The sequence below is a fragment of the Pseudomonas sp. AC239 genome (assembly GCF_979258545.1).
Genome location: NZ_OZ409864.1, coordinates 3,182,794 through 3,240,464 on the forward strand (window position 1 = coordinate 3,182,794; position 57,671 = coordinate 3,240,464).

The window sequence follows — 57,671 nt, forward strand, 5'->3', positions numbered from 1 at the left end:
AAGGACGGCGGCGACATTCTGGTGCTAGGCAAAGCGCTGGAAGGCGAGTTCTCGCGGATCCAGAAAAACCTCCCGGCCGGCATGCAGCTGCGCAAGGTGTCCGACCAGCCGGCAGCGGTCAAAACCGGCGTCGGCGAGTTCGTTCAGGTGTTGGTTGAGGCGCTGGCGATCGTCTTGCTGGTGAGTTTCTTCTCCCTCGGCGTGCGCACCGGCATGGTCGTCGCGCTAACCATTCCGCTGGTGCTGGCGATGACCTTCGCCTGCATGTATTACCTCGGGATCGGCCTGCACAAGATTTCCCTCGGTGCGCTGGTGCTTGCGCTGGGTTTGCTGGTGGACGACGCGATCATCGCCGTGGAAATGATGGCGATCAAAATGGAGCAGGGCTTCGACCGCATTCGCGCGGCGAGTTATGCCTGGACCAGCACCGCATTCCCGATGCTCACCGGCACGTTGATCACCGCCGCCGGTTTCCTGCCGATTGCCACTGCGCAGTCCGGCACCGGCGAATATACCCGCTCGATTTTCCAGGTGGTGACCATTGCCTTGCTCGCGTCGTGGGTCGCGGCGGTGATGTTCGTGCCGTATCTGGGGGAAAAACTCCTGCCGGATCTGGCGAAAATTCACGCGGCAAAACACGGTACTGGCGATGGTCAGCCTGATCCGTATGCCACGCCGTTCTATCAGCGCGTGCGGCGTTTGGTGGAGTGGTGTGTGGCCCATCGCAAGACGGTGATCGTGCTCACCGTCGGCCTGTTTATCGCCTCGGTTATGTTGTTCCGCTTCGTCCCGCAGCAGTTCTTTCCGGCTTCGAACCGGCTGGAGTTGATGATCGACCTGAAATTGGCCGAAGGTGTTTCGCTGGCCAATACCACCAGCGAAGTCAAACGCCTCGAAGCGCTGCTCAAGGAGCACGCCGGCATCGACAATTACGTGGCCTATGTCGGCACCGGTTCGCCACGCTTTTATCTGCCGCTGGATCAGCAACTGCCGGCGGCGAGTTTTGCCCAGTTTGTGGTGTTGGCAAAAACCATCGAAGAGCGTGAAGCGCTGCGCAGCTGGTTGATCGAAACTCTCAACGAACAGTTCCCGGCCCTGCGTTCGCGGGTCACTCGTTTGGAAAACGGCCCGCCGGTTGGCTATCCGGTGCAGTTCCGCGTCACTGGCGAGCACATTGAAGAAGTCCGTGCGTTGGCGCGCAAAGTCGCAGCGAAGGTTCGCGAGAATCCGCATGTGGTCAACGTGCATCTGGACTGGGAGGAGCCGAGCAAAGTTGTTTATCTGAACATCGATCAGGATCGCGCTCGCGCGCTTGGCGTAAGCACGGCCAATCTGGCGAAATTCCTGCAGAGTTCACTGGTCGGCTCGACGGTCAGCCAATACCGCGAAGACAACGAATTGATCGAGATTCTGCTGCGCGGCACCGTGCATGAACGTACTGAGTTGTCGCTATTGCCGAGTCTCGCGGTGCCGACGGATAACGGTCGCAGCGTGGCGTTGTCGCAGATTGCTACGCTGGAATATGGCTTCGAAGAAGGCATCATCTGGCACCGCAACCGCCTGCCGAACGTGACGGTCCGGGCGGACATTTATGGCAAGGAGCAGCCAGCGACGCTGGTCAAGCAGATCATGCCGACGCTGGACCCGATTCGCGCTGAATTGCCCGATGGTTATCTGCTGGATGTCGGCGGCACGGTGGAGGATTCCGAGCGCGGGCAGAAGTCGGTGAACGCCGGGGTGCCGATGTTCATCGTCGTGGTGCTGACCTTGCTGATGGTGCAGCTGCGCAGTTTCTCGCGTACGGCGATGGTGTTTCTCACCGCGCCGTTGGGCTTGATCGGGGTGACCCTGTTTCTGATGGTGTTCAGGCAGCCGTTCGGGTTCGTGGCGATGCTCGGGACGATCGCGCTGTCCGGGATGATCATGCGCAATTCGGTGATTCTGGTCGATCAGATCGAGCAGGATATTGCATCGGGGCTCAGGCCCTGGCAGGCGATTATCGAGGCTACGGTGCGGCGGTTCCGGCCGATTGTGTTGACGGCGCTGGCGGCGGTGCTGGCGATGATTCCGCTGTCGCGCAGTGTGTTTTTCGGGCCGATGGCGGTGGCGATCATGGGTGGGTTGATTGTGGCGACGGCGCTGACGCTGCTGTTTTTGCCGGCGTTGTATGCGGCCTGGTTCAGGGTTCGTCGGGAGGCTTGATCCTTGGCGGCCTTCGGGCCGACCAGGCTGTTGGGGTTTTGCGCGAATATCCGTTGCTGCGGTAGCGGCTGCTGGCGGTTTCGCCTGACGGCGACTTACTTTTTTACAAGCGCCAAAAAAAGTAAGCAAAAAACGCTAGCTCCTACGTTCGGCCCTCGCAGGCTCGGGTCCCTTCGCTCCGGGACTGATCCGGGCGCAGCGGCTACGGTTTGCTTCGCTGCACCTCCTTCCGCTGTGTCTGGCTGCGCCAGACGGTCGCTGCGCTCCCACGCCCGGATCAATCCCTCCACTCAGCCTTCCGACGTCGCCGGTGGATCAAGATCAAGAGCACTCGAGCTTGCGCTCATTGTTGAGTGGTGCGGCTTCGCCGCGGGCAGCTGCGCTGCTTGCTTTTCTGTGGGAGCGAGCCTGCTCGCGAAGGCGGTCTGACAGGCAATTCATTTCAAATCGCCAATTCGCGCTGTCTTCCTACAGTTTTTTCAGAATCCTCCGATCTTGAGGCGCTGGCCGTCGAATGCTGTACTCCGGGTTCTGTTTTCCGAGTCCTTGAGTCTGTCCGATGAAGAAACCACCGCCATTAGCCGGCAGAACGGATCCTGTTTTCGACCTGTTGGCCCGCTCGCCCCACAAGCAACGACTAGCGGATTATCTGGCGCTTCTCAAGCCGCTGGATGACCAGGGGCGCTATCTGCCATTCGAGGCGTTGCGCTATCGCTGGGCGGGAGGGTTGGACGCGAATCTTTGTTGGGCGTTGGTGAAAAAGGCGCGGGCGGCCCAGTACATTCATTTGTTGCCGTTGGGCGAGCCGGTGCAGTGGGGCAAATACGTGCCGACGCCGTTGGCGCAGAAAACCTTGTCTGTGGTGGATCGTTACGCCAGTACGGCCGCGCTGGATTACATGACCAGTCAGATCGGCGAGCGGGCGCATTTCTGTTGTCTGCTCAATGACTTGATCGAAGACGAGGCCATCGCCAGTAGCCAGTTGGAGGGTGCGGCGACCACGACTCGTGTTGCCAAGGACATGCTCAAGCATCAGCGCCAGCCGCGGACGCCGGATGAGCGCATGGTCATGGGTAATTATCGAATGATGAATTTCGCTTGGGAAAAGCGTTATGAACCTCTGAGCATTGAGCTGATTGCAGAGATCCATCGAGTGGGTGTGGAGGGGATCGATGACGAGCAGTATTCCCCCGGATTGTTCCGGACCAATGATGAGGTGGTTGTTCAGGATGGTTCAGGCAACACCGTGCACCGACCACCTCCTGCTGCAGGATTGGTTGCGCGGTTGGCGAGGCTGTCCGCCTGGCTCAACCGGCCCGCTGCCTCGATTCTGGACAAAAATTATCTGCATCCACTGATCAAGGCCGTGACGCTGCATTTCGCCATGGGTTATGAACATCCATTTCGCGACGGTAACGGGCGGGTCGCGAGAGCCTTGTTTTACTGGTTCATGTTCAAACATGAGTTCGCGGCGTTTCGCTACATTGCGATCAGTCTGCTGCTGCGCAATGCACCGGTGAAATACGGACGCTCCTACCTACACACCGAGGCGGATGAGCTGGATCTGACTTATTTCATCGAGTTTCAATGCGCGGTAATTTTGCGAGCCGTGGTCGGTTTTACAACTGTGTACCGCAAGAGTCTGGCTGATACTCAGGACTTTGAGCGCTGGCTGACGAGCTCTGGCGTAATTGCCCAACTGACGGAACGGCAGCGCGCGTTGTATCAAGTGGCTAAAAGCGGGGAGGCGAAGGAGTTTACGGCGAGCAATGTCGCGGAAAATTTTTCCTGCTCGGGTAGCGAGGCGGCGTCGATTCTAGAAGGGCTGGAGCAGTTGCAGATATTCGTCAAAAGAACGTTGGGCAGGGAGACGGTGTTCTTTTTGCGGGGGCTTTTAGGAGGAGAAGAACATCGGGGCGAATTAATTCGCCCCGGTGTGATGACGTCCTAAAGCGTACCAAACACCTTCTTCGCCAGACTCGTCGCAGCAGCGGCCGGGTTCTGACGTATCGTCTCTTCCTGTTTGCCGATCATCTCGAACAAACCATTGAGTGCCTGTTCAGTAACGTAGCTCTCAACGTTCGCGCTCTTCGCATCGACTACGCCGAAGGCCGCAGCTTGACCTGCAAAAGCGTTGTATTTCTGCGCGACGCCGACCTTGTCGGTGGCTTGTTTGACGATGGGCAGGAATTTCGCGCGGATCTGTTCGCGGCTGGATTTGTTCAGGTACTGGGTAGCGGAATCGTTGCCGCCGCTGAGGATGCCTTTGGCGTCGGCGACGCTCATTTTCTTCACTGCATCGACGAGGATTGGCTGGGCCTGGGTCACGGCGGATTCGGCGGCTTTGTTCATCGCGGTTTCCAGTTCTTCGACCTGGGCGCCCATGCCGAAGGCTTTCATCTTGCTCGCGGCTTTGCCGAGTTTGCCCGGCAGTTCGATTTTCACTTCGGGGTTATTGCTGAAGCCGCCCGGGGTGCCGAGTTGCTTCACGGCGATCTGTGCGCCTTGGGTCAGGGCGTCCTTTAGGCCGCCGGTGGCGTCTTGCTGGGACAGGTCGTTGAGCGACAGTGCCAAGGCGTTGGCGGAGATCAGCAGGCCGGCGCAGGCGGCGGCGAAGCGAAGGGTAGGGCGGCGCATGGCGGCTTCCTTGTGGCGAAAGTGGATTAACGAACGGCGTCGACGCGGATTTTCAGCGGCTGCGTGTCGTTGCCGTCGAGTTGCACGGCGTGGTTTTCGGTGGTGATGAACATCAGCTCGCCGTTGACTTCAATGCGTGCGCTGATCGAGTAGCGGTGGCCGGATTTGACCTGCGCCGGATCGTAGCTCAAATGAAACGGCAGCGGCACCTGTCCTTTGATTGGGCCTTTCTGTTGGTCGAGGACGACGGCTGGCGCATCGGCCAGCGACACATCCTGCAGGCTCACGCTCAAAGTCGCGCTCGGGGGCAGGGCGATGCGTTGCAGGTAGAAGACTTCGCCGTCGAGGCTGGCCTTGCCGGCAGGGGTGGTTGATTGGCAGGCGCTGAGGAGGGTGGCGGCGGCGAGGGTCAGCAGTTTTTTCATGGGTGAATCTCCTTTCAATGTGGGAGCGAGCCTGCTCGCGAAAGCGCTGGGTCAGTCAAACTAAATCTCGACTGACATTCCGTCTTCGCGAGCAGGCTCGCTCCCACAGGGGTAAGACATCAAGCCTCAGGCTGTGGCATGACCTGATCCGCCGCATCTTCACTGCGGTGCAGCGCGACCTGGCGGATCGACAGGCGAATCTCCGCCGGCAGGACGCGTTTGGCCGCGCCTTCGGCCAGCTCGCCGAGCAGTTCGTGGTAGCTGAGCTTGCCGGCTTCGTCGCGGCGCAGGACGTCGAGGTCGAGCAGGGTCTGGATGAAGTGGCGGAACAGGCTCTTGTCAAAGAACTCTGGAGCGTTCAAACCGTGGAGGATCGACAGGCGCTGGGCCATGACCGTGCACAGGTCTTCCAGCTCTTCGGCGCTGATGCTGTTCTGGCCGCTGTTGAGCAGCAGGGACACGGTCATATAGAACCGCTGCAAGGTCTGCGCGATGCTTTTCGACAGCAACGTCAGCAGCACGAAATGCCGCGAACTCGGCGCCGGACGCAGATACAGATCTTTCTCGAACCGCAACAAACCCTGCTCGACGAACGCTTCCAGCCACTGATCGATCACTGCGTCGAGCTCATCCAGGCTCCAGCGGATGAACAGCTCCGATTGCAGGTACGGATACAGCGCGCGGGTATAGCGCAGGATCTGCTCGCGGCTCATGCGCGAGGTGCTCTGGAAGAAACTCGCGAGCAACGAGGGCAGGGCGAAAATGTGCAGGACGTTGTTGCGGTAGTAAGTCATCAGGACGGCGTTCTGCTCGTCCAGATACAGAATCTTGCCCAGCGCATCGTTCTGCTCGGCGAGCAGATCCATGTCCTTTACATGCTCGATCAGCGCACGGCCATCGCCTTCCGGCAAGGTCGTGTGCGGCGAATACGGGACTTTGCGCAGCAATGCCAGATACAGATCCAGCACCCGCGCCATGGCCCGATCGTCCAGGGCCAGACGCGTGGTCGACAGCAGGGCCAGCGCCACCAGATTCACTGGATTGATTGCCGCCGCTTCGTTCAGATGCCGGGCGACTTTTTCGCCGAGGCGGTTGGTGGTTTCGTTGAGCCACGCCGGTTTGAACTGCGGGCCGAGCTCCTGCTGGCGCCAGTCCGGTTGCTCGGCGTCGAGGAATTCCGCGAGTTTGATCGGCTCGCCGAAGTTCACCGCGACCTGACCGAAACGCTGCTTGAGCGCGCCGATCACTTTGAAAATGTCGAAAATCGACTCTTTTTTCTTGCTCGCCCCACGCAGTTCGCCGAGGTAGGTGCGGCCTTCGAGCACGCGCTCGTAACCGATGTACACCGGCACGAACACGACCGGCATCCGCGACGAACGCAGGAAACTGCGCAGGGTGATCGCGAGCATCCCGGTCTTCGGTTGCAGCATGCGCCCGGTGCGCGAGCGCCCGCCCTCGACGAAATATTCGACCGGGAAACCTTTGGTGAACAGGGTGTGCAGGTATTCGTTGAACACCGAGGTGTACAGCGGATTGCCCTTGAAGGTGCGGCGCATGAAGAACGCCCCGCCACGCCGCAGCAGGCTGCCGATTACCGGCATGTTGAGGTTGATCCCGGCGGCGATGTGCGGCGGGGTCAGGCCATTGCGGAACAGCAGATAGGAAAGCAGCAGGTAGTCGATGTGGCTGCGATGGCACGGTACGTAGATCACTTCGTGACCCTGCGCGACATTCTGCACGCCCTCGATGTGGTTGACCTTGATGCCGTCGTAGATCTTGTTCCAGAACCAGCTCAGCACCACTTCGAGAAAACGGATCGCGGTGTAGGTGTAGTCCGAGGCGATCTCGTTGCCATAGCGCAGGGCCTGGGCCTTGGCTTTTTCCGGGGAGATTTTTTCGCGCTCGGCCTCGTCAAGGATCGCCTGTTTGACCAGTGGCTGGTTGAGCAGGCCTTTGACCAGATTGCGCCGGTGAGAAATGTCCGGACCGATCACCGCAGCTTTCAGGTTGCGGAAGTGCACGCGCAGGATGCGCTGGGCCATGCGCACGGTGCGCTCGTGGCCCTTGTTGTGATCGATCAGTTCGCGCAGGTGGATGGGGGCGGAAAACTGCACGCGGGTTTTACGCCCGAGGACGATGATGCTCAGCAGTCGGCGCAGACGACCGGTGACCGCCCAGCTGTCAGCGAACAACAGTTTCCACGGGCTGTTTTCGCTGTCTGGCGACTGGCCCCAGAACACGCTGACCGGAATGATTTGCGCGTCTTCGGCAGCGTTCTGCGTCAGCGCGCTGACCAGACGGGTGAGGGTCGGCGGCGCGCCGCGTTTGTCTTGGCGACCGAGCCAGTCCGGGTCCGGCGTCAGGTAGAAAAACGCCGCCGGCTCTATAAGCGAACCCACCGACACCGCCAGCACCGGGCGCGGCAGGCCGGCCTTGGTGCATTCGGTGTCGACCACCGCCAGATCGGTCAGCGATGGGTTTTGCAGGACGTAGAACACCGGACGACTGCGGTCGAGGTTAAGAGTGAACGACGACTGATTGATGGTCTCGGAGCGAACCCAGAGATACAACAGGCGGCGCAGGGTGCCAAACACAAGACGGCGGAACGGGGAACGGGTCATACGGCTTCTGCGTGAGTGAATAAAACCGAGCAGGCGCTCGGGCGGTCGATAGTGTGACGGATTCGCTGAAAATCGGCAAAAAAGCGCCGAAGTAATCTCCTGTTGAGAGTTTCTTCACCTGTCATATACTCGGCGCTCTGTTGCCGGTGCCCTGTTATGGACGTCGGACGCAGGCTGACGTTCCTCGAAGGCTTTCCTGCGAAAAGCCTGTTCAATAATAAAAAAGGATTATGAACCGATGGCAACACGCGAAACCGGCAACGTGAAGTGGTTCAACGACGCCAAAGGCTACGGCTTTATCCAGCGCGAAGACGGGGTGGACGTGTTCGTGCACTACCGCGCGATACGCGGCGAAGGGCACCGCTCGCTGACCGAAGGTCAACAGGTCGAGTACGCGGTGATTACCGGCGAGAAGGGATTGCAGGCTGAGGATGTTGTAGGCCTGTAACAGCAGCTTCAAGTTTCAAGCTGCAAGCCACAAGCTATAAGCAGTTGCGCTTGAGGCTTGCAGCTTGCAGCTCGTAACTTGCAGCTGCTTTTAAGCCGTTTTCCAGGTGATTTCTTCTTCTCCGTCTTCGCTGATGCGAATCCAGCGATCAGCCGTTTCTTCACCTTCTTCTTCGACCCACGTCCCCGGTGCACAACGCACTTCGACGTTCAGCGCGGCGAAGGCTGCACGGGCGCAGGCGATGTCGTCGTCCCATGGGGTCTGGTCGCTTTCCAGGTACAGGCTGTTCCACTTGCCCACGGCTTTCGGCAGCCAGGTCACCGGCACGTTGCCGGCCTTGCATTTGTACGTCTGACCTTTCTGCACCCAGTCGCTGCACGGGCCCAGCGCTTGGCTGAGCCAGGCGGCGATGGCCTTGTGGTCGACGTCGGCGTCTTTCAGGTAAATCTCGATGTCCGGTTGGCGCATGGATGTCCTCACTGCGGGTCTGAAAAATCCATTCGCGGATTTAGCCGGCCCCGGGCCTGTGCCCGAGACCAAAAGTTATTGAAGAACGAAATAATCGTAGCGCATCGACACGGTGGTCTCGAACGGCTCGGCCTGTTCGATCACTGCCGCACGACGCTCGGCACTGGCACGCCAGCCGTGAGGCGTCATCGCCAACAGGTTGGCGCGGTCCTCGGGCTTGTCCAGAGTCAGCTTGAATTCCAGGGTTTCGCTGTGCGCCAAGGCCATGCCTGCCGGCACCAGAGCCAGGTGCTTGTCGTCGGTGTACTCGCGCACTTCGTCGTACAGGCGTTCGCGCAATTCCATCAGATGGCCACGGGTCGGGCCGACTTTCATCAGCCCGCCGCCGACGCTAAGCAGACGCTTGGCTTCCTCCCAGTCCAGCGGACTGAAGACGCTGGCGAGAAACTGGCAACTGCCTGACGCCAATGGCACGCGGGCCATGCTGGCGATCAACCAGGTGATCGCCGGATTGCGTTTGCAGGCGCGCTTGACCGCTTCGCGGGAGATATCCAGCGCATAGCCGTCAGCGGTCGGCAAAGCCTCGGCGATTTGCGCGGTGTAGTAGCCCTCGCCACAACCGATGTCGACCCAGCGCTCTGGCGCATAGCTCGCCGCCAGTTCAGCCAGACGCTTGGCCACTGGCGCGTAATGCCCGGCGTTGAGGAAATCACGCCGCGCCTCGACCATCGCTTGATTGTCGCCCGGGTCGCGGCTGTTCTTGTGCTGCACCGGCAACAGGTTCAAATAACCCTGACGCGCACGGTCAAACCGATGCCCGGCGGGGCAGACCACGCCGTTGTCCACCGCATTGAGCGGCTCACTGCAGATCGGGCAAGCAAGCATCAGGCGAGCAACTTGATCATTGTCTGGTAGTAGATCTCGGTCAGTACGTCGAGATCCGCCGCCAGCACGCGCTCATTGACCTGGTGGATGGTCGCGTTGACCGGGCCCAGTTCAACCACCTGCGTGCCCATGGTCGCGATGAAACGGCCATCGGAGGTGCCGCCGCTGGTCGACGCCTTGGTCTCGCGACCGGTGATGTCCTTGATGCTCGACGATACCGCGTCGAGCAGCGCGCCCGGTTCGGTGAGGAACGGCAGGCCGGACAGTGCCCAGTCGATGTGCCAGTCCAGATCGTGCTTGTCGAGAATATCGGCCACACGCTTCTGCAGGCCTTCGACGGTCGATTCGGTGGAGAAGCGGAAGTTGAACACCGCCACCAGATCACCGGGGATCACGTTGGTCGCACCGGTGCCGGAATTGAGGTTAGAGATCTGGAAACTGGTCGGCGGGAAGAAGTCGTTGCCGTGGTCCCAGTGCTCGGCGGCAAGTTCGGCCAGCGCCGGAGCGGCGAGGTGGATCGGGTTCTTCGCCAGATGCGGGTAGGCCACGTGGCCCTGCACACCTTTGACCGTGAGCTTGGCACCGAGGGAGCCGCGACGGCCGTTTTTCACCACATCGCCGACCAGCGTGGTACTCGACGGTTCGCCAACGATGCACCAGTCCAGACGCTCGTTGCGCGCGACCAGACGCTCGACCACAGCCTTGGTGCCGTGATGCGCCGGGCCTTCTTCGTCGCTGGTGATCAGGAAAGCGACCTTGCCTTTATGGTTCGGGTAATCGGCAACAAAGCGTTCAGCGGCGACGGTCATCGATGCCAGGCTGCCTTTCATGTCCGCCGCGCCACGGCCGCAGAGCATGCCGTGTTCGTCGATCATGGCGTTGAACGGATCGATCTGCCATGCGGTCACCGGACCGGTCGGCACCACGTCGGTGTGGCCGGCGAAGCACAGCACCGGGCCGTCGTTGTTGCCATGAGTGGCCCAGAAGTTATCCACATCTTCGATGCGCATCGGCTCCAGGGTAAAACCGGCATCGCCCAGGCGCTGCATCATCTGCTTCTGGCAGTCAGCGTCGACCGGGGTCACGGAAGGACGGCGGATCAGGTCGATGGCCAGTTGAAGGGTCGGCGATAGGTCGGCGTGGGCCGTCATGGAAAACTCCGGATCATGAATTTGAGCGAGGGCCAATGTGGGAGCAAGCTTGCTCGCGAAAGCGGTGTATCAGGCAACATAAGGGTTGAATGTTACAAAGCCTTCGCGAGCAAGCTCGCTCCCACAGGGATAGGAGAGCGCCCGCAAAATGGCGGTTATCTTAAAGCAAAACGGCGACCATTGGCCGCCGTTTAGTGCTGCGTTGCGGATTTAGACGACCGGTGCCGGCTCAGCCTTGGCCGCAGGTTTGGGCAGCGACGACAGGAAGGCCATGATCAGCGCCGCCAGGTATGGCAACGACTGCACCAGCAACATGGTCACCCAGAAGCGCATGTCATTGCTCGGAATGCCCTGCACCAGGAAGATCCCCAGCGCCGCGCCCCACAGCAACAGCATGATGAACAGCTCTTCGCGAGCCTCGCTGATCGCCACCCAGAAACCGTGGTTGTCGGCGTTTTTCGGCGTGCGGAAAAACGGAATGCTGCTGGTGAAGAAACCGTACAGCACCGCTTTGGCGATGGTGTGCGACAACGCCAGGCCGGCCAGTGCTGCGCAGAACGCATCCTTCAGATTCACACCGACGGCGCGACGGTAGAGGAAGATGATCTTGCCAACCTTGAACACGAACAGCGCCAGCGGCGGGATCGCGAAAATCAGCAACGGCGGATCGACCCGTTGCGGCACGATGATCATCGCCGCCGACCACAGTAACGCGCCGACGGTGAAGAAGATGTTCATGCCATCAGCGACCCACGGCAGCCAACCGGCGAGGAAGTGATAACGCTGGCCGCGGGTCAGCTCGGTATCCTTGCCGCGCAGCAGGCTGCGGGTGTGGCGCTTGATGATCTGGATCGCGCCATAGGCCCAGCGGAAACGCTGTTTCTTGAAGTCGATGAAGGTATCCGGCATCAGGCCCTTGCCGTAGCTGTCGTGGTAATACGCCGCCGACAGGCCTTTCTCGAACACGCGCAGACCCAGTTCGGCGTCTTCACAGATGCACCAGTCAGCCCAGCCCAACTCTTCCAGCACCGAGCGGCGGGTCATGGTCATGGTGCCGTGCTGAATGATCGCGTCACGGTCGTTGCGGGTGACCATGCCGATGTGGAAGAAGCCTTTGTATTCGGCGTAGCACAGCTTTTTGAAGGTGCTTTCGTTCTGATCGCGATAATCCTGCGGCGACTGCACCACGGCGATTTTCGGATCGGCGAAGTGCGGCACCATGTGCTTGAGCCAGTTCGGATGCACGCAGTAATCGGAGTCGATCACGGCAATGACTTCGGCATCCTTGGCGGTGTGCGGAATCAGGTAATTCAGCGCGCCGCCCTTGAAACCGGCCAGCGGCGAAACGTGGAAGAACTTGAAGCGCGGGCCGAGGGTTGCGCAGTAATCGCGCACCGGTTCCCACACCGCCGGGTCCTTGGTGTTGTTGTCGATGATCAGGACTTCGAAGTCGGGATAATCGAGTGCGGCAAGGGCGTCGAGGGTCTGTTTGACCATCTCTGGCGGCTCGTTGTAGCAGGGCACGTGGATCGACACTTTCGGTCGATAATCGGAATCGCCCAGCACTGGCAGGAATTCCCGACGGCGCTTGTGAATCCACACCGCTTCGGCCAGTTCATGGGCCTCGGTGAGCAGCACGATGAAGACCCCGAGCGCACCGAGCGCCAAGAGGAATCCGACCGTGAGGCTGAACCACGTGCTGTATTGCTGGCTGTAGTCGTAGCCGATGTACACCAGCACCGAACCGCAGAGGAACGCGATAAAGGTCAGAAACGTGCGACCGCGCTGGCGCAGCGCCGAGCCGTCGATCATCAGCAGGGTCAGCGACAGCAACGCCAGCACCACCGAGCCGATGGCCAGTACGCGCCATTGCGGAATCGCCACCACCGGGCCTTCGAAATTGAATTTCTGCTGGCGCGCGGCGTTGAACACGCCCCAGTAGGCGCCGACCGAACCTTCATCGCTGGCCTTCCACGGTTGGTCGAACGCTTCGATCACGAAGTAGTTGAAGCCTTGGCGATTGAGCTTGTTAACCAGCGTGCGCAGATAAATTGCCTGATCCGCCGGCGAGGCATCGGCGCCACCGCGCATGCGACCGTTGCTCGGCCAGCCGACCTCGGAGAGCAGCAGCGGTTTTTTCGGAAACAGTTTCTTCAGATCGCGGGCGCGGTCGAAGACGAACTGGCCAGCCTTGTCGACCGGAATGAATTCCCAGTAGGGCAGGACGTGGGCGGCGATCAGGTCAACGTGCTTGGCCAGTTGCGGATATTTCTCCCAGATGTGCCATTGCTCGGAGGTGGTCACCGGTACTTTGACCGCAGCGCGCACCCGATCCAGCAGAACGATCAAGGCCTCAGGGGTGATCTCTTCGCGAAACAGCGCTTCGTTGCCGACCACCACGCGCACGACGCTGCGCGAGGTGTTGGCCAGTTCGATGGCTCTGGTGATTTCCCGTTCGTTGCGTTCCTGATCCGGGCTGATCCAGATACCGAGGGTGACACGCAGGCCGAATTCCTCCGCCAGTTTCGGGATGTCTCCCAGCGAACCGTCGACCGAATAGATCCGGATGTTGTCGGTCAGCTTGCTCATGATTTCCAGGTCACGGCGCATTTCATCGTCAGACGGATACTGATCCTTCTGAGGGAATTGCCCCTGCTGGAATGGCGAATACGAGAAGCCGGAGATTTGCTGCGGCCAGTTCGGCGCCGTGACCGGGCGATTGACCAGCGCCCAGAAACCGGTGAACAAGGCAGCGATGGCCAGCACCACCACCAGGTTGAGTCCAAATTTACGCGATGACATAGCTGTTTCGGGTTCCAAAGGCTGTGGAACGAAGGATCGGTCGGATAGATGCCCGAGGGGCGCGCATCCTACACCGGCAGTTAACCAGTCGTACAACTGACGGGAAAATGCCTGACATTGGGCAGCCGTCTCTGACTTAAGTTCTTACACTTGTCGCTTGCAGCTTAAAACTTGTCCCTGCGTGGCCCTATAATGCGCGCCGGTTTTTGGGGTAATGGTCATGAGTACAGAAGATCCGCGGTTTGCAGGCATCGCCCGTTTGTATGGCATCGAGGGCCTGGAACGCCTGCGCGCCGCCCATGTGGCAATCGTCGGCGTCGGCGGCGTCGGTTCCTGGGCGGCGGAAGCCATGGCCCGTTGCGGGGTTGGCGAGATCTCGCTGTTCGACCTCGACGACGTCTGCGTCAGCAATGCCAACCGCCAGTTGCACGCCTTGGACAGCACTGTCGGCAAACCCAAGGTCGAGGTGATGGCCGAGCGTCTGCGCGGGATCAACCCTGATTGCACGGTGCACGCGGTGGCCGATTTCGTTACCCGCGACACCATGACCGAATACATCACGCCGAACATCGACTGCGTGATCGACTGCATCGATGCGGTGAACGCCAAAGCGGCGCTGATCGCCTGGTGCAAACGCCGCAAGATCCAGATCATTACCACCGGCGGCGCCGGCGGGCAGATTGATCCGACGCTGATTCAGGTTTGTGATCTGAACCGCACCTTTAACGACCCGCTGGCTTCGAAAGTGCGCTCAACCTTGCGCCGGGACTACGGCTTTTCCCGCACCGTGACCCGCCACTACAGCGTGCCGTGTGTGTTTTCCACGGAACAGCTGCGCTACCCCAAACCGGACGGCAGCATTTGCCTGCAGAAGAGTTTTGTCGGCGACGGCGTGAAGCTCGACTGCGCCGGCGGGTTTGGCGCGGTAATGATGGTCACGGCGACGTTTGGCATGGTCGCGGCGACCAAGGCTGTGGACAAGATTGTGGCGGGGGTGCGGCGCCCCGCTGACCGAGTAAAACCTCAGGCTTGATGTTGGGGCTGCTGGCCTCTTCGCGAGCAGGCTCGCTCCTACAGGGGAATTCATTTCAAATTGTAGGAGTGAGCCTGCTCGCGAAGGCGATTAGCGCGCCAACTCATTTATCCGCTGGAGCACCGCATTCAAGCCATTACTGCGCGAAGGCGACAGCTGCCGCGACAAGCCCAACTGATTGAACCACTCCGGCAAATCCACCTGCTGCAACTCCGCCGCCGACAACCCGTTGACCCGCAACAGCAACAACGCCACCAATCCGCGAATCATCCGCGCATCGCTGCTCGCCTTGAACTGCCAATGACCGTCGCGCAAATCACCGACCAGCCACACCTGGCTCTCACAACCATGCACCCGATTGGCCTCGCACTTTTCAGTGTCATCCAACGCCGGCAAGCGATCGCCAAACTGCATCAGCAGCCGCGCCCGCTGTTCCCAGCCAGCCGCGTTCTGAAAGATCTGCAGCGCCTCAGCCGCTTCCACCGGCAGGCTCATCGCAACATCTCCAGCGCCTGATCCAGCGCCTCGAAAAAGCGCTCCAGATCTTCCGAATCGTTATACAGCGCCAGCGACACGCGAATCGCGCCGGCCAGTTCGAAGCTCTTCATCAGCGGCATGGCGCAGTGATGCCCCGCACGCACGGCAATGCCTTGTTCGGTCAGCAAGTGCGCAAGATCGGCGTTGTGCACGCCTTCGACGACAAAACTGGCCAGCGCCAATTGCGGCTTGCCGAGCAGGCGAATGCCATTGCGTGCGGCGAGGCCGTGCAGCAGATAGTCGTGCAGTGCCGCTTCGTGGGCAGATACGGCGTCCTGATCCAGACCGGCCAAGTAGTCGAGGGTTGCTCCGAGGCCGATGACGCTGGCGATCGGCGGTGTGCCCGCCTCGAACCCCAAAGGCGCCGGCCGGAAGCGCGAATCCTGATAGTTGGCGTCGAGCACCATCTCGCCGCCGAACTGCCAATGCTGCAATCGCTCCAGCGCAGCGTTGCGCCCGAACAGCACGCCCAGACCATCCGGGCCGTAGAGCTTGTGGCTGGAAAACACATAGAAGTCGCAACCCAGCGCCTGCACATCATGCCGGCCGTGCACCACACCTTGCGCGCCATCGACTACCGTGAGCGCGTTCTGCGCCTTGGCCATGCCGAGCAAAGCGGTCAATGGCTGCCAGGCGCCAAGCACGTTGGACAACTGGCTGACCGCCAACAAACGTGTGCGCGGGCCGATCAGATGCACGGCAGCGGCGAGGTCGATCAGGCCGTCGGCATCCAGCGGCAGGATCACCAGTTTCAGCTGACGGCGTTGCGCCAGTTGCTGCCACGGCAGCAGGTTGGCGTGATGCTCCAGAGCGCTGATGACAATCTCATCGCCCGGCTGAAACAGAGGCTCCAGACCATAAGCCAGCATATTCAGCGCGCTGGTGGCACCATGCGTGAAGATGATTTGCCCGCTGTCACCGGCATTCAGCCATTGGCCAACCTTGCGCCGACTGTCTTCGAACGCTTGTGTCGCGTGGGCACCGGGCAGGTGTTGCGCACGATGTACATTGGCCGCGCCGTTGGCGTAGTAATGCGTCAGTGCGTCAAGTAGGGCTTGTGGTTTTTGCGTGGTGGCGGCGCTGTCCAGATAGGTCTGGTCTTGCCGTTGCAGAGCGGCGATGGCCGGGAAATCGGCGCGCCAGGGGGAGGGAATCATCATGAGTTCAGCCCTGTGAAATTGGGCGGGGTGTACGCCAAACCTTGTGGGAGCGAGCTTGCTCGCGAAGGCGTTCTTGAATACGCCAAAAGCTTCGCGAGCAGGCTCGCTCCCACAGGCCTACAGCGCTTAGTTGTGAGCGTGCAGCGCTTCGTTCAGTTCGATCGCCGATTTGTGGGTTTTGCACTCCACAGCACCGGTTTCCGAATTGCGACGGAACAGCAGGTCAGTCTGACCGGCCAATTCACGCGCCTTCACCACCTTGACCAGATTGTTGTTTTCGTCGAGCAGCGCAACCTTGGTGCCAGCGGTCACGTACAGGCCCGATTCCACAGTGTTGCGGTCGCCCAGCGGAATGCCGATACCGGCGTTGGCGCCGATCAGGCAGCCTTCGCCGACCTTGATCACGATGTTGCCGCCGCCCGACAGGGTGCCCATGGTCGAGCAACCGCCGCCCAGGTCCGAACCCTTGCCGACGAAGACGCCAGCGGAAACGCGGCCTTCGATCATGCCCGGGCCTTCGGTGCCGGCGTTGAAGTTGATGAAACCTTCATGCATGACGGTGGTGCCTTCGCCGACATAAGCGCCCAGACGCAGACGTGCCGCATCAGCGATACGCACGCCGGCCGGTACTACGTAGTCGGTCATTTTCGGGAACTTGTCCACCGAGAACACTTCCAGCAGCTCGCCGCGCAGGCGTGCTTCGAGTTGCATTTCCGCCAGTTCGCTCAGGTCGATCGCGCCCTGGCTGGTCCACGCCACGTTCGGCAGCAGCGGGAAGATACCGGCCAGGCTGACGCCGTGCGGCTTGACCAGACGGTGCGACAGCAGATGCAGCTTGAGGTAGGCCTCAGGCGTGGAGGTCAGTTGCGCGTCTTCGGCCAGCAAAGTGGCGACCAGCGGCTTGTGGCTTTCGGCCAGGCGGGTCAGGAGCTTGCCTTGCACGGCGTCGATGCCTTTCACGGCTTCTGCCAGTTGCGCAGCCTGGGCGGTGGTGAAGGTGATGGCCTGGTTGCCTTCGCTGTAACCGAGGATCGGTGCAACAGCCGCGACCAGTTCGGCCGAAGGATTGAGCAGTGGCTGTGCGTAGAAAACTTCCAGCCATGCGCCTTGACGGTTCTGGGTGCCGACACCAAAGGCGATGCTGAACAGGGAATTGGACATGTGAATACCTCTACAAAGAGTGACGGGCTGCTTACTTCAGAGCGGCCGCGTAGATGTCTGGCTTGAAGCCAATCAGGGTTCGGTCACCGAGATCGAGCACCGGGCGCTTGATCATCGAGGGTTGTGCGAGCATCAGTTCGATGGCTTTCGACTGGTCGAGATCGGCTTTGCGTTCGTCGTCGAGTTTGCGAAAGGTCGTGCCGGCGCGGTTCAACACGGTTTGCCAGCCGTGCTCGTCGCACCATTGGCTCAGGTGCTCACGGTCAATGCCGGCGGTCTTGTAATCGTGAAAGTCATAGCTGACAGCGTGTTCATCAAGCCAGGTGCGCGCCTTTTTCATGGTGTCGCAGGCTTTGATGCCGAAAAGGTGCAACGTTTTACTTGAAACGGCCAAGGAATCGCCCCCTTTACAGGTGCTGGGAAAAAATGGTGACGGATTATGCCATGACCGGACGGTTTCGTCGGCCACGGTTGTCGTAACGCTGTAAAACCTGTGGGAGCGAGCTTGCTCGCGAACGGGGCCTGTCAGTCAACTTCTGTGCTGAATGACACACTGCATTCGCGAGCAAGCTCGCTCCCACATTTAGTCCGGAGTCCAAGCGTGCGACGTATGTGCAACGGTCAGCCACAGCCTAAGGCGCTAATATGGCAGTTCAACGCTGTCGATCGCCTGAGATTCTGGTTTTATGCAAACTGCCTACACCGTCCTCATCCTGCTGATGCTGGTCAGCCTCTCGCGCCTGGTCGGGCGGGTCATCCCGCTGCCGTTGCCGCTGGTGCAAATCGCCGCCGGTGCCTTGCTCGCCTGGCCGACTTTGGGCCTGCACGTCGCCCTCGATCCCGAGTTGTTCCTGTTTCTGTTCCTGCCGCCGCTGCTGTTTTCCGATGGCTGGCGCATGCCCAAACGCGCACTCTGGCAACTGCGCGGGCCGATCCTGACCCTGGCCGTCGGCCTTGTTCTGTTCACCGTGATCGGCGCCGGTTATTTCATTCATTGGCTGTTGCCGGCGATTCCGTTACCGGTGGCCTTTGCTTTGGCAGCGGTTTTGTCGCCGACCGACGCCGTCGCAGTTTCGGCGATTTCGCAGAACCGCTTGCCGACGCCGCTGATGCACATGCTGCAAGGCGAGGCGCTGATGAATGACGCCTCGGGCCTGGTGACCTTCAAGTTCGCCCTCGCTGCGGCGGTCACAGGCGTGTTCTCACTGACCAATGCCAGCCTGACGTTCGTCGCGGTGGCGCTGGGTGGTCTGGCGGTCGGCGTGGCGTTGAGCTGGCTGGTCGGGCGCCTGCGCGCGTGGATGATCGCCCGGGGCTGGGACGATCCGGCCACTCACGTGGTGTTCATGTTGCTGCTGCCGTTCGCCGCTTATGTACTGGCCGAACGTTTGGGCGCCTCGGGCATTCTTTCCGCTGTGGCAGCGGGGATGATGCAGAGCTGGCTCGATCTTTTGCCACGCCAGACCAGCACGCGACTGCTTAATCGCAGCGTTTGGGCGCTGCTCGAATTTGCGTTCAATGGCTTGATCTTCCTGCTGCTTGGCCTGCAATTGCCAGACATCATCAAGGCGGTGGTCAGCCATGAGCCGACGCTGTGGCCAACGCTGTTCTATCGCTGCCTCGATGTACTGGCGATTTTCGTCGCGCTGGTGCTGCTGCGCTTCATCTGGGTGCAGAGCATCTGGCGCTTGTCGGTGTTGCTGCGCCGAGTGCGCGGCAAGGGCGAGCTGACGCAAGTGCCGACGGCGCGTTCATGCTGGTTGCTGACGGTGGGCGGTGTGCGCGGCGCGGTGACGCTGGCGGGCGTGATGTCGGTGCCGATGCTGATCGGCGCCGAGGCTTTTCCTGAACGCGACTTGCTGATTTTCATTGCTGCCGGGGTGATTCTGCTGTCGCTGGTCTCGGCCTGTATCGCGCTGCCCTTGCTGCTGCGCGGCATCGACAAAAGTCCCGACGACAAGCGTCGTCAGGAAGTGCGCGACGCCTGGCGCAAGACTGCCGAAGCGGCGATTCACTCGCTGGAAAGCGAAGAAGTGGTCCCACAGGATGCCGCTCAAGCGGCGCTGGCGGCGGAACTCAAGGCGCGGATCATGTCCGAATATCGCCATCAACTTGATGTGTTCAACGATTCCGCCGAAGCCCAGGCGCTGGCATTCCAGATGGATCTGCTTGAACGGCGTTTGCGCTTGAAAGCACTGCGCGCGCAGCGTCTTGAGCTTTATAGTCTGAGCCGTCAGCACCAGATCGGTGATGACGTGTTGCGAGAAGTGCTCGGGGAACTGGATTTGAGCGAGGCCAATCTGGGGCAGGTCAAATAATCGCTTGAGCGCTTGCAGCAGTGGCTGCCGCAAGCGCTCCGCAATCACTTCTGGCGGGTGATGAAATCACGAATCCGTTCGGCGGCTTCAACGCACTCAGCCAGCGGCGCGACCAACGCCATGCGTACCCGGCCGGCCCCCGGGTTGACGCCATCGACATCGCGAGACAGGTACGAGCCCGGCACAACGGTCACATGCTCCTGCTCGAACAGATCACGGCAGAACGCCGCGTCATCGCCTTTTACATTCGGCCACAGATAGAAGCTGCCATCCGGGCGCTGCACGTCCAGCACCGGGCTGAGAATGTTCAACACTGCATCAAATTTCTCGCGATACAGCGCACGGTTGGCGCGCACGTGCACTTCGTCATTCCACGCGGCGACGCTGGCCAGTTGGGTTTGCACAGGCATCGCGCAGCCGTGGTAAGTGCGATAGAGCAAGAAACCCTTGAGGATGTCGGCATCGCCGGCAACGAAGCCTGAACGCAGACCCGGCAGGTTGGAGCGCTTGGACAGACTGTGGAAGACCACGCAGCGCTTGAAGTCATTGCGGCCCAGTTCGACGCAGGCGCTGAGCAGGCCCGGCGGTGGGGTTTGCTCGTCGAAGTACAGTTCGCTGTAACACTCGTCGGCGGCAATCACGAAGTCGTACTGATCAGCCAGGGCGATCAGCTTCTTCAGGGTCTCGACCGGAATCAGTGCGCCGGTCGGATTGCCCGGCGAGCACAGGAACAGAATCTGGCAGCGCTGCCAGATCTGCGGCGCTACTGCGTCGAAGTCCGGGTTGAAGCCGTTTTCATCCAGGCACGGCAGGTAATGCGGCTTGGCCCCGGCGAGGAACGCCGCACCTTCGTAGATCTGATAGAACGGGTTGGGGCTGACCACCAGCGCATCGTCGCCACGATTGACCACGGTCTGGGTGAAGGCGAACAGCGCTTCACGGGTGCCGTTGACCGGCAGCACATTGCGCGCCGGATCGATCCAGCCGTTCGGCACACCGAAGCGCCGCTCGCACCAGCCGGCGATGGCTTCGCGCAGAGCCGGAATGCCGAGAGTGGTCGGGTACACGGCCATCTGATCCAGATTATTCGCCAGCGCTTCGGCGACAAAACTCGGCGAACGGTGTTTCGGCTCGCCGATCGACAGGGCGATCGGGCGTTTGTCCGGGTTCGGCGTAACGCTGCCGAGCAGGGCGCGGAGCTTTTCGAACGGGTACGGCTGGAGCTGGTTCAGAGCGTTGTTCATGGGGGCCTCTTTTAAATGCTCAAGAGCTTTCTGTGGCGAGGGGATTTATCCCCGTTGGGCTGCGCAGCGGCCGCAAAACCATTCACTGCGGTTCAACTGAATGTCCGCATACACAGGTTTCACGACTGCTTCGCAGCCGAACGGGGATAAATCCCCTCGCCACAGGGGATTGTATGTACCGGAGGAAAGCATGGGCTGCATTCACAGGGATAAACGGGTGATTCAGATACTGATCCGCGAAAGTTTGATATCCGGTTCCTGATTGACGCTCAGCTGTTCGACGATCGCATCCTGCAAGCGGCTGCACAGCAGCGGATCGGACAGCGGCTGATTGTGCGCGTCGGTGATGAAAAACACGTCTTCCACGCGCTCGCCCAGAGTCGCAATCTTGGCGTTCTGCAGCGACAGGTCGAACTCGAGGAAAATTCCCCCGACCCGCGCCAGCAGGCCCGGCCGGTCGGGCGCGGTCAGCTCCAGCACGGTTACCGGACGCTGAGCATCGTTGTGAATGGTGACCTGCGGCGCAAAGGCAAAATGCTTGAGCTGGCGCGGCACGCGGCGCTGGATGATCGTCGGGTAATCGTCCGGGTTGCGCAGAGCTTCGGTCAGACCTTCGCGGATCTGCTTGATCCGCGCCGGGTTGTCGCCGATCGATTCGCCTTCGTTGTCGAGCACGATGTAGGTGTCGAGAGTGAACTGGCTGCTCGAGGTGATGACCCGGGCGTCGTGAATGTTCAGGTTGAGCTGGTCCATCGCCGCCACGGTCACGGCGAAGAAGTCGTGCTGGTCCGGCGCATAAATGAAGATCTGCGTGCCGCCCTCGAACTCGCGCTGGGTGGTTTCCTTGATCAGCACCAGCGGCCCGCCATCCACCGGTTGCTGCAGGATCGCATCGCTGTGCCAGGCTACATCGCCGGCGGTATGACGCAGAAAATAGTCATCGCCCAGTTGCGCCCACAGCTGCTCGACATCGTCCGGGTCGGTACCGCCGCGCACGAGGATGTCCAGCGCTGCGCTTTGCGTCTGGCGGATCTGTTCTTCGCGATCCACCGGGTTTTCCAGGCCACGGCGCAGGGCACGTTTGGTTTCGGTGTAGAGCTGGCGCAGCAGGCTGGCGCGCCATGAATTCCACAGCGTCGGATTGGTCGCGTTGATATCCGCGACGGTCAGCACGTACAGATAGTCGAGACGGGTTTCATCGCCGACTGCCAGGGCAAAGTCGTGGATCACCTGCGGATCGGACAGATCCTTGCGCTGGGCGGTGGTCGACATCACCAGGTGGTTCTGCACCAGCCAGACGATCAGACGGCTGTCCCACACTGGCAACTGATGGCGCTGGCAGAACGCTTCGGCATCGACTGCGCCGATCTCCGAGTGATCGCCGTGCCGGCCCTTGCCGATGTCGTGGTACAGGCCGGCCATGTAGATCAGTTCAGGCTTGGGCAGTTTGGCCATGAGCTTGGCGGCCAGCGGAAATTTCTCCGAGACCTGGGTGTACTGCAGTTTGCGCAGGTGTTTGATCAGGTTCAGCGTGTGCGCATCGACGGTATAAATGTGGAACAGGTCGTGCTGCATCTGCCCGACGATAAAGCCGAACTCCGGCAGATAGCGCCCGAGAATGCCGTAACGGTTCATCCGCCGCAGATTGCGATGGATGCCGATCTTGCACTTGAACAGCTCGATGAACAGGCTGGTGTTGCGGATATCGTTGCGGAAGTTGTCATCGATCAGATGACGATGTTCGCGCAGCAGACGAATGGTGTCGGCGCGCACGCCTTTGATTTCCGGCTGCTGGGCCATCAGCACGAAAATCTCCAGCATGGCGAACGGCGTGCGGCGGAACACGTTGTCATTGCGCGCTTCGATGTAACCGTCATGCAACTGGAAGCGCGAATTGATCGGTTGCGGCGGTGCTTCGTCTTCCGGGGCGAGGATGACTTCCTCGAAGTGCTGGATGATCAGATCGCTCAGTTGGGCGATGCTCATCACCGTGCGGAAATACTGCTGCATGAAGTTTTCGACCGCCTGTTTGGCGTCGTCTCCTTCAAAGCCGAGCAGGCCGGCAATGGTGCGTTGATGATCGAACAGCAAGCGGTCTTCGGAGCGGCCGGCGAGCATGTGCAGGGCGTAGCGCACTTTCCACAGGAATTCCTGGGAGGAGGCGAGCAGGGCGTTTTCGCTTTCGACCAGAAAGCCTTCGCCAGCGAGGGCGCGCAGGTTCAGGGTGCCGTACTGACGGCGGGCGACCCAGAGGATCGTCTGAATATCGCGCAGGCCACCGGGCGAGCCTTTAACGTTCGGTTCGAGGTTGTACTCGGTGTCGTTGTATTTGTGGTGACGTGCTTTCTGTTCCGCACGCTTGGCCAGGAAGAACTCCTTGGCCGGCCACATGTGCGCGGTGCTGGTGACGTCGAGCATGCGCTGGCGCAGACGCTCGGGGCCGCAGATGGTGCGGCTTTCCATCAGGTTGGTGACCACAGTCAGGTCGGCGCGGGCCTCTTCTGCGCATTCGTCGACCGAGCGCACGCTCTGGCCGACTTCCAGACCGATGTCCCACAACAGCGTCAGAAAGCGCTCGATGGAATCGCGGAAAACTTCATGGTCAGCGCTGTCGAGCAGGATCAGCAGATCAATGTCGGAGTAAGGGTGCAGCTCGCCGCGACCGTAGCCGCCCACTGCCACCAGAGCGATGTCGGCGTCTTCGCTCCAGTTGAACTGCTCCCAGGCTTTTTGCAGGATGTTGTCGACAAACCAGGCGCGGTCCTCGATCAGGCGGCGGATGTCGCGGCCATTGCGAAAACGCGTGTCGAGGACCTCGCGGGCCTGGCGGATCGCCTTCTTGAACGCCGCGATGGGGCTCGCTTTGAGGGCCAGTTCTGCCTGGAACTGGCCGCGGTCGAAGAGTTCGGGATCCACCTGCGGCATCGATTGGCTTTCCTTCTGTAGGCTGGGAACGTTCTGGGTGTCAGGCCGAGATGCGCGGGATGGTGTCATCGCTGCGCAAGGTGAAGATCTCGTAGCCGGTGTCGGTCACCAGCAGCGTGTGTTCCCACTGGGCCGAAAGCTTGCGGTCCTTGGTGATTGCGGTCCAGCCGTCGCCGAGTACCTTGGTGTCAGCCTTGCCCTGGTTGATCATCGGCTCGATGGTGAAGGTCATGCCAGCCTTCAGTTCCATGCCGGTGCCGGCGCGGCCGTAGTGCAGGATCTGCGGTTCTTCGTGGAAGACCTTGCCGATGCCGTGGCCGCAGAACTCGCGCACCACCGAGAAGCCGTTCTTTTCCGCGTGCTTCTGGATCACTTCACCGATATCGCCGAGGCGGCAGCCGGGTTTGACGATCTCGATCGCCTTGTACATGCATTCCTGGGTGATCTGCGACAGGCGCTCGGCCCATACCGGCACTTCACCGACGTGGAACATGCGGCTGGTGTCGCCGTGGTAGCCGTCCTTGATCACCGTGACGTCGATGTTCAGCGTGTCGCCGTTTTTCAGCGGCTTGTCATTCGGGATGCCGTGGCAGACCACATGGTTGATCGAGGTGCAGATCGACTTCGGATAGCCTTTGTAGTTGAGCGGGGCAGGGATGGCCTGCTGCACATTGACGATGTAGTCATGGCAGATCTGGTTGAGGTGATCAGTGGTCACGCCCGGTTTGACATGTTCGGCAATCATTTCCAGCACATCGGCGGCCAGTTTACCGGCGACACGCATGCCAGCGATGTCCTCGGGGGTTTTGAGGTTGACGGTCATACAGGCTCTCTCTGCGCTCGGCGGCGCTTACGGATACGAATTGGGTGGCAAGCGTACATTTTGCGACCCTGAAAATCGCGATTCTACCAGACGGGAGGCGCAAATCCGCGCCTGCATGTCCGGCTTCTATCTATACAATGGTGCGCATCGAGCCGATTCCAAGGGGGCTGCGCCCATGTCCCTGGTGCGAATACAGATTCCGGGTTCCGTTTCTGCGCACCCTGTGGTATAAAATGCGCCGCTTTCCGGGGATGCCCCGAAAAGCTTAAATCCACACACGTGTCGACACGATGACCTGGGTGCCTTGGGCTTTATGCCTCTGGTTGGTCATTGGGATACGTGGAGGCCAAACCCGACTTATCAAGGAACTATCATGTCCCAAGTCAACATGCGCGATATGCTGAAGGCCGGTGTGCACTTCGGTCACCAAACCCGTTACTGGAATCCGAAAATGGGCAAGTACATTTTCGGCGCGCGTAACAAGATTCACATCATCAACCTTGAAAAAACCCTGCCAATGTTCAACGAAGCTCTGACTTTCGTAGAACGTCTGGCCCAGGGCAAAAACAAGATTCTGTTCGTCGGCACCAAGCGTTCCGCTGGCAAGATCGTTGCTGAAGAAGCAGCACGTTGCGGTTCGCCGTACGTCGATCACCGCTGGTTGGGCGGCATGCTGACCAACTTCAAGACCATTCGTGCTTCCATCAAGCGTCTGCGTGACCTTGAAGTTCAAGCCGAAGACGGTACTTTCGCCAAGCTGACCAAGAAAGAAGCGCTGATGCGCTCCCGTGATCTTGAGAAGCTGGATCGTTCGCTGGGCGGCATCAAGGACATGGGTGGTCTGCCGGACGCACTGTTCGTGATCGACGTTGACCACGAGCGCATCGCGATCACCGAAGCCAACAAGCTGGGCATCCCGGTCATCGGCGTTGTCGATACCAACAGCAGCCCGGAAGGCGTTGACTACATCATCCCAGGCAACGATGACGCCATTCGCGCTATCCAGCTGTACATGGGTTCGATGGCTGACGCAGTTATCCGCGGTCGCAACAATGTTGCTGGCGGTACTGTTGAATTCGCAGCTGAAGAAACTCAGGCTGCAGCTGAGTAATCGACGCCCCTGGCGTTGACTCAGTAAGCAAAAAGGGGGCTTGGCCCCCTTTTTGCCACCTCGAAAACCATTTGTCGGCGCCCGCGTCTGTATTTGTCATGTGCGGCAGCCAACATGGGTGGTTCGGGAAGAATTGAACGCCCGTTCGATCGGGTGGAATGGTTGAAAACCTATCCAAGAGGAATTTGAAAATGGCAGCAATTACTGCAGCGTTGGTCAAAGAACTGCGCGAGCGTACCGGCGAAGGCATGATGGATTGCAAGAAAGCCCTGGAAAAGGCTGACGGCGACATCGAAAAAGCCATTGATGACATGCGTGCTTCGGGCGCCATCAAGGCTGCGAAAAAAGCTGGCAACGTTGCCGCTGAAGGCGCAATCGCCATCAAATCGAATGACAAGGCAGCCGTGCTGCTGGAAGTCAACTCGCAGACCGACTTCCTGGCTCTGCAAGACGACTTCAAGAACTTCGTTGCTGCCAGCGTAGAAAAAGCTTTCGACGAAAAACTGACCGACGCAGCTCCGCTGATCGCCGCTCAGGAATCGGCTCGTGAAGCTCTGGTTGCCAAAGTCGGCGAGAACGTCAACATCCGTCGTCTGGTACGCGTAGAGGGTGACGTTGTCGGCACTTACCTGCACGGTAACAAGATCGGTGTTGCTGTTGTCCTGAAAGGCGGTGACGTCGAGCTGGCCAAAGACATCGCTATGCACGTTGCTGCAAGCAACCCTGAGTTCCTGCTGCCTTCGCAAGTCTCCGACGAAGCGATCGAGCGCGAGAAGGCTGTGTTCCTGCAGCTGAACGAAGAAAAGATCAAAGGCAAGCCAGAAAACATTGTTGAGAACATGGTCAAAGGCCGTATCAGCAAGTTCCTGGCAGAAGCGAGCCTGGTCGAGCAGGCGTTCGTCAAGAACCCTGAAGTCAAGGTTGGCGAGCTGGCCAAGAAAGCCGGCGCAGAAATCGTTTCCTTCACTTACTTCAAAGTAGGCGAAGGCATCGAGAAGCCGGTCGACAACTTCGCTGAAGAAGTTGCTGCCCAGCTGGCTGCCGCCAAGCAATAAGACGGTTTTTCAACTGTCGCCCGAAAGAGGCTGCCCGCTAACGCGCGCAGCCTCTTTTCAGATGGGGTACCAATTTTTTATTTGGTTTCCACCCGGAACTGACTTACAAAGCCATGTTCCGATGGCGCTGCAGCAGCGCCAAGCTAGAGTGAACGCCAGCTGTAAACAGCTCGCAAAGAATTTTTAAATACGCCGCAGGAGAGATTCGCAATGGCTCAGCAGGGCAGTGGTTATCAGGCTCGCTATAAACGCATTCTACTCAAGCTTAGCGGCGAGGCCCTGATGGGCTCGGAAGAGTTCGGGATCGATCCGAAGGTGCTGGATCGCATGGCACTGGAAGTCGGCCAACTGGTCGGCATCGGCGTTCAGGTCGGTCTGGTGATCGGCGGTGGCAACCTGTTTCGCGGTGAAGCCCTGAGCAAAGCCGGTATGGATCGGGTAACAGGCGACCACATGGGCATGCTGGCCACTGTGATGAACGCTCTGGCCATGCGCGATGCGCTGGAACGTGCCAATATCTCGGCCATCGTCATGTCGGCCATTTCCATGGTCGGTGTGACCGATCACTACGATCGCCGCAAAGCCATGCGCCACCTGAACTCCAAAGACGTCGTGATCTTCGCGGCCGGTACCGGTAATCCGTTCTTCACCACGGATTCGGCAGCCTGCCTGCGTGCAATCGAAATCGACGCCGACGTTGTGCTCAAGGCCACCAAGGTTGATGGCGTCTACACCGCAGACCCGTTCAAAGACCCGCATGCCGAGAAGTTCGATCATCTGACTTATGATGAAGTACTGGATCGCAAGCTGGGCGTAATGGATCTGACTGCTATCTGCCTGTGCCGCGATCACAAGATGCCGCTGCGCGTATTCAACATGAACAAGCCCGGCGCCCTGCTGAACATTGTGCACGGCGGCGCTGAAGGGACTTTGATCGAGGAAGGCCAACAATGATCAACGAAATCAAGAAAGACGCCCAAGCGCGTATGCAGAAATCCCTGGAATCTCTGAGCCACGCGTTCGGCCAGATTCGTACCGGCAAGGCTCACCCGAGCATCCTCGGCAGCGTCATGGTGCCTTACTACGGTACTGACACTCCGCTGAGCGGCGTTGCCAACGTCACCGTGAAGGATTCGCGCACCCTGCAGGTCGTGGCCTTCGAGCGCAACATGCTCGCTGCCGTCGACAAGGCAATCCAGAGCGCCGGTCTGAACCTCAACCCGACCAATCTGGGCGAGTTGCTGTTGATCCCGATGCCTGCCCTTACCGAAGAAACGCGCAAAGGCTTCACCAAGCAGGCCCGTAGCGCAGCGGAAGACGCGCGCGTTGCTGTGCGCAACATCCGTCGTGATGCCTTGGGCGAGCTGAAGAAACTGGTCAAGGACAAGGAAATCAGTGAAGACGAAGAACGTCGTGCCATCGCTGATATCGACAAGCTGACCAAAGAATCCGAGGCCCAGATCACCAAGGCCACGGACGAGAAAGAAAAAGACCTGATGGCCGTATAAGGGTCGAGCTTTAAATGGACAAGACCAAGCAGTCTGCGCCGTCCGCGGTGCCGCGCCATGTCGCGATCATCATGGATGGCAACAATCGCTGGGCGAAAAAGCGCTTTATGCCGGGTGTCGCCGGGCATAAAGCGGGCGTGGATGCTGTGCGGGCGGTGATCGAGGTGTGCGCTGAGGCCAAGGTCGAAGTCCTGACCCTGTTCGCTTTTTCCAGTGAAAACTGGCAGCGCCCGGCCGATGAAGTCAGCGCCTTGATGGATCTGTTTTTCAAGGCCTTGCGTCGTGAGGCCAAGCGCCTCAACGACAACAACATCAGCCTGCGCATCATTGGCGATCGCTCGCGCTTCCACCCTGAGCTTCAGGCGGCGATGCGCGAGGCCGAGGCCATGACCGTCGGTGCCAACCGCTTTGTCCTGCAGATCGCCGCCAACTATGGCGGTCAGTGGGATATCGCGCAGGCCGCGCAGCGTCTGGCGCGTGAAGTCCAGGCCGGGCACTTGCGCCCGGAGGACATCACCCCGGATCTGCTGCAGACCTGTCTGGCCACCGGCGACCTGCCGTTGCCTGACCTGTGCATCCGCACCGGTGGCGAGCATCGCATCAGCAACTTCCTGCTGTGGCAGCTGGCCTACGCCGAGCTGTACTTCTCCGACCTGTTCTGGCCGGACTTCAAACACGAAGCCATGCGCACCGCGCTGGCCGATTTCGCTTCGCGCCAGCGTCGCTTCGGTAAAACGAGCGAACAGGTCGAAGCTGGAGCCCGGGTTTAATGCTTAAACAACGAATCATCACTGCACTGATCCTGCTGCCGATTGCCCTGTGCGGGTTTTTCCTGCTCAAAGGTGCCGGCTTCGCGCTGTTCATTGGCCTGGTGGTGAGCCTCGGTGCCTGGGAATGGGCGCGTCTGGCCGGCTTCACCGCGCAATCGTTCCGCGTCGGCTTTGCGGCTGTGGTCGCATTGATGCTGTTCGTCATGTATGTGCTGCCAGGCCTTGCGCCTTGGGTGCTCGGTGCATCGGTGATCTGGTGGGCGATTGCAACTTATCTGGTGCTGACCTATCCACGCTCGAGTGCGCACTGGTCCACTGCGGCGACCAAGCTGCTGATTGGCCTGCTGATCCTGCTGCCTGCGTGGCAGGGGCTGGTGCAGATCAAACAGTACCCGCTGGGTAACTGGTTGATCATGGCGGTGATGGTGCTGGTCTGGGGCGCGGACATCGGTGCTTATTTCTCCGGGCGCAAGTTCGGCAAGCGCAAGCTGGCGCCGCACGTCAGTCCGGGCAAGAGCTGGGAAGGCGTTTACGGTGGTCTGGCGCTGAGTCTGGTGATTACCGCGATCGTCGGGCTGGTACGCGACTGGACCGTGGCCGAGCTGCTCAAAGGCCTGATCGGCGCTGCAGTGATCGTCTTTATTTCCGTGGTCGGTGACCTTACCGAAAGCATGTTCAAGCGCCAGTCCGGCATCAAGGACAGCAGTAATCTGCTGCCCGGCCATGGTGGCGTGCTGGACCGCATCGACAGCCTGACCGCAGCCATTCCGGTGTTCGCCGTATTGCTCTGGATGGCCGCACCGTGAGTCGTCCCCAGCAGATTACCGTGTTGGGTGCGACCGGTTCGATCGGTCTGAGCACTCTGGATGTGATTGCCCGTCATCCTGAGCGTTATCAGGTTTTTGCATTGAGTGGTTTCTCGCGCCTCAGTGAGTTGTTCGCGTTGTGCGTGCGCCATGTGCCGCAATTTGCCGTGGTGCCTGAAGTGACCGCCGCGCGCGGTTTGCAGGATGACCTACGTGCAGCCGGTTTGCCGACTCGCGTTCTCGTAGGCGAGGAGGGCCTGTGTCAGGTTGCCTCCGCGCCTGAAGTCGACGCGGTCATGGCGGCCATTGTCGGTGCGGCGGGTTTGCGTCCGACACTGGCTGCGGTCGAGGCGGGCAAGAAGATCCTGCTGGCCAACAAGGAAGCGCTGGTGATGTCCGGTGCTCTGTTCATGCAGGCCGTGCGCAAAAGCGGCTCGGTGCTGCTGCCGATCGACAGCGAACACAATGCGATTTTTCAGTGCATGCCAGCGGATTTTGCGCGCGGCTTGAGCTCGGTGGGTGTGCGGCGGATATTGCTCACAGCCTCTGGCGGTCCTTTCCGGCAGACGCCGATGGTCGAACTGGCAGATGTTTCGCCTGAACAGGCTTGCGCGCATCCGAACTGGTCCATGGGGCGCAAGATCTCCGTGGATTCGGCAAGCATGATGAACAAGGGCCTTGAGTTGATCGAAGCCTGCTGGTTGTTCGATGCCAAACCGGCTCAGGTCGAAGTGGTGATTCATCCGCAAAGCGTGATTCACTCTCTGGTCGATTACGTCGATGGCTCGGTCCTGGCGCAGTTGGGTAACCCGGATATGCGCACACCCATTGCCAACGCATTGGCCTGGCCGGAGCGTATCGATTCCGGCGTACCGCCATTGGATCTGTTTGCCATTGCGCGACTGGATTTCGAGGCGCCTGATGAAAGCCGCTTCCCCTGCCTTCGTTTGGCTCGTCAGGCGGCCGAAGCCGGTGATAGCGCGCCGGCGATGCTCAACGCGGCCAATGAAGTGGCCGTGGCGGCGTTTCTCGACGGACGGGTTCGCTACCTGGAAATCGCGAGTATCATCGAGGAGGTCTTGAACCTGGAGCCGGTGGTAGCGCTGAACGACCTCGACGCCGTGTTTACGGCGGACGCGAAAGCGCGAGTGCTGGCCGAGCATTGGTTGAGTCGGCACGGCCGATAGTTTCTTGTAACGCAACGGCGACACGCGACACTGAACAGGATTGCGGAGAAAGTAGATGAGCGCGCTCTATATGATTGCCGGCACCCTGATCGCCCTGGGTGTGCTGGTCACCTTTCACGAATTCGGCCACTTCTGGGTCGCGCGCCGCTGTGGCGTGAAGGTTCTGCGGTTCTCCGTGGGCTTCGGCATGCCACTGCTGCGCTGGCACGACAAGCAAGGCACCGAGTTCGTGGTCGCCGCGATTCCGCTGGGCGGCTACGTCAAAATGCTCGACGAGCGCGAAGGCGAAGTGCCGGTTGATCAACTCGATCAGTCGTTCAATCGCAAATCAGTACGTCAGCGCATCGCCATTGTCGCCGCCGGCCCGATTGCCAACTTCCTTCTGGCGTTAGTGTTCTTCTGGGTCTTGGCGATGCTCGGCAGCGAGCAGGTACGCCCGGTCATCGGCGCGGTCGAATCAGGCAGCATTGCCGCCAAGGCTGGTCTGAACGCCGGTCAGGAGATCGTCTCGATCGATGGCGAGCCAACGTCGGGCTGGGCTGCGGTCAATCTGCAGCTGGTGCGTCGTCTCGGTGAGAGCGGCGCCATTCAATTGCTGGTGCGCGAGCAAGGTTCGACCGCCGAGTCACCGCGCACGCTGGCACTGGATAACTGGCTCAAAGGTGCCGACGAGCCGGATCCGATCCGCTCGCTGGGTATCCGTCCCTGGCGTCCGGCCTTGCCACCGGTGCTTGCCGAGCTCGATCCGAAAGGCCCGGCCCAGGCGGCGGGGCTGAAAACCGGCGATCGCTTGCTGGCGCTTGATGGCCAGCCGCTGGAGGACTGGCAGCAAGTGGTCGATACCGTTCGTACGCGTCCTGATACCAAAATCATGCTGCGCGTCGAGCGCGACAGTGCTCAAATCGACGTCCCTGTGACCCTGGCCGCGCGCGGCGAAAGCAAATCGCCAAGCGGTTATCTGGGGGCTGGCGTCAAAGCCATCGACTGGCCGCCGGAAATGATCCGCGAGGTCAGTTATGGGCCTCTGGCCGCGATTGGCGAGGGCGCCCGGCGCACTTGGACCATGAGCATTCTGACGCTGGATTCGCTGAAGAAAATGCTGTTCGGCGAGCTCTCGGTAAAAAACTTGAGTGGACCGATAACCATTGCTAAAGTGGCGGGCGCTTCTGCCCAGTCGGGCGTCGCTGATTTCCTGAATTTCCTTGCTTATCTGAGTATTAGCCTGGGCGTTCTGAATTTGCTGCCCATTCCTGTACTGGATGGGGGGCATTTGTTGTTTTATCTGATCGAGTGGGTGCGTGGTCGCCCCTTGTCGGATCGGGTGCAAGGTTGGGGGATACAGATCGGTATCAGTTTGGTGGTCGGGGTGATGTTGCTTGCTCTGGTCAACGATCTGGGTCGACTGTAACGCTTCGCTGAATTGCGAATCTGCCGCATTTTGCGGCAGTTTGTTTATTGCCAGTTGGAATAAGAAAGGACTTCATGAAACGTCTGCTGCTAACTGCGGTTCTCACCGTATTGATGATCGCCGAAGTTCACGCCGAGTCCTTCACTATCTCTGATATTCGCGTCAATGGCCTCCAGCGGGTCTCCGCGGGTAGCGTCTTTGGTGCCTTGCCGTTGAACGTCGGCGAGCAGGCGGATGATCGTCGCCTGGTGGAATCCACTCGTGCGTTGTTCAAAACCGGTTTCTTTCAAGATATCCAGCTGGGCCGCGAAGGCAACGTTCTGGTCATCACCGTGGTCGAGCGTCCATCGGTCGCCAGTATCGAGATCGAAGGCAACAAGGCGATCTCTACTGAGGACCTGATGAAGGGCCTCAAGCAATCCGGTCTGGCCGAAGGCGAAATCTTCCAGCGCGCCACCCTCGAGGGTGTGCGTAACGAACTGCAGCGTCAGTACGTTGCCCAGGGTCGTTACTCCGCTACCGTCGACACCGAAGTGGTTTCGCAGCCGCGTAACCGCGTGGGTCTGAAGGTGAAGATCAACGAAGGTACCGTTGCCGCCATCCAGCACATCAACGTGGTAGGCAATACGGTTTTCCCTGAGGAAGACCTGACTGACCTGTTCGAACTGAAAACCACCAACTGGCTGTCGTTCTTCAAGAACGATGACAAATATGCCCGTGAAAAACTCTCCGGTGACCTGGAGCGTCTGCGTTCCTACTATCTGGACCGCGGCTACATCAACATGGACATCGCTTCGACCCAGGTGTCGATTACCCCTGACAAGAAGCACGTCTACATCACCGTGAACGTTACCGAGGGTGAGAAGTACACCGTTCGTGACGTCAAGCTCAGCGGCGACCTGAAAGTCCCTGAAGACCAGGTAAAGTCGCTGTTGCTCGTGCAGAAGGGCCAGGTGTTCTCGCGCAAGCTGATGACCACCACTTCCGAGCTGATCACCCGTCGCCTGGGTAACGAGGGCTACACCTTCGCCAACGTCAACGGCGTGCCTCAGCCCCATGACGACGACCACACTGTGGACATCCTCTTCGCTGTCGATCCGGGCAAGCGTGCCTACGTCAACCGCATCAACTTCCGTGGCAACACCAAGTCCGAAGACGAAGTGCTGCGTCGTGAAATGCGTCAGATGGAAGGCGGCTGGGCTTCGACCTACCTGATCGACCAGTCCAAGACCCGTCTGGAGCGTCTGGGCTTCTTCAAGGAGGTCAACGTTGAAACCCCGGCCGTGCCAGGTGTCGACGACCAGGTTGATGTGAACTACGCCGTTGAAGAACAGGCTTCCGGTTCGATCACCGCGAGCGTTGGTTTTGCACAGAGCGCCGGTCTGATCCTCGGTGGCTCGATCACCCAGAACAACTTCCTCGGTACCGGTAACCGCGTCAGCATCGGTCTGACCCGCAGCGAATACCAGAGCCGCTACAACTTCGGCTATGTGGACCCGTACTGGACCGCTGATGGCGTGAGCCTGGGTTACAACGCGTTCTATCGCACCACTGACTACGATGAGCTCGATGCCGATATCTCGAGCTACGCCGTCGACAGCCTGGGCGCTGGCGTCAACGTTGGCTACCCGATCAGCGAAACATCGCGTCTGACCTTCGGTCTGTCTGCTCAGCAGGACAAGATCAACACCGGTCGCTATACCGTTGACGAGATTTTCGATTTCGTCGACAAGGAAGGCGACAACTACCTGAACTTCAAGGCCTCGGCCGGTTGGTCCGAGTCGACCCTGAACAAAGGCGTGTTGCCGACCCGTGGTCGTTCCCAGAGCCTGACCCTGGAAACCACCATTCCGGGCAGCGACCTGTCGTTCTTCAAACTTGACTACCGTGGTCAGCTGTTCCAGCCGATCACCGAAAACTACACCCTGCGCCTGCACTCCGAACTCGGTTATGGCGACGGTTACGGTTCGACCGATGGTCTGCCGTTCTATGAAAACTACTATGCGGGTGGCTTCAACTCCGTACGTGGCTTCAAGGACAGCACGCTGGGTCCGCGCAGTACACCGAGCCGCGGTGCAGATGTAACGGGTAATACGGGGACTCTTCGTGACCCGGATCAGGATCCGCTGCCATTCGGTGGTAACGTGTTGATTCAAGGTGGCGTTGAAGTGTTGTTCCCGCTGCCGTTCGTGAAAGATCAGCGTTCGCTGCGGACCTCGGTGTTCTGGGACGTGGGTAACGTATTCGATTCCAAGTGCGACAAGACGACCAACGCTAGCGCGGGTTCTACGTCCAGCACTCAGTGCAACGACATCAGCCTGAGCAACATGGCCAGCTCCGTAGGTGTGGGCGTGACCTGGGTCACCGCACTGGGACCGTTGAGCTTCGCCCTGGCGATGCCGGTCAAGAAACCGGATGACGCTGAAACTCAAGTGTTCCAATTCTCCCTCGGCCAGACGTTCTAAGCGTCTGACCCAAGACAACGACAATGGATTTTGTAGGAGTGCATCGTGCGTAAGTTGACTCAATTGGTTCTCCTGGCCTCCGTACTGGTGGCGGGCCCGGCGTTCGCCGACATGAAAATTGCCGTGCTGAACTATCAGATGGCACTGTTGGAATCCGACGCGGCCAAGAAGTACGCGGTGGATGCCGAGAAGAAGTTCGGCCCGCAACTGACCAAGCTGAAAACCCTGGAAAGCAGCGCCAAAGGCATTCAGGACCGTCTGATGGCCGGTGGCGACAAGATGCAGCAGGGCGAGCGTGAGCGTCTGGAGCTGGAATTCAAGCAAAAGGCCCGTGACTTCCAGTTCCAGTCCAAGGAACTGAACGAAGCCAAGGCCGTGGCTGACCGTGAAATGCTCAAGCAGCTGAAGCCGAAGCTGGACAGCGCTGTGGAAGAAGTCATCAAGAAGGGTGGTTTTGACCTGGTGTTCGAGCGTGGCGCAGTCATCGATGTCAAACCTCAGTACGACATCACGCGCCAGGTTATCGAGCGCATGAATCAGCTGAAGTAACCCATGACCGTGACTATCAGGCTCGGCCAGTTGGCCGAGCACCTCGGCGCCACCCTGCGTGGCGACCCCGAGAGGCAAATTACTGGGCTAGCCACTTTGCAAGAGGCTGGCCCAGCTCAGTTGAGCTTTCTGGCAAATCCCCAATACCGAAAATACCTGGCCGGTTCGCAGGCGGCAGCGTTGCTGCTCAAAGAGGCTGATGCCGAAGGTTTTTCCGGTAACGCACTGGTGGTGCCAGACCCTTATCTGGCCTACGCGCGTATTTCGCACCTGTTCGATCCAAAGCCGAAGGCTGCTACGGGTATTCATCCGACAGCGGTGATCGCGGCAGATGCGGTGGTTGATCCGAGTGCAAGCATCGGCCCGTTCGTGGTGATCGAAGCCGGCGCGCGCGTTGCTGCACAGGTGACGCTGGGCGCGCATTGCGTGGTCGGCGCCCGCAGCGAGATCGGTGAAGGCGGCTGGCTGGCTCCGCGCGTGACGCTGTATCACGATGTGCGCATCGGCAAGCGTGTGGTTATTCAGTCCGGCGCAGTGATCGGCGGTGAGGGCTTCGGCTTCGCCAACGAAAAAGGCGTATGGCAGAAAATCGCCCAGATCGGTGGCGTCACCATCGGCGACGATGTCGAGATTGGCGTAAACACCGCCATCGACCGCGGCGCCCTGGCCGATACCGTGATTGGCAACGGCGTGAAGCTCGACAACCAGATTCAGATCGCACACAACGTCCAGGTCGGTGATCACACCGCCATGGCTGCGTGTGTCGGCATTTCCGGCAGCACCAAAATCGGCAAGCACTGCATGCTCGCCGGCGGTGTCGGTCTGGTCGGCCACATTGATATCTGCGACAACGTTTTCCTCACCGGAATGACCATGGTGACCCACTCGATTACCGAGCCGGGCGCCTATTCTTCCGGCACAGCCATGCAACCGGCGGCCGAATGGCGCAAAAGCGCGGCCCGTATCCGTCAGCTCGATGACATCGCGCGGCGGTTGAAACAGCTGGAAAAGCGCGTAGGGGAAGTGACCCCTGACGGCAATGCTTCATCTGATGGCTGATACCATTTCCATATCAAGTGTGCACAGCCTCTAGACTGACTCCTTGATTTGCTAGAGGAGTGCGCGTCAGTCGCGCTCCCAATCTTTACATAGGCTTTCCCCTGAATGATGGACATCAACGAGATTCGCGAATACCTGCCTCACCGTTACCCGTTCCTGCTGGTGGACCGGGTGGTGGAACTGGACACTGAAGGCAAGCGAATTCGCGCCTACAAGAATGTCAGCATCAATGAACCGTTCTTCAATGGTCACTTCCCTGCGCATCCAATCATGCCGGGCGTGCTGATCATCGAAGCGATGGCTCAGGCTGCCGGGATCCTCGGTTTCAAGATGCTCGACGTCAAACCGGCTGACGGCACCCTGTATTACTTCGTCGGTTCCGACAAGCTGCGCTTCCGCCAGCCAGTCAAGCCGGGCGACCAGTTGATCCTTGAAGCGACCTTCATCAGCTGCAAGCGCAAGATTTGGAAGTTCGAGTGCCAGGCTTCGGTGGACGGCAAGCCGGTCTGCTCGGCAGAAATCATCTGTGCGGAACAGAAAGTATGAGTTTGATTGACCCTCGTGCAATCATCGATCCGTCCGCCATTCTGGCTGACGGCGTCGAGGTCGGCCCGTGGTCGATCATCGGCGCAGGTGTGGAAATCGGCGAGGGTACCGTGATCGGGCCGCACGTGATCCTCAAGGGGCCGACCCGCATTGGTAAGCACAATCGCATCTACCAGTTTTCCTCGGTAGGCGAAGACACCCCGGATCTGAAATACAAAGGTGAGGAAACTCGCCTGGTGATCGGTGACCACAACGTCATCCGCGAAGGCGTGACCATCCACCGTGGCACCGTGCAGGACCGTTCGGAAACCACCCTGGGTGATCACAACCTGATCATGGCCTATGCCCACATCGGCCATGACAGCGTCATCGGCAACCACTGCATTCTGGTCAACAACACTGCGTTGGCCGGGCATGTACACGTTGACGACTGGGCAATCCTCTCCGGTTTTACCCTGGTGCATCAGTACTGCCACATCGGCGCGCACAGCTTTTCGGGCATGGGCACGGCGATCGGCAAGGACGTTCCGGCGTTCGTCACCGTATTCGGCAACCCGGCCGAAGCGCGCAGCATGAACTTCGAAGGCATGCGCCGTCGCGGTTTCAGCGAAGACGCGATCCACGCCTTGCGCCGTGCCTACAAGACAGTCTACCGCCAAGGCCTGACGGTCGAGCAGGCGCTGGCCGAACTGGCCGAGCCGTCTGCGCAGTTCCCCGAAGTCGCCGTGTTCCGCGATTCGATCCAGGCGTCGACTCGCGGCATCACCCGCTGATCATGGCCAGTCTGCGTATTGCGCTGGTGGCGGGTGAGGCTTCCGGTGACATTCTCGGCGCTGGCCTCATGCGCGCACTCAAGGCACAGCACCCGGCGGTCGAGTTCATCGGCGTCGGCGGTCCGCTGATGCAGGCCGAAGGCCTGACTTCGTACTTTCCCATGGAGCGCCTGTCGGTCATGGGCCTGGTCGAGGTTCTCGGTCGCCTGCGTGAGTTGCTCAAGCGCCGCAAGGACTTGATTGCCACGCTGATCGCCGCGAAGCCGGACGTGTTCATCGGCATCGATGCGCCGGATTTCAACCTCAATATCGAACTCAAGCTGCGTCAGGCCGGGATCAAGACCGTGCATTACGTCAGCCCGTCGGTGTGGGCGTGGCGGCAAAAGCGCGTGCTGAAGATCCGCGAAGGCTGTGATCTGATGCTGACCCTGTTGCCGTTCGAAGCGAAGTTCTACGAAGAGAAGGGCGTGCCGGTGCGTTTCGTTGGTCACACTTTGGCCGATACGATTCCGCTCGAGGCTGACCGAGCTGCCGCGCGCGCCGAGCTGGGTTTGCCTGACGGACCATTGGTGGCGCTGATGCCGGGCAGCCGTGGCGGTGAGGTCAGTCGTCTCGGCGCGCTGTTCCTTGATACTGCCGAACGCCTGCGCGGCATGCGTCCGGGCGTACGCTTTGTGATTCCCTGTGCCAATCCTGAACGTCGCGTGCAACTCGAAACGCTACTGGTCGGCCGCGATCTGCCGGTGACATTGCTCGATGGTCAGTCTCATCTGGCCCTCGCCGCGTGTGACGCCGTGTTGATCGCCTCCGGCACTGCTACCCTTGAAGCGCTGCTGTACAAGCGGCCAATGGTAGTGGCGTATCGGTTAGCGCCGCTGACATTCTGGATTCTCAAACGTATGGTCAAGAGCCCTTACGTGTCGCTGCCCAACTTGCTCGCCCAGCGCTTGCTGGTGCCAGAGTTGTTGCAGGATGATGCGACTGTCGACGCGTTGGCGCAGACCCTGTCGCCATTGATCGAAGGCGGTGAGGAACAGACCCGCGGCTTTGACGAGATCCACCGCACGCTGCGGCGCGATGCTTCCAATCAGGCGGCGCAAGCGGTCCTTGACCTGATCGGCAAACCACAATGAGCAAGACAACCATGCAGATGGGCCTGGATTTCACGCTGGTCGCCGAAGTCGAAGAACTGGTCGCCGGTGTCGATGAAGTCGGTCGTGGCCCGTTGTGCGGCGCGGTGGTAACGGCGGCGGTGATCCTTGATCCGAACCGGCCGATCCTCGGTCTCGATGATTCGAAGAAACTCACTGAAGCCAAGCGCGAAAAGCTTTATGACGAGATCTGCGAAAAGGCGCTGAGCTGGTGCATCGCCCGCGCCGAAGTGGAAGAAATCGACGATCTGAATATCCTCCACGCGACCATGCTGGCCATGCAGCGCGCGGTCGCCGGTCTGCACATTCAGCCGAAGCTGGCGATGATCGACGGCAACCGCTGCCCGCATTTGCCGATGCGCGCCGAGGCGGTGATTCAAGGTGACGGCAAGGTACCGGCGATCGCTGCGGCGTCGATTCTGGCCAAGGTCAGCCGTGACCGCGAGATGGCGGCATTCGAATTGATCTACCCGGGCTACGGCATCGGCGGCCACAAAGGCTACCCGACGCCCGTTCATCTGGAAGCACTGGCGCGGCTCGGCCCGACGCCGATTCACCGCCGCTCGTTCGCCCCGGTACGCCTGGCTTACGAGGCGCGGGAAAGCCTGACGCAGGTTTAGGCCCAAGGCTGATGTTTTAACCAAGGCCCGGTACAATCCGGGCCTCGTTGTCTCTACGTAACTGGACAGGATCACTATGCCGGCTTCATTCGTTCATCTACGCCTGCACACTGAATACTCCCTGGTCGACGGGCTGGTGCGGATCAAGCCGCTGGTCAAGGCGCTGACCGCCATGAACATGCCGGCGGTCGCTGTCACCGATCAGAACAACATGTGTTCCCTGGTCAAGTTCTACAAAAACGCCATGGGTGCCGGGATCAAGCCGATCTGCGGCGCCGACCTGTGGCTGGCGAACAAGGACCCGGATGCGCCGCTCAGCCGCCTCAGCCTGCTGGTGATGAACGCTCAGGGTTATCGCAATCTCACCGAACTGATCTCGCGCGGCTTCATCGAAGGCCAGCGCAACGGCATGGTCATCGTCGAGCGCGAGTGGGTGGCCGAGGCCAACGAAGGTTTGATCATGCTGTCCGCCGCCAAAGAAGGCGAGATCGGCATGGCCATGATCGGCGGCAACCCGGCGGAAGCCGAAGCGCTGGCGCGCGAGTGGATGGCAGTGTTCCCGGATCGTTTCTATCTGGAAATCCAGCGCACCAACCGCCCCAACGATGAAGAGCAACTGCACGGCGCCGTGGCCCTGGCCGACAAGCTCGGCGCGCCGCTGGTGGCGACCAACGATGTGCGCTTCATCAAGCAGGAAGACTTCGCCGCCCACGAAACCCGCGTGTGCATCGGTGAAGGCCGCGCCCTCGATGATCCGCGTCGTTCGAAGAATTACAGCGATCAGCAATACCTGAAAAGCGCCGAGGAAATGCTCGAGCTGTTCAGCGATATTCCCGACGCCATCGAAAACACCGTCGAGATCGCCAAGCGCTGCAACATCGAAGTGAAGCTGGGCACGCACTTCCTGCCCAACTTCCCGATTCCTGATGGCATGACCATCGACGAATATTTCCGCAAGGTGTCTTTCGAAGGTCTCGAAGAGCGCCTGGCAGTGCTGCTGCCCAAAGACACCACCGAAGACTACGAAGCCAAGCGCCAGGTCTACGTCGACCGCTTGAATTTCGAGCTGGATATCATCATCCAGATGGGCTTCCCCGGTTACTTCCTGATCGTGATGGACTTTATCCAGTGGGCCAAGAACAACGGCGTACCGGTAGGTCCGGGCCGTGGGTCGGGTGCCGGTTCGCTGGTGGCTTACGTACAGAAGATCACCGACCTCGACCCGCTGGAATATGACCTGCTGTTCGAACGGTTCCTCAACCCGGAACGGGTCTCGATGCCCGACTTCGACGTCGACTTCTGCATGGACGGCCGTGACCGCGTGATCGACTACGTGGCCGAGAAATACGGGCGCAACGCGGTGAGCCAGATCATCACCTTCGGTTCCATGGCCGCCAAGGCTGTGGTCCGTGACGTGGCGCGGGTGCAGGGCAAGTCCTACGGCCTGGCGGATCGTCTGTCGAAGATGATTCCGTTCGAAGTCGGCATGACCCTGGAAAAAGCCTACGAGCAGGAAGAAATCCTGCGTGACTTCATCAAGGTCGATGAAGAAGCGGCGGAAATCTGGGAGATGGCGCGCAAGCTCGAGGGCGTGGTGCGTAACGTCGGTAAACACGCCGGTGGCGTGGTGATCGCACCGACCAAGCTGACCGACTTCTCGCCGATCTACTGCGACGAGGCCGGCGACGGTCTGGTGACCCAGTTCGACAAGGATGACGTTGAAGCGGCCGGTCTGGTGAAGTTCGACTTCCTCGGCCTGCGCACGCTGACGATCATCGACTGGGCACTGAAAACCATCAACCGCGACCGCGCCAAGGTCAACGAGCCGCCGCTGGATATCGCTTTTATTCCGCTGGACGACAAACCGACCTACCAGTTGCTGCAAAAAGCTGAAACCACGGCGGTGTTCCAGCTTGAATCCCGCGGCATGAAAGAACTGATCAAAAAGCTCAAGCCCGACTGCCTGGAAGACTTGATCGCACTGGTGGCCCTGTTCCGTCCGGGCCCGCTGCAATCGGGCATGGTGGACGACTTCATCAACCGTAAGCACGGACGCGCCGAGCTGGCGTATCCGCATTCGGATTACCAGTACGACGGCCTCAAGCCGGTACTGGCGCCGACTTACGGCATCATCCTGTATCAGGAACAGGTGATGCAGATTGCCCAGGTCATGGCCGGTTACACCCTCGGCGGTGCGGACATGCTGCGTCGAGCGATGGGTAAGAAAAAGCCCGAAGAAATGGCCAAGCAGCGCGGCGGTTTCATTGAGGGTTGCGCGACCAACGGCATCGACGCGGATCTTGCCGGTAACATTTTCGACCTGGTGGAAAAATTCGCCGGTTACGGCTTCAACAAATCCCACTCCGCCGCTTATGGTCTGGTGTCGTACCAGACCGCCTGGCTGAAAGCGCACTACCCGGCGCCGTTCATGGCCGCGGTACTCTCGGCGGATATGCACAACACCGACAAGGTCGTGACCTTGATCGAAGAAGTGCGGACGATGAAGCTGCGCCTCGACGCGCCGGACGTGAACACTTCGGAGTTCAAGTTCACGGTGAACGACGACGGCCGCATCGTTTACGGCCTCGGCGCGATCAAGGGCGTCGGTGAAGGTCCGGTGGAAGCGATCACCGAAGCGCGTCAGGCCGGCCCGTTCAAGGATCTGTTCGACTTCTGCGCGCGGGTCGACCTCAAGCGCATCAACAAGCGCACCCTTGACGGTCTGATCCGCAGCGGTGCGCTGGATCGCCTCGGCCCGTATTTCCACGACGAACAAAAGGCCTATCAGGCCAACATCGACCGTAACCGCGCCGTGCTGCTGGCGGCGATGGAAGAAGCGATCAAGGCTGCCGAGCAGACCGCGCGGACCCACGACTCCGGCCACGCCGACCTGTTTGGCGGCTTGTTCGTCGAAGAAGATGCCGATGTTTACGCGTCCCATCGCAAGGCCAAGGAGCTGACCCTCAAGGAGCGTCTCAAGGGTGAAAAAGACACCTTGGGCCTGTACCTGACCGGTCACCCGATCGACGAGTACGAGGGCGAGATCCGCCGTTTCGCCCGCCAGCGCATCATCGACCTGAAGCCGGCGCGTGATACGCAAACCGTAGCGGGGATGATCATTGCCCTGCGGGTGATGAAGAACAAGAAGGGCGACAAGATGGGTTTCATCACCCTCGACGACCGTTCCGGACGGATCGAGGCGTCGCTGTTTGCCGATGCGTTCCATTCGGCGCAGTCGCTGCTGCAGACTGACGCCATGGTGGTGGTCGAGGGCGAGGTCAGCAACGACGACTTCTCCGGCGGCCTGCGCCTGCGGGTCAAGCGGGTAATGAGCATGGAGGATGCGCGAACCAATCTGGCCGAAAGCCTGCGCCTGAAGCTGCACACCCAGGATCTCAAAGGCGATCAGCTACGCTGGTTGGGCGAACTGCTCAAGCGTCATCGCGGCGCGTGCCCGGTGACCATGGAGTACACCAGCCCGGATGCGAAGACCTTGCTGCAGTTTGGCGAGAGCTGGCGGATCGACCCGGCGGATGCGTTGATTCAAGCCCTGCGTGACCAGTTCGGGCGTGACAACGTCTTCCTCCAATACCGTTGACCGGCAGGTGCCATCATAGCGCTTGCCCGCAACCTGAATTTTTTAATCTCGACCTCAGCGCGCCTCTCCCTTAAGGTAGGGCGCGAATAGACAACCGGCCGGCCCAAGCTCACTTGGGACACGACCCAAGACGGACGCCTATGAACCCGAATTTTCTAGATTTCGAACAGCCGATCGCCGACCTGCAAGCCAAGATCGAAGAGTTGCGCTTGGTCGGTAATGACAATTCGCTGAATATCGGCGATGAGATCTCCCGCCTGCAGGACAAGAGCAAGACGCTGACCGAAGACATCTTCGGCAAGCTGACCAGCTGGCAGATCGCACGCCTGGCGCGTCACCCGAAACGCCCGTACACCCTCGATTACATCGAGCACATCTTCACCGAGTTCGACGAACTGCACGGCGACCGTCATTTCTCCGATGACGCTGCCATTGTTGGCGGTATCGCCCGTCTGGAAGACCAGCCGGTGATGATCATCGGTCACCAGAAGGGCCGTGAAGTGCGTGAGAAAGTCCGCCGCAACTTCGGCATGCCGCGTCCGGAAGGCTACCGCAAGGCCTGCCGTCTGATGGAGATGGCCGAGCGCTTCAAGATGCCGATCCTGACCTTCATCGACACCCCGGGTGCCTACCCTGGCATCGACGCTGAAGAGCGCAACCAGAGCGAAGCGATTGCCTGGAACCTGCGTGTGATGGCGCGCCTGAAGACCCCGATCATTGCCACCGTGATCGGTGAAGGTGGTTCCGGCGGCGCACTGGCCATCGGCGTTTGCGATCAACTGAACATGCTGCAATATTCGACGTATGCGGTGATCTCGCCGGAAGGTTGCGCTTCGATTCTGTGGAAAACTGCAGAAAAGGCCCCGGATGCCGCTGAAGCAATGGGCATCACCGCTGAGCGTTTGAAAGGCCTGGGTATCGTCGACAAAGTGATCAGCGAGCCACTGGGCGGCGCCCATCGTGATCCGGCTGCTGCCGCCGCTTCGATCCGCGCCGAGCTGAGCTCGCAACTGGCGATGCTCAAGCAGTTCGATAACGAAGCGCTGCTCAAGCGCCGTTACGATCGCCTGATGAGCTACGGTCTCTAATCGAGCGCCGATTTGGCTGACGATGCAAGACACTGTGGGAGCGAGCTTGCTCGCGAAGGCGTTATAACAGACGACGAAATTGTTGAATGTTAATCAGCTTTCGCGAGCAAGCTCGCTCCCACACTTGGTTTCCGGCGAGGGTAAAGACATGGGTGAACGCTCGATTGATTTGCCATCCCGTCTTCTGCTGAACCTTGAGCCTTGGCGCAATGCCGCTCACTGGCGCATCGCCTTCTCCGGTGGCCTCGATTCCACCGTCCTCCTGCATCTGCTCGCCACTCTGGCGAACACCGAATCTCTTCCTGCGCTTAGCGCCATTCATATCCACCACGGCCTTCAGGCTGCGGCCGATGCGTGGCCGCAACACTGCCAGGCCGTTTGCGATGCGCTGGCCATTCCCTTGCAAGTAGAGCGGGTCACCGTGAAGGGCGGGGCGAGCCTGGAGCGGGCGGCGCGGGATGCGCGTTACGCGGTGTTCAGTTCGCTGACGCAGAGTAATGACGTGCTGCTGACCGGCCAACACCGCGACGACCAAGCGGAAACCCTGCTGTTTCGGCTGTTGCGTGGTGCCGGTGTCCGCGGGCTCGGCGCGATGCCGCGCCAGCGTCCGGTGGGGCAGGGCACGCTGGTCCGACCGTTGCTGGACGTCAGCCGCGCCGAGCTGGAAGGTTATGCACAGGCACATCAGTTGCGCTGGATCGAAGATCCGTCGAATCAGGATCGGCAGTTTTCGCGCAACTACCTGCGCCATCAAGTCATGCCGGTGCTGATCGAGCGTTGGCCGCAAGCGCAGGCGAGCATGGCGCGCTCGGCTGCGCATCTGCGTGAGGCGCAAGGCTTGCTCGATGAGTTGGCACAGATTGATCTCGCAGAAGCCGAAACGACCCATGAATTTGCTTGGCTGGGCGTACCATCGCTTGCGCTGGCGCCTTTGGCGGCGTTGTCTGACGCCCGTCAACGCAATGCCCTCAGCCACTGGCTCGAACCATTGACCCGTCTGCCAGATGCTGACCATTGGTCGGGTTGGATCAACCTGCGCGATGCCACCACCGACGCCTCACCGATGTGGCGTCTGGCCGATGGCGAGTTGCACCGCAGCGCCGGTCGCGTCTGGTGGCTCAGCGGCCATTGGTTGCGCATGCCTGTGATCGGCGCCGACTGGCCGACCCCGACTTCAGCGCTGCGTTTGCCCGATAACGGACGCGTCATGATCCGCGGGCATGCTCCAACCGGGCCGTTGCGTATTGCCTATCGGCAGGGCGGCGAGGTCATGCAACTGGCCGAGCGCGGCAGCCGTGATCTCAAGCGTCTGCTCAACGAGCGCGCGGTGCCGGCCTTCGTGCGTGGCAGATTGCCGCTGCTGTTTCGTGGCGAACAATTGCTTGCGGTGGCGAACCTGTCGGGTCTTGCTGGACAGATGGACGAAGGCTGGACATTGCATTGGCAGCCAACAGACGAAGATCAAGGTTTGAGCTGAAAGGAGCATTCCGGTAGACTACGCTCCCTTCTTGATACAACTTCTGTGGATTCGCCTGAATTGCAGGAGTTGCCGATTACCAAGCAGTCTTTGCTGGGCGATTCCAAAAAATGTGTAGCGAGCAACGTACCGGTGTTTCATCTGCCGGTCTGTCACAACGCGGCGGTTTTTTCGAAAGGTGCACTGTGATTAATGCAGGTGATCGGAGGCTTCGGCCTTCCTTCGCTTTCCCCGGCGGCTCGTTCCGCTTTAACGCAGACTTCTAGGGTTTTTCATGACGCGCTACATATTCGTCACGGGCGGTGTTGTTTCTTCATTGGGGAAAGGCATTGCCTCGGCTTCATTGGCGGCTATCCTGGAGGCGCGGGGGCTTAAGGTCACCATGCTGAAGCTGGATCCGTACATCAACGTCGATCCAGGCACCATGAGTCCGTTCCAGCACGGTGAAGTGTTCGTCACCCACGACGGCGCCGAGACCGACCTGGATCTGGGGCACTACGAGCGGTTCATCCGCACGACCATGACCCAGAACAACAACTTCACCACCGGCCGTGTCTACGAGCACGTGCTGCGCAAAGAGCGCCGTGGCGACTATCTGGGTGCAACCATCCAGGTCATCCCGCACATCACCGACGAAATCAAGCGCCGCATCATCAAGGGTGCTGGTGACGCTGACGTGGCGATGGTCGAGATCGGTGGCACCGTCGGTGACATCGAGTCGCAACCGTTCCTCGAAGCCATCCGTCAGCTGCGATTCGAAGTCGGCGCCAAGCGCGCAATGCTGATGCACCTGACGCTGGTCCCGTACATCGCCACCGCTGGCGAAACCAAGACCAAACCGACCCAGCACTCCGTCAAGGAACTGCGTTCGATCGGCCTGCAGCCAGACGTGCTGGTGTGCCGTTCCGATCACCCGATCGACGTGTCCTCGCGTCGCAAGATCGCGCAATTCACCAACGTTGAAGAGCGTGCGGTGATCGCCCTCGAAGACGCCGATACCATCTACAAGATCCCGGGCATCCTTCACTCGCAGGGTCTGGACGATTTCGTCGTCGAGCGTTTCGGTCTGCAATGCGGCAGCGCCGACCTGTCCGAGTGGGACGCAGTGGTCGATGCCAAGCTGAACCCGGAACACGAAGTGACCATCGCCATGGTCGGCAAGTACATGGAACTGCTCGACGCCTACAAGTCGCTGATCGAAGCGATGAGCCATGCCGGCATAAGCAACCGCACCAAGGTAAACCTGCGCTACATCGATTCCGAAGACATCGAGAACCAGGGCACTGCGCTGCTCGAAGGTGTCGATGCGATTCTGGTGCCGGGCGGCTTCGGTCTGCGTGGCGTGGAAGGCAAGATCACTGCCGTTCAGTACGCTCGCGAAAACAAGGTTCCGTACCTCGGTATCTGCCTGGGCATGCAAGTGGCAGTCATCGAATTCGCCCGTAACGTTCTGGGCTGGAAAGACGCCAACTCCACCGAGTTCGATCGTGCCAGCGGCCACCCGGTTGTCGGCCTGATCACCGAGTGGGAAGACGCCACCGGCGCCGTTGAAGTGCGTACCGAAGCGTCCGATCTGGGCGGCACCATGCGCCTCGGCGCCCAGGATTGCCTGCTTGAGCCGGGCTCGAAAGTGCACGATTGCTACGGCAAGGATGTGATCGTCGAGCGTCACCGTCACCGTTACGAAGTGAACAACAACCTGCTGCCGCAGATCATCGAAGCCGGCCTGAAAATCTCCGGTCGTTCCGCCGATGCTGCGCTGGTAGAAGTGGTTGAAGCGCCGGATCATCCATGGTTCGTCGCCTGCCAGTTCCACCCAGAGTTCACCTCGACCCCGCGCGACGGTCATCCGCTGTTCAGCGGTTTCGTCAAAGCCGCGTTGGCTCAACATCAAAAGAAGGCTTAACCCGATGGCACAGAAGATCATCCGCGTCGGCGACATCGAGATTGCCAACGACAAACCCATGGTGCTGTTCGGCGGCATGAACGTGCTGGAAAGCCGTGACATGGCCATGCAGGTTTGCGAAGAGTACGTGAAGGTCACCGAAAAACTCGGTATCCCATACGTGTTCAAGGCCAGCTTCGACAAGGCCAACCGGTCTTCTGTGACCTCGTATCGCGGCCCTGGCCTGGAAGAGGGCATGCGCATCTTCCAGGACATCAAGCAAGCCTTTGGCGTGCCGATCATCACCGACGTCCACGAGCCGGACCAGGCTGCGGTCGTCGCTGAAGTCTGCGACATCATTCAGCTGCCGGCCTTCCTGTCGCGCCAGACCGATCTGGTCGTGGCGATGGCCAAGACCAACGCCGTGATCAACATCAAGAAAGCCCAGTTCCTCGCGCCTCAGGAAATGAAACACATCCTGAACAAATGCGTCGAAGCGGGTAACGATCAACTGATCCTCTGCGAGCGCGGTTCGAGCTTCGGCTACAACAACCTCGTGGTCGACATGCTCGGCTTCGGCATCATGAAGCAGTTCGAATACCCGGTGTTCTTCGACGTGACCCACTCGCTGCAAATGCCCGGTGGTCGTTCCGACTCCGCTGGCGGTCGCCGCGCGCAGGTCACCGATCTGGCCAAGGCGGGCATGAGCCAGTCGCTGGCGGGTCTGTTCCTCGAAGCGCATCCGGATCCGGACAACGCCAAATGCGACGGCCCTTGCGCCTTGCGTCTGGACAAACTGGAGCCATTCCTGGCCCAGCTCAAAGCTCTGGACGAACTGGTGAAGAGTTTTCCGACGGTAGAAACCGCGTAACGCTCGATTCTCCGGTAAAGTACCGCACGATTTGTCGCTCATGCCCTCGGGCGTGAGCGTTGTCGTCTGCAAGTCTGCCCGCTGTACTTCGCTTGCCGACGATAAAGATTTCCTCTAGCTGCGTCGTTTTCGTCAACTTTGGAGTGTTTACAACAATGGCAAAAATCGTCGACATCAAAGGTCGTGAAGTTCTCGACTCCCGTGGCAATCCCACCGTGGAAGCGGACGTGCTTCTCGACAACGGCATCATCGGCAGCGCCTGCGCGCCGTCCGGTGCATCCACTGGCTCGCGTGAAGCGCTCGAGCTGCGTGATGGCGACAAGAGCCGTTACCTGGGCAAGGGCGTGCTCAAGGCGGTAGCCAACATCAACGGTCCGATCCGCGATCTGCTGCTGGGCACCGACCCGAGCGACCAGAAAGCGCTGGATCAGGCGATGATCAAGCTCGACGGTACCGAAAACAAAGCGACCCTGGGCGCCAACGCCATCCTCGCGGTGTCCCTGGCTGCGGCCAAGGCGGCTGCACAGGATCAGGACCTGCCACTCTACGCGCACATCGCCAACCTCAACGGCACCCCGGGCGTGTACTCGATGCCGGTACCGATGATGAACATCATCAACGGTGGCGAGCACGCCGATAACAACGTCGACATCCAGGAATTCATGGTCCAGCCAGTTGGCGCCAAGTCTTTCTCGGAAGGTCTGCGCATGGGCACCGAGATTTTCCATCACCTGAAAGCCGTGCTGAAGGCCCGTGGCCTGAGCACCGCCGTTGGCGACGAAGGCGGTTTCGCACCGAACCTGGCGTCCAACGAAGACGCGCTGAAAGTGATCTCCGAGGCTGTTGCCAACGCCGGTTACAAGCTGGGCACCGACGTGACCCTGGCGCTGGACTGCGCCGCGAGCGAGTTCTACGAAGACGGCAAGTACAACCTGTCCGGTGAAGGCCAGGTGTTCACTGCTGAAGGTTTCGCCGACTACCTCAAAGGCCTGACCGAGCGTTACCCGATTATCTCCATCGAAGACGGTCTGGACGAGTCCGACTGGGCTGGCTGGAAAGTCCTCACCGACAAGATCGGCGAGAAGACTCAGCTGGTGGGCGACGACCTGTTCGTGACCAACACCAAGATCCTGAAAGAAGGTATCGATAAAAAGATCGCCAACTCGATCCTGATCAAGTTCAACCAGATCGGCACCCTGACCGAAACCCTGGAAGCCATCCAGATGGCCAAGGCTGCGGGCTACACTGCCGTGATCTCGCACCGCTCCGGCGAAACCGAAGATTCGACCATTGCCGACCTGGCTGTGGGCACCTCGGCTGGCCAGATCAAGACCGGTTCGCTGTGCCGCTCCGACCGCGTTTCCAAGTACAACCAACTGCTGCGTATCGAAGAGCAGTTGAACGGCAAGGCCAAGTACAACGGCCGCGCCGAGTTCCGCGGTTAAGCGCAACCTGATCAAAGGACACCGGATTGTGTCGGAAAAGTCGTGACAGCGATGGATTTGCCACTAATCTGATGCCTTAAGCACAAGCCTGGATCTTTCCAGGCTTCGTGCTATCAGATGCTGCAACATGATGCGTGGCTGTCTTTTTTCACTGGATACCTGATATTCGATGCGCAGTCCTTACTGGTTGTTTCTTGTTTTGCTCTTGCTGCTGGCCGGTCTGCAGTACCGCCTGTGGGTGGGCAATGGCAGTCTGGCGCAGGTCGCCGAGCTGAAACAGCAGATCGCCGAGCAACATGCCGAAAACGAAGGCCTGCTGGAGCGCAACCGGGTGATGGACGCTGAAGTCAGCGAGCTGAAGAAAGGCATGGAGACCGTTGAAGAGCGGGCTCGTCACGAACTGGGCATGGTCAAGGACGGCGAAACCCTTTACCAGTTGGCCCAATGATCGATTCCCTGCCGGCCTTCTGGGCCGTGATTCCTGCCGCGGGCGTCGGTGCCCGAATGGCCGCGGACCGTCCCAAGCAATATCTGCAACTGGGCGGGCGCACAATTCTCGAACACAGCCTCGGCTGTTTCCTCGATCACCCGAGCCTCAAGGGGCTGGTGGTCAGTCTTGCTGTCGATGATCCCTATTGGCCGAATCTGGCATGCGTAAACGATCCGCGCATTCAGCGGGTTGATGGCGGCGCGGAGCGTTCCGCTTCGGTGCTCAATGCCTTGCTGCATCTGCATGCGCAAGGTGCCGACGATGACGATTGGGTGCTGGTGCACGATGCGGCCCGGCCGAATCTTAGTCGCGACGATCTCGACAAGTTGCTTGCCGAACTGGCGGATGACCCGGTCGGTGGTCTGTTGGCGGTGCCCGCTCGCGACACGCTCAAACGCGTTGATAAGAACGGGCGTGTGGTCGAAACCGTGGATCGCAGCGTGATCTGGCAGGCTTACACGCCGCAGATGTTCCGCCTCGGCGCGTTGCATCAGGCGTTGGCCGACAGTCTGGTTGCGGATGTCGTGATCACCGATGAAGCTTCGGCGATGGAATGGGCCGGTCTGGCGCCGCGTCTGATCGAAGGGCGCGCGGATAACCTCAAGGTGACCCGACCGGAAGATCTGGAATGGTTGCGCCAGCGGTGGGCTAACCGCCGCTGATTGCTGTGGCGTCCATTGCGCCGCCTTCGCGAGCAAGCTCGCTCCCACATTTGATTTGCGCCTGACACCAGATTTGCAGTCACTGCACGTCCACTGTGGGAGCGAGCCTGCTCGCGAAAGCGGTCGCACGGGGAATCAATAACTCAAAGCTTGTACTCCGGCCTTTCAGCCAATCCCACCTTCAAAAAATCCACCAACTTGCGCACCTTCGGCGACAAATGCCGCTGCTGCGGATACAGCGCCCACACCGCCGTATTCGGCGGCTGATGCGCCTCCAGCAAGGAAATCAGCGCGCCACTGTGCAAATGTTCGAGCACGTAATAATCCGGCAACTGACACAACCCGACACCCTGAAGCGCCGCATCCAGCACCGCCTGCCCACTGTTGCAGCGCCAGTTTCCTTGCACTCGCTGGGAAAACTCCCCCCGTTCTGTTCCAATTGCCAGATATCCGAACTGCCAATCAGGCAATTGTGCCGACTCAATTCCGACAAACTGTGTGGGCGCCCATACCGTTCCAGGTAGGAAGGCGACGCGCACAGATACATTCTTCGTGGCGCCAGACGTGTCGCGACCAAGCGCGAATCTTGTAACCGTCCCAGACGGATCGCCAGATCCAGCCCTTCATGCACCAGATCCAGCTGGCGATTGCTCAGCTCTATATCAATGCGCAACTGCGGGTACAGTCCCATGAACCGCGTCACCAGCGGCACGATAAACCGTTCGCCATAGGCCACCGCACAGGTCATGCGCAGCATGCCTTTCGGTTCGCTGGACAGATCGCCCACCGCGCGCAAGGCTTCTTCGCGACCATCCTGCAAACGTTGGCAATGTTGCAAAAACGTCTGCCCGGCTTCGGTCAGCGTCACCCGCCGGGTGCTGCGATAGAGCAGGCGCGTCTGCAAACGCTCTTCGAGTCGTACGATTTGTCGACTGATGTGCGAGGACGAGATCCCAAGACGCTCGGCAGCGGCGGTGAATTGGTTGCATTCGGCGACGGCAACGAACTCGTCGATGCCTTCCCAGCGGTTTTCCGACACTTGGATTATCCCCGTATGGCAATAATGTTTTGCTTTGGCTCGGATTATTCCTCAGGGCGCGCTGAACTACACTGTCTGTCTGCTTTTTTATTTATTGGATTCATTGGAGAGTCAGCATGATCAAGTCGCGCGCCGCCGTTGCCTTCGAGGCCAAGAAGCCGCTGGAAATCGTAGAAGTCGATGTCGCCATGCCGAAGGCTGGTGAAGTGTTGCTGCGCGTGGTCGCTTCCGGGGTATGCCACACCGATGCCTATACGTTGTCCGGTGCTGACCCGGAAGGCATCTTCCCGTCGATCCTCGGCCACGAAGGCGGGGCCATCGTTGAAGCGATCGGTGAGGGCGTGACCTCGGTTGCCGTCGGTGATCATGTCATTCCGCTGTACACCCCGGAATGCGGCCAGTGCAAATTCTGCAAGTCGGGCAAGACCAACCTCTGCCAGGCGATTCGCGCCACCCAAGGCAAGGGCCTGATGCCGGACGGCACTTCGCGCTTTTCCTACAAGGGCGAAACGATTTTCCACTACATGGGCACATCGACGTTTTCGGAGTACACCGTACTGCCGGAAATTTCCGTAGCGAAGATCTCCAAGGACGCGCCGCTGGAAAAGGTCTGCCTGCTCGGTTGCGGAGTGACTACCGGTATCGGCGCCGTGCTCAACACCGCCAAGGTCAAACCGGGTGACACCGTGGCCATCTTCGGTCTCGGCGGTATCGGCTTGTCGGCCGTGATCGGCGCGGTGAAAGCCAAGGCTGCGCGCATCATCGCCATCGACATCAATCCGGCCAAGTTCGAGATCGCCAAACAACTCGGTGCCACCGATTGCGTGAACCCGAAAGACTTTGATCGTCCGATCCAGGAAGTGATCGTCGACATGACCGATGGCGGCGTCGACTTCTCCTTCGAGTGCATCGGCAATGTGCAACTGATGCGCGCCGCGCTTGAGTGCTGCCACAAAGGCTGGGGCGAGTCGGTCATCATCGGTGTCGCCGGTGCCGGTCAGGAAATCGCTACCCGTCCGTTCCAGTTGGTCACCGGTCGCGTCTGGCGCGGTTCGGCGTTCGGCGGCGTGCGTGGCCGTACTGAATTGCCGAGCTACGTCGACATGGCCCAGAGCGGCGAAATTCCGCTGGATACCTTCATCACCCACACCATGGGCCTGGAAGATATCAACAAGGCGTTCGACCTGATGCACGAAGGCAAGAGCATCCGCACAGTCATACATTTCTAACAGCAGCCCCGAGCTGCAAGCTTCAAGCTGCAAGTAAAGGTGTTCGTGCTTTTTCTTGAAGCTTGCGGCTTGCGGCTTGCAGCTAGGGAGAATCCCTTGAATCTGGAAAACATTTCCTGTCAGAAGAGTTTCGGTGGCTGGAACAAGCGCTATCGCCATCGTTCCGAAGTGCTTGATTGCGACATGGTCTTTGCCGTGTACCTGCCACCACAGGCGGAGCAGGGCGGCAAGCTGCCGGTGTTGTACTGGTTGTCCGGGCTGACCTGCACCGATGAGAATTTCATGCAGAAGGCCGGTGCGATGCGCATGGCTGCCGAGCTCGGTCTGATTATCGTCGCCCCGGATACCAGTCCGCGTGGCCCGGATGTTCCGGACGATGCGGACAAGGCCTGGGACTTCGGTCTCGGTGCGGGGTTTTATCTGAACGCCACCCAGGAACCGTGGGCGCGGCACTATCAGATGCATGACTATGTCGTGAAGGAACTGCCTGCACTGGTCGAAGCGCATTTCCCCGCATCCGACAAGCGCAGCATCAGCGGCCACTCCATGGGCGGCCACGGCGCGTTGGTCTGCGCGCTGCGCAATCCGGGTCGTTATCAATCAGTGTCGGCGTTCTCGCCGATTACCCATCCGATCGATTGCCCGTGGGGCCAGAAGGCCTTTTCCAACTATTTGGGCGAAGACCGTTCGAAGTGGAAGGAGTGGGACGCCTGTGTGCTGATTGCGGAGGCGACGGAGAAGTTGCCGTTGCTGGTCGATCAAGGTGATCGTGACGATTTCCTCGCCACGCAACTGAAACCCGAAGCCTTGCAACACGCCGCAAAACAAGCGGGGCATCCGCTGGAGCTGCGCCTGCAACCGGGCTACGACCACAGCTATTTCTTCATCTCAAGCTTCATTGACGACCACTTGCAGCATCACGCGCGCGCTCTGCGCGGTTAATGCAGGTAGAATCACGCCCTGACAAAAATCGGGGCGTTTTTTTATGCGTATTGGCCACGGCTACGATGTGCACCGTTTCGCTGAAGGCGATTTCATTACTCTGGGCGGCGTGCAGATTGCACACGGCTTCGGGCTGCTCGCTCATTCCGACGGTGACGTCCTGCTGCACGCCTTGAGCGACGCCTTGCTCGGCGCGGCGGCGCTGGGTGATATCGGCAAACACTTTCCGGACACCGACCCGCAATTCAAGGGCGCCGACAGCCGTGTGCTGTTGCGTCATGTGGTCAGTCTGATCCACGCCAAGGGCTGGAGAGTCGGCAACGTCGACAACACCATCGTTGCCCAGGCGCCAAAAATGGCGCCGCATATCGAATCGATGCGCGCGCTGATCGCGGCGGATCTTCAAGTTGAGTTGGATCAAGTGAACGTCAAAGCTACCACCACCGAAAAGCTTGGCTTTGTCGGTCGCGAAGAAGGCATCGCCGTGCACTCCGTTGCCTTGTTGCTGCGCGCATGAATGAACTGCAATTGCTCGGCCCGCGGGCCTATGGCGAAGCGCTTGGTACCGCAGTACTGAAAGCCATTGCCGAAGATTTTCAGGTCGATGAAGTGCTGGATATCCCGTTCAGCGGTGACGGCGAACACCTGTGGATCTGGGTCGAAAAACGCGGTCTGAATACCGAAGAAGCGGCCCGTCGAATCGCCAAGGCGGCGGGTATGCCGTTGCGCACCGTCAGCTATGCCGGCCTGAAAGACCGTCAGGCCCTGACACGACAGTGGTTCAGCGTGCAACTGCCGGGCAAGGCCGATCCGGATCTGTCGGCGGCGGAAAACGACACGCTGAAGATCCTCAAGACCACGCGCCACAAGCGCAAGCTGCAACGCGGTGCGCATTCGGCCAACGGTTTCACGTTGCGCCTGACGCAATTCGATGGCGACAAAGACGCGATCGAACAGCGTTTGCAGTTGATCGCCAAACAAGGCATTCCCAATTATTTCGGCGCCCAGCGCTTTGGCCATGACGGCGGCAACGTCGTCGACGCGCGTTCGTGGGCGGCGCGCAAGGCTTTGCCGGAACAGCGCAATGTGCGCTCGCGCCTGCTGTCGACGGCGCGCAGCTTTCTGTTCAACCAGGTGCTGGCGGCGCGCGTCGCCGATGGCACCTGGAACACCGCGCTGGTTGGCGATCTGCTGGCCTTCACCGACAGCCGCAGTTTTTTTCCGGCCGGTGAAGCCGAATGCAGCGACCCGCGTCTGGCAATTCTCGACCTGCACCCGACCGGTCCGCAGTGGGGCGAAGGTGACTCGCCGGCTGCTGGTGCTGTCCATGCTCTGGAGCAGGCGATCGCCGCCCGCGAAGCGGAGCTGCGCGACTGGTTGATCCACGCCGGCATGAGCCATGAACGTCGCATCCTGCGGCTGCCCATTGGCGGGTTGACGTGGCATTATCCCCAACCTGACATTCTGCAACTGGAATTCGTCCTCCCGGCCGGATGCTTCGCCACCGTATTGGTGCGCGAGCTCGTTGATCTGGTGCCGGTGGGGCAGACGGACAGCCCATGCGTATTCTGATTTCTAACGACGATGGGGTCACCGCGCCCGGTCTCGCCGCGCTTTATGCTGCGCTGGCGGATTACACCGAATGCGTGGTTATCGCCCCGGAGCAGGACAAAAGCGGCGCCAGCAGTTCGCTGACGCTCGACCGTCCGCTGCACCCGCAATACTTGGCCAACGGCTTTATCAGCCTCAACGGCACGCCGACCGATTGCATTCACCTGGGCCTTAACGGCTTGCTTGAACGCGAAGCGGACATGGTGGTTTCCGGCATTAATCTGGGCGCCAATCTTGGTGACGACGTGCTGTATTCCGGAACCGTGGCGGCTGCGCTGGAAGGACGATTTCTCCAGCGCCCTTCGTTTGCCTTTTCACTGGTCTCGCGTCAGGTGGACAACCTGCCGACAGCGGCCTACTTTGCGCGCAAACTGGTCGAGGCCCATGCCGGGCTCGATCTGCCACCGCGCACGGTACTCAACGTGAACATCCCCAATTTGCCCATCGATCACATCCGTGGCATTCAGTTGACCCGCCTCGGCCACCGCGCTCGCGCGGCAGCCCCGATGAAAGTGGTCGATCCGCGTGGCAAGGCCGGTTACTGGATTGCCGCTGCCGGCGACGCGGAAGATGGCGGCCCGGGCACCGACTTTCATGCCGTGATGCAGGGCTATGTGTCCATCACGCCATTGCAGCTCGATCGCACTTTCAATGATGCCTTCAGAAGCCTGGATGGCTGGCTGGGAGGGCTGAGCTGATGCGTGAACATGACGACCGCCTGCGCAGCGGCATTGGCATGACCTCTCAGCGCACGCGCGAACGATTGATCCAGCGCCTATATGAAGAAGGCGTGTCGAACGCCAAAGTGCTGGAAGTGATCCGCCGCACCCCGCGTCACCTGTTTGTTGACGAGGCGCTGGCGCACCGCGCTTATGAAGACACCGCGCTGCCGATCGGCAACAACCAGACCATTTCCCAGCCTTACATGGTGGCGCGCATGAGCGAGCTGCTGCTGGAGGCCGGCCCGCTGGATAAAGTGCTGGAGATCGGCACTGGCTCCGGCTACCAGACGGCGGTGTTGTCGCAATTGGTTGAGCGGGTGTTTTCCGTCGAGCGCATCAAGGTGCTGCAGGATCGCGCCAAGGAGCGTCTGGTCGAGTTGAACCTGCGTAACGTGGTGTTTCGCTGGGGCGATGGCTGGGAAGGCTGGCCGGCGCTGGCGCCCTACAACGGCATCATCGTTACCGCCGTGGCGACCGATGTGCCACAGGCCTTGCTTGATCAATTGGCTCCTGGTGGACGCATGGTGATTCCAGTCGGCTCCGGTGAAGTGCAGCAACTGATGCTGATCGTGCGCGAAGAACATGGCTTTTCCCGACACGTTTTGGGCGCTGTACGTTTCGTGCCTTTGCTCAACGGGCCACTGGCCTGAGCATTTGTAAACAGGCGCTGAATTCCTTTCAACGGCGCCGGTCTTACACCGGCAGCCAGGTTTTAAACGCAGCGTATTTGCCACTGGCAAACGTGTGCGCCCGGTGATTTCGCT

General features: G+C 60.0%; 48 protein-coding genes and 1 pseudogene (1 of these 49 running past the window's edge). 34 read left to right on the forward strand and 15 right to left on the reverse strand.

Going from position 1 to position 57,671, the window contains the following annotated elements:
* Together ACZ0AZ_RS14310 and ACZ0AZ_RS14315 are read left to right on the forward strand one after the other, a co-directional pair.
* Positions 1–2,202 carry the 3' portion of an efflux RND transporter permease subunit gene (locus ACZ0AZ_RS14310; protein WP_463537590.1) on the forward strand. 867 nt of this gene lie to the left of the window's left edge, so the window shows 2,202 of its 3,069 coding nt (coding positions 868–3,069); the start codon falls outside the window, past its left edge; its stop codon occupies positions 2,200–2,202.
* A 559-nt stretch (positions 2,203–2,761) separates the two neighbouring features.
* Positions 2,762–4,153: a Fic family protein gene (locus ACZ0AZ_RS14315; RefSeq protein ID WP_463537591.1), complete on the forward strand. Its 1,392-nt coding sequence runs from the start codon at positions 2,762–2,764 to the stop codon at positions 4,151–4,153.
* On the opposite strand, the gene ACZ0AZ_RS14320 is transcribed toward ACZ0AZ_RS14315, so the two are convergent.
* The 3 genes from ACZ0AZ_RS14320 to plsB form a co-directional block, all read right to left on the reverse strand.
* Positions 4,150–4,839, reverse strand: a complete 690-nt coding sequence (locus ACZ0AZ_RS14320; RefSeq protein WP_016771492.1) for a DUF4197 domain-containing protein — start codon at positions 4,837–4,839, stop codon at positions 4,150–4,152. The genes ACZ0AZ_RS14315 and ACZ0AZ_RS14320 overlap by 4 nt on opposite strands.
* Before the next feature lie 26 nt (positions 4,840–4,865).
* Positions 4,866–5,264, reverse strand: coding sequence for a YbaY family lipoprotein (locus ACZ0AZ_RS14325; protein ID WP_310406726.1), 399 nt, complete (start codon positions 5,262–5,264; stop codon positions 4,866–4,868).
* A gap of 119 nt (positions 5,265–5,383) precedes the next feature.
* Positions 5,384–7,885, reverse strand: a complete 2,502-nt coding sequence (gene plsB, locus ACZ0AZ_RS14330) for a glycerol-3-phosphate 1-O-acyltransferase PlsB (protein ID WP_463537592.1) — start codon at positions 7,883–7,885, stop codon at positions 5,384–5,386.
* Between the two features lie 238 nt (positions 7,886–8,123).
* On the opposite strand from plsB, the gene ACZ0AZ_RS14335 reads away from it, so the two are divergent.
* Complete coding sequence (locus ACZ0AZ_RS14335; protein ID WP_007908870.1) at positions 8,124–8,333, forward strand: cold-shock protein; 210 nt, start codon at positions 8,124–8,126, stop codon at positions 8,331–8,333.
* Between the two features lie 90 nt (positions 8,334–8,423).
* Here ACZ0AZ_RS14335 and ACZ0AZ_RS14340 read toward each other — a convergent pair whose 3' ends face one another.
* The 4 genes from ACZ0AZ_RS14340 to ACZ0AZ_RS14355 all read right to left on the reverse strand — a co-directional run bounded on the left by ACZ0AZ_RS14340 (position 8,424) and on the right by ACZ0AZ_RS14355 (position 13,639).
* Positions 8,424–8,801: a hypothetical protein gene (locus tag ACZ0AZ_RS14340; RefSeq protein ID WP_415763527.1), complete on the reverse strand. Its 378-nt coding sequence runs from the start codon at positions 8,799–8,801 to the stop codon at positions 8,424–8,426.
* 75 nt (positions 8,802–8,876) lie between these two features.
* Positions 8,877–9,686, reverse strand: a complete 810-nt coding sequence (locus ACZ0AZ_RS14345) for a putative RNA methyltransferase (protein ID WP_463537593.1) — start codon at positions 9,684–9,686, stop codon at positions 8,877–8,879.
* The gene (gene dapE, locus ACZ0AZ_RS14350) at positions 9,686–10,837 is read right to left on the reverse strand and encodes a succinyl-diaminopimelate desuccinylase (RefSeq protein WP_463537594.1); all 1,152 of its coding nucleotides are present in this window, start codon (positions 10,835–10,837) and stop codon (positions 9,686–9,688) included. Before dapE ends, ACZ0AZ_RS14345 begins: the two co-directional genes overlap by 1 nt.
* A gap of 210 nt (positions 10,838–11,047) precedes the next feature.
* A complete protein-coding gene (locus ACZ0AZ_RS14355) occupies positions 11,048–13,639 on the reverse strand; it encodes a glycosyltransferase (RefSeq protein ID WP_463537595.1) in 2,592 nt (863 codons plus the stop codon).
* Positions 13,640–13,853: 214 nt separating this feature from the next.
* Between ACZ0AZ_RS14355 and tcdA the strand changes: the two genes are divergently transcribed.
* A complete protein-coding gene (gene tcdA, locus ACZ0AZ_RS14360) occupies positions 13,854–14,672 on the forward strand; it encodes a tRNA cyclic N6-threonylcarbamoyladenosine(37) synthase TcdA (RefSeq protein ID WP_463537596.1) in 819 nt (272 codons plus the stop codon).
* Positions 14,673–14,762: 90 nt separating this feature from the next.
* Here the strand turns inward: tcdA and ACZ0AZ_RS14365 are convergent, their stop codons facing one another.
* The 4 genes from ACZ0AZ_RS14365 to ACZ0AZ_RS14380 form a co-directional block, all read right to left on the reverse strand.
* Complete coding sequence (locus tag ACZ0AZ_RS14365; RefSeq protein ID WP_463537597.1) at positions 14,763–15,167, reverse strand: SufE family protein; 405 nt, start codon at positions 15,165–15,167, stop codon at positions 14,763–14,765.
* A complete protein-coding gene (locus tag ACZ0AZ_RS14370) occupies positions 15,164–16,369 on the reverse strand; it encodes an aminotransferase class V-fold PLP-dependent enzyme (protein WP_463570815.1) in 1,206 nt (401 codons plus the stop codon). The genes ACZ0AZ_RS14365 and ACZ0AZ_RS14370 overlap by 4 nt, the downstream gene beginning before the upstream one ends.
* A gap of 126 nt (positions 16,370–16,495) precedes the next feature.
* Positions 16,496–17,530 (reverse strand): 2,3,4,5-tetrahydropyridine-2,6-dicarboxylate N-succinyltransferase, encoded by a 1,035-nt coding sequence (dapD, locus tag ACZ0AZ_RS14375; protein ID WP_039762452.1) that lies wholly within the window; start codon positions 17,528–17,530, stop codon positions 16,496–16,498.
* 31 nt (positions 17,531–17,561) lie between these two features.
* Complete coding sequence (locus ACZ0AZ_RS14380; protein WP_130911686.1) at positions 17,562–17,924, reverse strand: ArsC family reductase; 363 nt, start codon at positions 17,922–17,924, stop codon at positions 17,562–17,564.
* Between the two features lie 292 nt (positions 17,925–18,216).
* On the opposite strand from ACZ0AZ_RS14380, the gene ACZ0AZ_RS14385 reads away from it, so the two are divergent.
* Positions 18,217–19,848 carry a Na+/H+ antiporter gene (locus tag ACZ0AZ_RS14385; RefSeq protein ID WP_039762457.1) on the forward strand — a complete coding sequence of 544 codons (1,632 nt, stop codon included), beginning with the start codon at positions 18,217–18,219 and terminating at the stop codon, positions 19,846–19,848.
* Positions 19,849–19,892: 44 nt separating this feature from the next.
* On the opposite strand, the gene dapC is transcribed toward ACZ0AZ_RS14385, so the two are convergent.
* The 3 genes from dapC to map all read right to left on the reverse strand — a co-directional run bounded on the left by dapC (position 19,893) and on the right by map (position 24,840).
* On the reverse strand, positions 19,893–21,092 hold the full coding sequence (gene dapC, locus ACZ0AZ_RS14390; protein ID WP_129998762.1) for a succinyldiaminopimelate transaminase: 1,200 nt from the start codon (positions 21,090–21,092) through the stop codon (positions 19,893–19,895).
* Between the two features lie 222 nt (positions 21,093–21,314).
* On the reverse strand, positions 21,315–24,017 hold the full coding sequence (locus ACZ0AZ_RS14395) for a [protein-PII] uridylyltransferase (RefSeq protein WP_463537598.1): 2,703 nt from the start codon (positions 24,015–24,017) through the stop codon (positions 21,315–21,317).
* A 40-nt stretch (positions 24,018–24,057) separates the two neighbouring features.
* Entirely contained in the window at positions 24,058–24,840 is a 783-nt protein-coding gene (map, locus tag ACZ0AZ_RS14400) for a type I methionyl aminopeptidase (protein ID WP_463537599.1), read from the reverse strand.
* A 373-nt stretch (positions 24,841–25,213) separates the two neighbouring features.
* Here map and rpsB point away from each other — a divergent pair, with 373 nt between their 5' ends.
* From rpsB to ispD, 23 genes are all read left to right on the forward strand, one after another.
* On the forward strand, positions 25,214–25,951 hold the full coding sequence (gene rpsB / locus ACZ0AZ_RS14405) for a 30S ribosomal protein S2 (RefSeq protein ID WP_003222119.1): 738 nt from the start codon (positions 25,214–25,216) through the stop codon (positions 25,949–25,951).
* Between the two features lie 191 nt (positions 25,952–26,142).
* A complete protein-coding gene (gene tsf / locus ACZ0AZ_RS14410; RefSeq protein ID WP_016771476.1) occupies positions 26,143–27,006 on the forward strand; it encodes a translation elongation factor Ts in 864 nt (287 codons plus the stop codon).
* Between the two features lie 210 nt (positions 27,007–27,216).
* Entirely contained in the window at positions 27,217–27,960 is a 744-nt protein-coding gene (gene pyrH, locus ACZ0AZ_RS14415; RefSeq protein ID WP_003222124.1) for a UMP kinase, read from the forward strand.
* On the forward strand, positions 27,957–28,514 hold the full coding sequence (gene frr / locus ACZ0AZ_RS14420) for a ribosome recycling factor (protein WP_414870985.1): 558 nt from the start codon (positions 27,957–27,959) through the stop codon (positions 28,512–28,514). The genes pyrH and frr overlap by 4 nt, the downstream gene beginning before the upstream one ends.
* A 14-nt stretch (positions 28,515–28,528) precedes the next feature.
* The gene (gene uppS, locus ACZ0AZ_RS14425) at positions 28,529–29,284 is read left to right on the forward strand and encodes a polyprenyl diphosphate synthase (protein ID WP_463537600.1); all 756 of its coding nucleotides are present in this window, start codon (positions 28,529–28,531) and stop codon (positions 29,282–29,284) included.
* Positions 29,284–30,090: a phosphatidate cytidylyltransferase gene (locus tag ACZ0AZ_RS14430; RefSeq protein WP_039762465.1), complete on the forward strand. Its 807-nt coding sequence runs from the start codon at positions 29,284–29,286 to the stop codon at positions 30,088–30,090. Before uppS ends, ACZ0AZ_RS14430 begins: the two co-directional genes overlap by 1 nt.
* The gene (gene ispC, locus ACZ0AZ_RS14435) at positions 30,087–31,277 is read left to right on the forward strand and encodes a 1-deoxy-D-xylulose-5-phosphate reductoisomerase (protein ID WP_039762466.1); all 1,191 of its coding nucleotides are present in this window, start codon (positions 30,087–30,089) and stop codon (positions 31,275–31,277) included. The genes ACZ0AZ_RS14430 and ispC overlap by 4 nt, the downstream gene beginning before the upstream one ends.
* A gap of 55 nt (positions 31,278–31,332) precedes the next feature.
* Complete coding sequence (gene rseP / locus ACZ0AZ_RS14440) at positions 31,333–32,685, forward strand: sigma E protease regulator RseP (RefSeq protein ID WP_463537601.1); 1,353 nt, start codon at positions 31,333–31,335, stop codon at positions 32,683–32,685.
* 74 nt (positions 32,686–32,759) lie between these two features.
* A complete protein-coding gene (bamA, locus tag ACZ0AZ_RS14445) occupies positions 32,760–35,150 on the forward strand; it encodes an outer membrane protein assembly factor BamA (RefSeq protein WP_463537602.1) in 2,391 nt (796 codons plus the stop codon).
* 45 nt (positions 35,151–35,195) lie between these two features.
* A complete protein-coding gene (locus tag ACZ0AZ_RS14450) occupies positions 35,196–35,699 on the forward strand; it encodes an OmpH/Skp family outer membrane protein (protein WP_003222140.1) in 504 nt (167 codons plus the stop codon).
* 3 nt (positions 35,700–35,702) lie between these two features.
* Positions 35,703–36,758 (forward strand): UDP-3-O-(3-hydroxymyristoyl)glucosamine N-acyltransferase, encoded by a 1,056-nt coding sequence (gene lpxD / locus ACZ0AZ_RS14455; protein WP_039762470.1) that lies wholly within the window; start codon positions 35,703–35,705, stop codon positions 36,756–36,758.
* A gap of 105 nt (positions 36,759–36,863) precedes the next feature.
* Positions 36,864–37,304, forward strand: coding sequence for a 3-hydroxyacyl-ACP dehydratase FabZ (gene fabZ, locus ACZ0AZ_RS14460; protein ID WP_016771469.1), 441 nt, complete (start codon positions 36,864–36,866; stop codon positions 37,302–37,304).
* Complete coding sequence (lpxA, locus tag ACZ0AZ_RS14465) at positions 37,301–38,077, forward strand: acyl-ACP--UDP-N-acetylglucosamine O-acyltransferase (RefSeq protein WP_039762472.1); 777 nt, start codon at positions 37,301–37,303, stop codon at positions 38,075–38,077. Before fabZ ends, lpxA begins: the two co-directional genes overlap by 4 nt.
* A gap of 2 nt (positions 38,078–38,079) precedes the next feature.
* A complete protein-coding gene (gene lpxB / locus ACZ0AZ_RS14470; RefSeq protein ID WP_463537603.1) occupies positions 38,080–39,210 on the forward strand; it encodes a lipid-A-disaccharide synthase in 1,131 nt (376 codons plus the stop codon).
* A gap of 11 nt (positions 39,211–39,221) precedes the next feature.
* A complete protein-coding gene (gene rnhB / locus ACZ0AZ_RS14475) occupies positions 39,222–39,848 on the forward strand; it encodes a ribonuclease HII (RefSeq protein WP_016771466.1) in 627 nt (208 codons plus the stop codon).
* 76 nt (positions 39,849–39,924) lie between these two features.
* On the forward strand, positions 39,925–43,446 hold the full coding sequence (gene dnaE, locus ACZ0AZ_RS14480) for a DNA polymerase III subunit alpha (RefSeq protein ID WP_039762478.1): 3,522 nt from the start codon (positions 39,925–39,927) through the stop codon (positions 43,444–43,446).
* A gap of 140 nt (positions 43,447–43,586) precedes the next feature.
* Positions 43,587–44,534 (forward strand): acetyl-CoA carboxylase carboxyltransferase subunit alpha, encoded by a 948-nt coding sequence (locus ACZ0AZ_RS14485; protein WP_016771465.1) that lies wholly within the window; start codon positions 43,587–43,589, stop codon positions 44,532–44,534.
* A gap of 148 nt (positions 44,535–44,682) precedes the next feature.
* Positions 44,683–46,011: a tRNA lysidine(34) synthetase TilS gene (tilS, locus tag ACZ0AZ_RS14490; RefSeq protein WP_463537604.1), complete on the forward strand. Its 1,329-nt coding sequence runs from the start codon at positions 44,683–44,685 to the stop codon at positions 46,009–46,011.
* A 274-nt stretch (positions 46,012–46,285) separates the two neighbouring features.
* Complete coding sequence (locus tag ACZ0AZ_RS14495) at positions 46,286–47,917, forward strand: CTP synthase (RefSeq protein ID WP_016771462.1); 1,632 nt, start codon at positions 46,286–46,288, stop codon at positions 47,915–47,917.
* A 4-nt stretch (positions 47,918–47,921) separates the two neighbouring features.
* A complete protein-coding gene (gene kdsA / locus ACZ0AZ_RS14500) occupies positions 47,922–48,767 on the forward strand; it encodes a 3-deoxy-8-phosphooctulonate synthase (protein ID WP_007954807.1) in 846 nt (281 codons plus the stop codon).
* A 155-nt stretch (positions 48,768–48,922) separates the two neighbouring features.
* Positions 48,923–50,212 (forward strand): phosphopyruvate hydratase, encoded by a 1,290-nt coding sequence (gene eno, locus ACZ0AZ_RS14505; RefSeq protein WP_039762481.1) that lies wholly within the window; start codon positions 48,923–48,925, stop codon positions 50,210–50,212.
* A 169-nt stretch (positions 50,213–50,381) separates the two neighbouring features.
* Positions 50,382–50,660: a cell division protein FtsB gene (gene ftsB / locus ACZ0AZ_RS14510; protein ID WP_016771460.1), complete on the forward strand. Its 279-nt coding sequence runs from the start codon at positions 50,382–50,384 to the stop codon at positions 50,658–50,660.
* Positions 50,657–51,364, forward strand: a complete 708-nt coding sequence (gene ispD, locus ACZ0AZ_RS14515; RefSeq protein WP_463537605.1) for a 2-C-methyl-D-erythritol 4-phosphate cytidylyltransferase — start codon at positions 50,657–50,659, stop codon at positions 51,362–51,364. The genes ftsB and ispD overlap by 4 nt, the downstream gene beginning before the upstream one ends.
* 143 nt (positions 51,365–51,507) lie before the next feature.
* Here the strand turns inward: ispD and ACZ0AZ_RS14520 are convergent.
* Positions 51,508–52,403 (reverse strand): annotated as a pseudogene (locus ACZ0AZ_RS14520) (LysR family transcriptional regulator).
* Positions 52,404–52,519: 116 nt separating this feature from the next.
* On the opposite strand from ACZ0AZ_RS14520, the gene ACZ0AZ_RS14525 reads away from it, so the two are divergent.
* The 6 genes from ACZ0AZ_RS14525 to ACZ0AZ_RS14550 all read left to right on the forward strand — a co-directional run bounded on the left by ACZ0AZ_RS14525 (position 52,520) and on the right by ACZ0AZ_RS14550 (position 57,557).
* Positions 52,520–53,632: an S-(hydroxymethyl)glutathione dehydrogenase/class III alcohol dehydrogenase gene (locus tag ACZ0AZ_RS14525; protein WP_007908835.1), complete on the forward strand. Its 1,113-nt coding sequence runs from the start codon at positions 52,520–52,522 to the stop codon at positions 53,630–53,632.
* Positions 53,633–53,728: 96 nt separating this feature from the next.
* Complete coding sequence (gene fghA / locus ACZ0AZ_RS14530) at positions 53,729–54,574, forward strand: S-formylglutathione hydrolase (protein ID WP_310406748.1); 846 nt, start codon at positions 53,729–53,731, stop codon at positions 54,572–54,574.
* Positions 54,575–54,617: 43 nt separating this feature from the next.
* Positions 54,618–55,091: a 2-C-methyl-D-erythritol 2,4-cyclodiphosphate synthase gene (ispF, locus tag ACZ0AZ_RS14535; RefSeq protein ID WP_129998776.1), complete on the forward strand. Its 474-nt coding sequence runs from the start codon at positions 54,618–54,620 to the stop codon at positions 55,089–55,091.
* Complete coding sequence (gene truD, locus ACZ0AZ_RS14540; protein ID WP_463570811.1) at positions 55,088–56,146, forward strand: tRNA pseudouridine(13) synthase TruD; 1,059 nt, start codon at positions 55,088–55,090, stop codon at positions 56,144–56,146. The genes ispF and truD overlap by 4 nt, the downstream gene beginning before the upstream one ends.
* Complete coding sequence (surE, locus tag ACZ0AZ_RS14545) at positions 56,134–56,883, forward strand: 5'/3'-nucleotidase SurE (protein WP_039762493.1); 750 nt, start codon at positions 56,134–56,136, stop codon at positions 56,881–56,883. The genes truD and surE overlap by 13 nt, the downstream gene beginning before the upstream one ends.
* Positions 56,884–56,921: 38 nt before the next feature.
* Complete coding sequence (locus tag ACZ0AZ_RS14550) at positions 56,922–57,557, forward strand: protein-L-isoaspartate(D-aspartate) O-methyltransferase (protein WP_160768345.1); 636 nt, start codon at positions 56,922–56,924, stop codon at positions 57,555–57,557.
* The last annotated feature ends 114 nt before the right edge of the window (positions 57,558–57,671 follow it).

What these genes read in the sequence shown, in the direction of transcription:
- ACZ0AZ_RS14325 (WP_310406726.1), bottom strand. Translation starts at nt 5,264, where the DNA reads ATGAAAAAACTGCTGACCCTCGCCGCCGCCACCCTCCTCAGCGCCTGC.
- ftsB (WP_016771460.1), top strand. Translation starts at nt 50,382, where the DNA reads ATGCGCAGTCCTTACTGGTTGTTTCTTGTTTTGCTCTTGCTGCTGGCC.
- pyrH (WP_003222124.1), top strand. Translation starts at nt 27,217, where the DNA reads ATGGCTCAGCAGGGCAGTGGTTATCAGGCTCGCTATAAACGCATTCTA.
- plsB (WP_463537592.1), bottom strand. Translation starts at nt 7,885, where the DNA reads ATGACCCGTTCCCCGTTCCGCCGTCTTGTGTTTGGCACCCTGCGCCGC.
- ACZ0AZ_RS14525 (WP_007908835.1), top strand. Translation starts at nt 52,520, where the DNA reads ATGATCAAGTCGCGCGCCGCCGTTGCCTTCGAGGCCAAGAAGCCGCTG.
- dapE (WP_463537594.1), bottom strand. Translation starts at nt 10,837, where the DNA reads ATGACGGCCCACGCCGACCTATCGCCGACCCTTCAACTGGCCATCGAC.
- lpxD (WP_039762470.1), top strand. Translation starts at nt 35,703, where the DNA reads ATGACCGTGACTATCAGGCTCGGCCAGTTGGCCGAGCACCTCGGCGCC.
- bamA (WP_463537602.1), top strand. Translation starts at nt 32,760, where the DNA reads ATGAAACGTCTGCTGCTAACTGCGGTTCTCACCGTATTGATGATCGCC.
- ACZ0AZ_RS14355 (WP_463537595.1), bottom strand. Translation starts at nt 13,639, where the DNA reads ATGTCATCGCGTAAATTTGGACTCAACCTGGTGGTGGTGCTGGCCATC.
- uppS (WP_463537600.1), top strand. Translation starts at nt 28,529, where the DNA reads ATGGACAAGACCAAGCAGTCTGCGCCGTCCGCGGTGCCGCGCCATGTC.
- rseP (WP_463537601.1), top strand. Translation starts at nt 31,333, where the DNA reads ATGAGCGCGCTCTATATGATTGCCGGCACCCTGATCGCCCTGGGTGTG.
- fabZ (WP_016771469.1), top strand. Translation starts at nt 36,864, where the DNA reads ATGATGGACATCAACGAGATTCGCGAATACCTGCCTCACCGTTACCCG.
- tcdA (WP_463537596.1), top strand. Translation starts at nt 13,854, where the DNA reads ATGGTCATGAGTACAGAAGATCCGCGGTTTGCAGGCATCGCCCGTTTG.
- ispF (WP_129998776.1), top strand. Translation starts at nt 54,618, where the DNA reads ATGCGTATTGGCCACGGCTACGATGTGCACCGTTTCGCTGAAGGCGAT.
- rnhB (WP_016771466.1), top strand. Translation starts at nt 39,222, where the DNA reads ATGCAGATGGGCCTGGATTTCACGCTGGTCGCCGAAGTCGAAGAACTG.
- ACZ0AZ_RS14485 (WP_016771465.1), top strand. Translation starts at nt 43,587, where the DNA reads ATGAACCCGAATTTTCTAGATTTCGAACAGCCGATCGCCGACCTGCAA.
- map (WP_463537599.1), bottom strand. Translation starts at nt 24,840, where the DNA reads ATGACCGTCAACCTCAAAACCCCCGAGGACATCGCTGGCATGCGTGTC.
- ispD (WP_463537605.1), top strand. Translation starts at nt 50,657, where the DNA reads ATGATCGATTCCCTGCCGGCCTTCTGGGCCGTGATTCCTGCCGCGGGC.
- ACZ0AZ_RS14365 (WP_463537597.1), bottom strand. Translation starts at nt 15,167, where the DNA reads ATGAGCCTGCCGGTGGAAGCGGCTGAGGCGCTGCAGATCTTTCAGAAC.
- ACZ0AZ_RS14430 (WP_039762465.1), top strand. Translation starts at nt 29,284, where the DNA reads ATGCTTAAACAACGAATCATCACTGCACTGATCCTGCTGCCGATTGCC.
- lpxB (WP_463537603.1), top strand. Translation starts at nt 38,080, where the DNA reads ATGGCCAGTCTGCGTATTGCGCTGGTGGCGGGTGAGGCTTCCGGTGAC.
- frr (WP_414870985.1), top strand. Translation starts at nt 27,957, where the DNA reads ATGATCAACGAAATCAAGAAAGACGCCCAAGCGCGTATGCAGAAATCC.
- ACZ0AZ_RS14345 (WP_463537593.1), bottom strand. Translation starts at nt 9,686, where the DNA reads ATGCTTGCTTGCCCGATCTGCAGTGAGCCGCTCAATGCGGTGGACAAC.
- truD (WP_463570811.1), top strand. Translation starts at nt 55,088, where the DNA reads ATGAATGAACTGCAATTGCTCGGCCCGCGGGCCTATGGCGAAGCGCTT.
- ACZ0AZ_RS14550 (WP_160768345.1), top strand. Translation starts at nt 56,922, where the DNA reads ATGACCTCTCAGCGCACGCGCGAACGATTGATCCAGCGCCTATATGAA.
- ACZ0AZ_RS14315 (WP_463537591.1), top strand. Translation starts at nt 2,762, where the DNA reads ATGAAGAAACCACCGCCATTAGCCGGCAGAACGGATCCTGTTTTCGAC.
- eno (WP_039762481.1), top strand. Translation starts at nt 48,923, where the DNA reads ATGGCAAAAATCGTCGACATCAAAGGTCGTGAAGTTCTCGACTCCCGT.
- ACZ0AZ_RS14395 (WP_463537598.1), bottom strand. Translation starts at nt 24,017, where the DNA reads ATGCCGCAGGTGGATCCCGAACTCTTCGACCGCGGCCAGTTCCAGGCA.
- tilS (WP_463537604.1), top strand. Translation starts at nt 44,683, where the DNA reads ATGGGTGAACGCTCGATTGATTTGCCATCCCGTCTTCTGCTGAACCTT.
- dapD (WP_039762452.1), bottom strand. Translation starts at nt 17,530, where the DNA reads ATGTCCAATTCCCTGTTCAGCATCGCCTTTGGTGTCGGCACCCAGAAC.
- rpsB (WP_003222119.1), top strand. Translation starts at nt 25,214, where the DNA reads ATGTCCCAAGTCAACATGCGCGATATGCTGAAGGCCGGTGTGCACTTC.
- ACZ0AZ_RS14385 (WP_039762457.1), top strand. Translation starts at nt 18,217, where the DNA reads ATGCAAACTGCCTACACCGTCCTCATCCTGCTGATGCTGGTCAGCCTC.
- lpxA (WP_039762472.1), top strand. Translation starts at nt 37,301, where the DNA reads ATGAGTTTGATTGACCCTCGTGCAATCATCGATCCGTCCGCCATTCTG.
- dapC (WP_129998762.1), bottom strand. Translation starts at nt 21,092, where the DNA reads ATGAACAACGCTCTGAACCAGCTCCAGCCGTACCCGTTCGAAAAGCTC.
- ACZ0AZ_RS14340 (WP_415763527.1), bottom strand. Translation starts at nt 8,801, where the DNA reads ATGCGCCAACCGGACATCGAGATTTACCTGAAAGACGCCGACGTCGAC.
- tsf (WP_016771476.1), top strand. Translation starts at nt 26,143, where the DNA reads ATGGCAGCAATTACTGCAGCGTTGGTCAAAGAACTGCGCGAGCGTACC.
- kdsA (WP_007954807.1), top strand. Translation starts at nt 47,922, where the DNA reads ATGGCACAGAAGATCATCCGCGTCGGCGACATCGAGATTGCCAACGAC.
- ACZ0AZ_RS14320 (WP_016771492.1), bottom strand. Translation starts at nt 4,839, where the DNA reads ATGCGCCGCCCTACCCTTCGCTTCGCCGCCGCCTGCGCCGGCCTGCTG.
- ACZ0AZ_RS14370 (WP_463570815.1), bottom strand. Translation starts at nt 16,369, where the DNA reads ATGATGATTCCCTCCCCCTGGCGCGCCGATTTCCCGGCCATCGCCGCT.
- surE (WP_039762493.1), top strand. Translation starts at nt 56,134, where the DNA reads ATGCGTATTCTGATTTCTAACGACGATGGGGTCACCGCGCCCGGTCTC.
- dnaE (WP_039762478.1), top strand. Translation starts at nt 39,925, where the DNA reads ATGCCGGCTTCATTCGTTCATCTACGCCTGCACACTGAATACTCCCTG.
- ACZ0AZ_RS14335 (WP_007908870.1), top strand. Translation starts at nt 8,124, where the DNA reads ATGGCAACACGCGAAACCGGCAACGTGAAGTGGTTCAACGACGCCAAA.
- ACZ0AZ_RS14495 (WP_016771462.1), top strand. Translation starts at nt 46,286, where the DNA reads ATGACGCGCTACATATTCGTCACGGGCGGTGTTGTTTCTTCATTGGGG.